Genomic DNA, 57671 nt, shown 5'->3' with positions numbered 1-57671 from the left:
CAGAACGCGATCGACGCTGCCGTCGCCCCTTGTTCGAAGCCGGTCCGGGTCAACACGCCGATCGTACCGTTAAGGCCTGCCGCCGCAAGCGCGAAGACTTCCGGCCCGCATGGACTTTTACGGGGCGCCTGACGGTCCGCCCGAACGGCCCCGAACTCTGACGACATGCTCACTTTCTCTTTGCGACGCAAACGAAGCCACACCGCTTCGCCTAAGCGTGCACTGCAATTGCCCGACGAAAACCGGGAATGAGGCCCACCCCTCACTCCCGACCCGCATGGGTTTCGATGGATCAAAAAGTGAGTCGGAATTGTGCCACCACAAACACGTATCGCGACCGAGGCCTTGGGCAAACAAGGCGCATTTCGGAATTTACGGAAAGCCTCATCCTGCAAGGTCATCCGCCTGACGCAGCGACGTCGAATCGCTGTCGCCTCGCGTCCTTCATGGCGACGCTTCAGATCGACGCCAACGCAAACGTACTCCCTGTCGGAATCTTGTCGACAACGCCGCCTTGCCTGAAATGCAAGGCATCGAATTCGCCGAGCACCGTCGCGTGTTCGCCGTGCACGTGCAGCGCCACGCCTTCCGGAATCGCCACGACGCGCTCATCCGGGTTGATGGCGAGATACTCCGCCAGCCGCTCCTCACGCGACTCGCCGTTGTGGCCCGCCGGCTTGCCGCTGATGAAGTGCGGATTCACCTGAAACGGCACAAGGTTCAGTGACTTGAGCGTAGGCGGCTCGACGATCGGCATGTCGTTGGTCGTGCGAATGGTCGGACACACGACGTTCGCGCCCGCACTCCACCCGACGTAAGGCATGCCCGCATTCACGCGCTCGCGCAACAACCCGACGATGCCCGCGTTGTACATGCGGTCGAGCAACACAAACGTGTTCCCGCCGCCAACGACCACGGCTTCGGCCTGCTCGACGGCCGCGCGCGCATCCTTGTGATGATGAATCGACTCCAGCGCGTAACCGAAACGCTCGAACGACGGCTTCACGCGCGTTTCGTACTCATCGAAGCTGAACGTGATGCCCCCGGCATATGGCACGAACAGCACGCGTTTTGCGCGCCCCTTGAGCACCGCATGCACCTGATCTTCGGCATGTTCCAGATACGCCGAAGTGCCGTTGCGGGAGCTGCTCATCATCAAAATCTGTTTCACGACTCATGCCTCCTGGGCAGCAGGTCTTTGGGGGAATTTCGCAACAATGCGATCAGCGCCTGGCGATGCGCGAAAACGTCGAGTGTACCCGCCGTCCCGACGATCGCCATCGCCCGATCAAATTGTCTGCGCACGCGCGTCTCACCCCATCCTCACCCATGACGCGGCGTTTCTCATAAAGTGAAACGCCATACCGAATGCTGCAACTGCACACGAAAAATCACGCATCGGACGCAAAGCCTTATGGCGCCGATGTCATACGCAAACCCTTATCCCACCTATAAGCTGCGCGGGTGCCGGGACTGGAAATACCGGGTTTCCGAGCGACCGGAGAAGGATTACACTCAGACTCTTATATAAGACTGCCCGACTGCCCCTTAACGTCCGTTCTCCTGACGAAGTGCCCGTCGCAAAATGCGTCGGCATCGCGCCAAGAGCTGGACGGCGTCGCGTCAACCAGGTTTTCAAACTCGAGTACAGCATCATGACTTCCACTTCCAAGCGTGGCGGCCTGACGGTCGCAGACAATCTGATCGCGTTCATCGAAAAGGAAGCCCTCCCGGGCACCGGTGTCGATGTCGACGCGTTCTGGAAAGGCTTCGACGCCATCGTTCACGACCTCGCCCCGAAGAACCGCGCACTGCTCGCCGAGCGTGATCGTCTGCAAGGCGAGCTCGACAACTGGCACCGCGCCAACCCGGGTCCGATCGCCGACCCGGCCGCTTACCGCGCCTTCCTCGAAAAAATTGGCTACCTGCTGCCCGCCCCGGCAAGCGTCAAGGCCACCACGGCGGACGTCGATTACGAGATCGCCGAACAGGCAGGCCCGCAGCTCGTGGTGCCGCTGTCGAACGCCCGCTACGCCCTGAACGCCGCGAATGCGCGCTGGGGCAGCCTGTACGACGCCCTGTACGGCACCGACGCCATCCCCGAGACCGGCGGTGCGGAGAAAGGCACCGGCTACAACCCGAAGCGCGGCGAACTCGTGATCGCCTTCGCGCGCGGCTTCCTCGATCAGGCCGCGCCGCTGGCCGAAGGCTCGCACAAGGACGCCACCGGCTACGCCGTCGAGAACGGCCAGTTGGTCGTAACGACCACGAACGGCAAGACCTCGCTGGCCACGCCGTCGCTGTTCGTCGGCTTCCAGGGCGACGCCGCAGCCCCGACGGCCGTGCTGCTCAAGCACAACGGTCTGCATTTCGAAATTCAGTTCGATGCGAATCACCCGATCGGCAAGACAGATGCCGCCCATATCAAGGACGTGCTCGTCGAAGCCGCCGTGACGACCATCATCGACTGTGAAGACTCGGTCGCCGCCGTGGACGCCGACGACAAGGTCGATCTCTATCGCAACTGGCTGGGCCTGATGCAGGGCACGCTCACCGAAGAAGTCTCGAAGGGCGGCAAGACGTTCACGCGCCGTCTGAACGCCGATCGCGAGTACACCGGCGCCGACGGCAAGCCCGTCAAGCTGCACGGCCGCTCGCTGCTGTTCATCCGCAACGTCGGCCATCTGATGACGAACCCGGCGATCACCGACCGCGACGGCCGCGAAATTCCGGAAGGCATTCTCGACGGCGTGGTCACCGTGCTCGCGTCGCTGCACGATCGCAAGCACCGCCTGAATTCGCGCACCGGTTCGATCTACATCGTCAAGCCAAAGATGCACGGCCCTGCCGAAGTGGCGTTCGCCGACGAGCTGTTCGGTCGCATCGAAGCGCTGTACGACCTGCCGGCCAACACGCTGAAGATGGGCATCATGGACGAAGAGCGCCGCACCAGCGTCAACCTGTCCGCCTGTATCGCCGCCGCCGCGGCACGCGTCGCCTTCATCAACACGGGCTTCCTCGATCGCACGGGCGACGAAATGCACACCGCGATGGAAGCCGGTCCGATGATGCGCAAGGGCGACATGAAGTCGTCTGCCTGGATCACGGCGTACGAGAAGAGCAACGTGCTCGTGGGTCTGGCGGCGGGCCTGCGCGGCCGCGCACAGATCGGCAAAGGCATGTGGGCCATGCCGGATCTGATGCACGCCATGCTCGAGCAGAAGATCGCGCATCCGAAGGCCGGCGCGAACACCGCCTGGGTGCCGTCGCCCACCGCCGCCACGCTGCACGCCCTGCACTATCACATGGTCGACGTGCAGGCCGTTCAGCAGGAACTCGAGAAGATCGATTACGCGAAGGAGCGCGACGCCCTGCTCGCCGGTCTGCTGACAGTGCCGGTCGTGGCCAAGGCCGAGTGGAGCGCCGAAGAGATCCGCAAGGAGATCGAGAACAACGCGCAGGGCATTCTGGGCTACGTCGTTCGCTGGATCGATCAGGGCGTGGGCTGCTCGAAGGTGCCCGACATCAACGACATCGGCCTGATGGAAGACCGTGCCACGTTGCGTATTTCGAGCCAGCATCTGGCCAACTGGCTGCGTCATGGCGTCATCACGCGCGAGCAGGTCGAAGAGACGATGAAGCGCATGGCCGCCGTGGTCGACAAGCAGAACGCCGGCGACAAGCATTACGTGCCGATGGCCCCGAACTTCGAGAACTCGCTCGCCTTCAAGGCGGCGAGCGCACTGGTGTTCGAAGGGCTCACGCAACCGAACGGTTACACCGAGCCGCTGCTGCACAAGTACCGTCTGGAACTCAAGGCGAAGCAACGCGGCTGATCGTTTTCCGTAATCGCAGCCGATAAGTCGCGGAACACCAGACTTATCACGAGACGCCTGACGGGGTAACCTGTCAGGCGTCTTCGTATTTTCAGGAGCCGGTTCGCGCATGGATGTCATCGATCCCGCCATCGCCCTGCAACGCGCCGAACGGCGCGCACTGTCGTTTCTGCTCGTCGCGCTGGCGATCTTCATCGCCACGCTCTTCATGCCCGTGCATTTCCTCACCGGGTGGGTGCGGGCCGCCGCCGAAGCAGCGATGGTCGGCGGTCTGGCCGACTGGTTCGCCGTCGAAGCGCTGTTCCGCCGCATTCCGATCCCCGGGCTCGCACGCCACACGAACATCCTCATCCGCAAGAAGGACGCGCTGGGCGACGGTCTCGCACGCTTCGTGCGAGAGAAGTTTCTCGATACGCCATCGGTCGTGCGGCTTATCGAGCAGCAGAATCCCGCCGATGCGCTCACTCGCTGGCTCGGCTCCTACGACAACACGCGTCAGTTGAGCACGGTGCTCGTGAAGGTCGCCGGCGGCGTACTCGACGTGATGGACGAGCGCAACGTACAGGCGTTCATTCGCCGCGCGCTCGATACGATGATCGACCGGCTCGACCTGTCGCAATCGGCCGCGGCGATCCTCGATACGCTGACCCGGGACGGACGTCATCAGGCATTGCTCGACGAAACGCTCGACTATCTCGTGGCATTGCTCAACGAGCCGCAGACGCGCGAGTTCATCTCCGCGCGCATCGTCGAGTGGCTGAAAACCGACCATCCGAAAAAGGAAAAGGTGCTGCCCTCGGAATGGATCGGCAACAAGGGCTCCGACATGATTTCGGCGGCGGTGACACGCATGCTCGCGCAGATGGAGGCCGACGAGTCGCATCAGCTGCGTCAGGCCTTCGATCGCGCGGTGGCCGGCTTCATTGCGCGGCTCAAACACGACCACGACCTGCAGGCGAAGCTCGATGACTTCAAGGCGCAGTTGAAGGGCGACACCGCGCTGAACGCTTATGTGGGCGGGCTGTGGAACGAGTGGCGCAGCTGGGTGAAGCAGGATCTCGCACGTGAGGATTCGGTGATTGGCGCGAAGATCACCGGCGCGGCGGCGTGGATCGGTCAGGAGCTCGCGCGCAGCGAGTCGCTGCGCAAGGCGCTCGATGCGCAACTCAGAGATGCGGCCGAGCGCATGGCCCCGGGCTTCGCCGATTTCGTCACGGAACACATCCGTGCGACGGTGCACGGCTGGAACGCCGAGCATCTGTCACGCCAGATCCGTCTTAGCGTTGGACAGGATCTCCAGTACATCCGCATCAACGGTACGCTCGTGGGCGGCCTGATCGGCGCCGCACTCTACCTGATTGCGCAGGCGCCGACACTGTTCGCGCGGGGGTAGCGAACATTGCAGCGCCGGCGGCGGCCGGCGCGTCGCCCCCCACTGTCTGTCCCACGCAACGTCCATCGGACCGCCCCGGTTTGGGGCAACCGCCCGCCACGCAAGCCCCCGCGCGGCGTTTCGCGGCAACGCCGTGCTTATATCGATTCGATTTATTGATATATAAATAATCAAAATTATATTTATACAACCCCCTTCCCTATAGTTCGGTCCGAACCGCGCCCACTCTCGCAAGCGCACGGACACCGACCTTAGAGAAAGCCACACCTCATGAAGACCACGATTCTGGCCCGCCTGGGCCTTGCCGGCTTCGCCGCAGCCATGGGCCTCGGCGCGAGCGCCGCACACGCACAAAGCAACGTCACTATCTACGGCCTGATCTCGGGCGGTGTGGGTTACGTGAGCAATCAGGGTGGCAGCAAGAATTGGCAGGCGCTCTCGGGCACCAACCAGAATCCGCGCTGGGGTTTCCGGGGCTCGGAAGATCTCGGCAACGGCACCAAGGCCATCTTCACGCTCGAAGCCGGCTTCAGCATCGTGAACGGCACCGGCGCACAAAATGGTCGCGCCTTCGGTCGCCAGTCGTTCGTCGGCCTGTCCGACAAGCAGTGGGGCACCCTCACGCTCGGTCGTCAGTACGACACCATTCACGACTACGTCGGCCCGATCATCATTTCGAGCAACGGCGTGAACATTGGTGACAACGACAACGGATACAACGATATCCGCATGCAGAACTCGGTGAAGTGGGTCAGCCCGACCGTAGGCGGCTTTCACGGCACGGCACAATACGGCTTCTCGAATTCGGCCACGGGTTTTCGCAACAACAACGCCTACAGCTTCGGCCTCGGGTACAAGTACGGCGACTTCGACTGGAATGCCGCCTACGCGCAGTACAACAATCCGTTCAGCGGCACGAACAACGACGGCGCCATCGCCAACGATTACGCCAGCCCGCTGCTGATCTTCTCGAAGAGCGCCACGCGCGCCAACGTCTATGCCCGCGAGCAGCGCATCTTCGCCACGGGCGGCTTCTATCGCTGGGGCCCGGCCCTCATCGGCGCAATGTTCTCGGACGTGAACTACACGTACCTCGACAACTCGCACCTGCATCTGCAGAACTACAACCTGACGCTGAACTACAACGTCACGCCCGCGCTTGTGCTGGGTGCAGCGTACGGCTTCACCGCAGGCAAGTACGATGTGATCAATACGCGTCCGCAATGGCACCAGGTCAACCTGCAAGCCGACTACTGGCTGTCCAAGCGCACGGACGTTGCGCTCACGCTCAACGCGCAGCAAGCCGCCGGCGACGCGCAGGTCGCGCAGCTCTTCGGCTACGCGGCGTCGAGCACCAAGCGACAGATGGCCGTGACGCTCGGCATGCGCCACACGTTCTGATAGACGCATACGCACCGCGTCTCCTATTGCTGTCTGCTATTGCTGTCTCTTCCCGCTGTCTCTGATTGATTAGCAAGTTCGACCCCACGACGACATGAACGAACGGACTCCACCGCACGACATGGCTAGCAAGCCACGCAGCCGCCGCAGCTTCCTGCGCACCTCGCTTGCCGCCTCCCTGGTCACGCTCGGCAGCACCGGCGCCGGCAGCGCCTTCGCCAAAATGACGACAACGGAAGGCGCCTCGCCGCTCACGGCAGACGGCACGCCGCGCCGCACGGTCATCATCGACTGCGACCCGGGGCAGGACGATGCCATCGCCATCCTGTTCGCCCTGGGCTCGCGCGAGCAGATCGACCTCAAGGCGCTCACCGTCGTGGGCGGCAACGTGCCGCTGAACCTGACCGAGCGCAACGCCCGCATTGTGCGCGACTGGGCCGGCAAGACCCGGTCGCTGCCGGTCTACGCCGGTTGCCCCAAGCCGCTCATGCGCGATCTGGTAACTGCGGCGAACGTCATGGGACGCTCGGGCCTGGACGGTGTCGAGCTGCACGAGCCGCGCGGCCCGCTGGAGAAGCCGCATGCCGTGACCTACCTCATCGACACGTTGCGCGCGGCGGCCCCCGAAAGCGTGACGCTCGTCGGCATCGGGCCGCTCACCAACATCGCGACCGCATTGACGGCCGCCCCGGAAGGCGCAAAAGCGATTCGTGAAATCGTGCTGATGGGCGGCGCATGGTTCGAGCGCGGCAACTACACGCCAGCGGCCGAATTCAACATCTTCGTCGACCCGGAAGCGGCGAGCATCGTGCTGGGCGCCGGTGTGCCCGTGACCGTGGTGCCGCGCGATGTCAGCCTGAAAGCGTTGATCACGCCGGCGCGTATCGCGCCGTTTCGCGCGCTCAAGAACCGCTGCGGCCCGATCGTCGCCGACATTCTCGCCGCAGGCGTCGCGTATCAGAAGCGCCGTCGCGGTGTGGAAGAAGCGCCGATGTACGACCCGTGCACCATCGCCTATCTGCTCGACCCGACAATGTTTGGCGGTCGGCGCGTCAATGTGGCCGTGGAGACGACCGGACAGCTCACGCTCGGTGAAACGGTCGTGGACTGGAATGGCCGCACGAAGCGTCCGGCCAACGCGATGTGGCTCACCGACATCGACGCCGAGCGCTTCTACGACTTGCTGCTCGAACGTATCGCGCGTTTGCCGTAGGCGGTTCCCCCGGTCGTGACTCGTCAGCGGTGACGCACCGGTAGCCGCGCGGTGGCCGTCTTTCGACTGGCCGCCGCGTGGTTGCATGGCGCCCCATGACAGCCCGGCGCCGCGCTTCAGCGCTCAGGTCGCGAGATGTTCGGCGATCCAGTCGCGGCATGCGCTCACTTGCGGGCCGCGCTCCTTGCCCACGAGCGACATCAGCGCCACCGTGCGCGTCACGCGCGGGGCGACGACATCGAGTGCGACCAGCGCCGGATCGTGCAGATGCAGCGTGTAGAGCCGGGGCAGGATGGCCAGTGCGAGACCGCTTCGCACCAGTGCATAAAGCGGCTCGGTGTACTCCATGCGGTACTTCGGCTCAAGCCGCAGGTTTTGCGAGCCGCCCGTGCGTTGCAGCGAGTCGCTGACGTTGCCGCGCACGAACACGGCGAGGTCGCGTTCGGTGAGCTGAGACCAGGTGACGGACCCGCCCGAGGCGAGCGGATCGTCGTGACGTGCAACGAGCACGATCTCGTCGTCGAACAAATCGTCGCAGCGAAAGCCCTCGGCGCTGGCGGCGTGACCGGCCTCATCGGCCTGATCGCGAATGCCGACGCCCAGATCGATTTCGCCGCGGGCCAGGGCTGCGACCAGTTCGCTGTTGGGCAGGTCCGAGAGTGCGAATCGCACGTTCGGATGCGCGTCGCGCAGACTGCCGAGTACAGGGAGCAGGCGCGCCGCGACCGACGGTATGAAACCGATGCGTACCGTCTGCGCCTGCAATGTGAAGGTGCTCGTCATATCGTCGAACGTGCCGCGCGCCGCGTTGAGCAGGCGCTCCGCCAGCGGGAGGATCGTCGCCCCCGCCTCGGTCAGCGTCAGACGATGGGCGGAACGCTCGAACAGCCGGCCGCCGAGCAGGAACTCGATCTGACGAATGGCGGCGGTCAGCGCCGGTTGCGTGACCGACAGCGCGTGCGCCGCCTGCGTGAAGCTGCGCGAGTGCGCAAGGGCCACGAAGTACTGCACCTGACGCAGTGTCAGCGCGGGTAGCGGCGGCACACCGGCCGACGTCAGGGCCGAAGCCGCGCCGGGGACCGTGGCCCCTGCGGGGATAGCCCTGGCGGAGGACAGAGCATCGGCCTTGACGATGGTGTGGGGGGTGTGCTCGGGACGGCGGGACGAAGTCGCCATGACGCGCTCCTGAAGGTTCGTCAATCGTGACGGCAAGACAACGGTGTCGCGACGCCGCCGGAGACCGGATCTCCCCGGAAATCCAGAGGCGCCGCACAGAATAGATTCGAATTATCGAATCATAAGTAATTTCATTTTTTATTTATAGTCGCACCCACGTAAAGTGCCTGGCACGGTGCCCCCATGAAGCGGCATTCAGAGACCTTCTATTCTTGGCTTATGCAGACCTCTTCTTCTGAGCGAAATACGGTGCCGCCGACATCCCGGGCGCAGCCTGCTCCGGTCCCCGGCGGCTGGCTGGAACGCCGCTTCGCCATCGGCGCGCGCGGCTCGAGCGTGCGCACCGAAGTGCTCGCCGGTATCACCACGTTCCTCGCGGCGGCATACCTGCTGGTCGTGATTCCCTCGCTGCTTGCCACGGGCGGCATGGATCGCGGCGCGGCCACCACGGCAGTCATGCTCGTGTTCGTGCTGTTCTCGGTATTGATGGGGTGCTACGCGAACCTGCCGTTCGTGGTCGGCCCCGGTATCGGCGGGTCGGTCATCGTCGGCGTGACGCTCGCCGCCACCGAACACGTCGCCTGGCAGACCGGCATCGCCATCGCGTTCCTCTCGGGTCTGCTGTTCCTGCTGCTGACGCTTGTTGGCGCACGCAGTGTCGTGGCACGTCTGATTCCGACGGCCATCAAGCTCGGCCTCGGCGCGTCCATCGGCTTGTTCATCGCCGTGCTCGGGGTGCGCAACGCCGGCATGGTCGTCGCCAACGTCAAGACGAACGCCTTCGCGCTGGGAGACTTCAGCAAGCCGGGCACCCTCGTCGCGCTCATCGGTCTGGGCGTGGCCGTGCTGTTGCAGGGGCGCAAAGTGCCCGGCGCCATCCTCTGGTCGATCCTCGTCGCCGCGATCGTCGGTGTGCCGCTGGGCGTGACGAAAGTGCCGGAGTCGTTCATCTCGCTGCCGCACAGCCTCGCGCCGGTCGCCTTCCAGCTCGATCTGAAAAGCGCGCTGACGATCTCCGCGCTGCCTTACCTCTTCGCATTCTTCGCGGCGGAATTCTTCTCCACGCTGGGCACCACGCTCGCCGTGGGCGGCAAAGCCGGTTTGCTCGATGAGCACGGCAACATGGAGAACATCAACCGTCCATTCCTCGTCGACTCGATCGCGGCCACGGGCGGCGCACTGCTGGGCATTCCCGCGCTCACCGCGCTGGTCGAATCGGCCGCAGGCGTGGAGGCGGGCGGGCGCACCGGACTCACGTCCATTGCCGCCGCCGTGATGTTCGCACTGGTGTGCTTCTTCGTGCCGGTCGCGCTGGCGATTCCGAAGGAGGCTACCGCGCCCGCGCTCATTCTCATCGGCCTGTCGATGTTCAGCACCATCCGACATGTGCCGTTCGACGACTTCAGCGACGCCTTCCCCGTATTGGCGATGGTGTTGCTCACGCTGCTCTCGAACAGCTTCGGCACCGGTATCGCCGGGGGCTTGTTGTGCTATGTGCTGGTCAAGGCGCTGATGGGCCGCTTCAAGGAACTGCCGTGGGGCCTGTACGTGCTGGCCTTGCCGCTGGCGTATTACTTCTGGACGGTCGTGGGACGTCATTGAACGACTCACGCGCCTGCATTGCCCCGAAATTATCAAGATTGGACGTTATGACAGAGACACCGGGCCACGTGCCCGCCGCACGCACCGGCGTGCAGATACAGGAGGCGCATCGCACGTTCTTCCGTACGATGCCGAAGGTCGAACTCCACTGCCATTTGCTCGGCGCGGTGCGTCACGACACGTTCGTTGCGCTCGCCGAGAAGTCGAATGCGCCGCTCGCGCGCACCGAGATCGACGCGTTCTACACACGTGGCGAGAAGCCCGTGGGGGTGCTGCGCGTGCTGCGCGCGCTCGATCAATATCTGCTCACGTGCCCGGACGACCTGCATCGCGTCGCGTACGAATATCTGGCCGACGCCGCCGAGTACAACGTGCGGTACAGCGAGTTCTTCTGGAACCCCACCGGCACCGTGCGCACGTCCGGCATTCCGTATGCCGCCGCACAGGACGCCATCGTCGCCGCCATTCGCGACGCCGAGCGCGATCACGGTATCGTCGGCCGTCTGATTCCAAGCATCGACCGCGAAGCCGACGCGGCCGAAGCCGTCGAGATGGTCGATTGGATGCGCGCCCATCGGGCCGACGAAGTGATCGGCATCGGTATCGACTATCGCGAAAACGACCGTCCGCCCGAACTGTTCTGGAAAGCCTATCGCAACGCACGCCTTGCGGGCTTCAGGACGACGGCGCACGCGGGCGAATTCGGCATGCCCTGGACGAACGTCGAGACCGCCGTCGAGCTGTTGAAATGCGATCGCATCGATCATGGCTATACCATCGTCGACGCCCCGCATTTCGCACGCGAATGTGCCGAGCGCGGCATCGTCTTCACGGTCGTGCCGACGAATTCCTATTACCTGCGTACGCTCGCCCCCGAGCGCTGGGCAGAAGATCACCCCATGCGCCGCATGCCGGGCCTCGGCCTGAAGATTCACCCGAACACCGACGATCCCACGCTTCACAAAGTCAATCCGGCGCAGGCATGGGAGCTGATGTTCAGCCACTTCGGCTTCTCGCTCGATGAGTTGCGCACCTTCATGCACAACGGCCTTGACGGCGCATGGATCGACGACAGCACGCGACACGACTGGCGCCGCCGTTTCAACGAGGCATTCGACAACGCGCGCGACGTGCTCACCCAGTCGCTGGCCACCTGAGCGCGCCAGCGCAACGCTTTCCTTGGTCTCACCCGACCTTCAGCCGCCTCCGGGCGGCTTTTTTTCGTTCCCAGGCTCGTCCCTTTGCTCGTCCCTTGACTCTTTCCTTTACTCGTCCTTGAGCGCTTCGGCGCTCGCCGCTTTCGGTCACAGTGCCCGTCGCGCGCTCACTTAAGATCGTAACGAACGGAAAGACCCGACATGAATGACGCGAATGCCATAGCCGGGAAAATGCGGCATCAATCTCCATGATTCACCCCAAAAGCGGCGTGCTGTCTATTCGCAGTGACGACGAGCCGCTACCATGCGCCGCTCTTTTCACCATGACTCGGCAAGCGCAGCATGCAACCCAATTTCCGTCGGTCGACACCTGAGCCAGCACACGTCGACCGGATCGACCCGCCTTCACGCGCGTCGCTCGTGCCCTTCGATATGCCGCAGCGCCGGCTGAACGATTTCCTGGACGCGATAGCTCGCCGCTTTCAACTGGACGGCCTTCAGGCCCGCGAAACGCCCGGAGCGGGCGTAACACTGGAAAACGGCGACGCCGTCTATTTCCGCGCCAACGGCACGCTCGACACGTTCGATCTCTACTTCCGCATCGCTTTGCCGCCCGCGGCGCGGCATCACGCCGACCTGGTTGCCGTGATAACGGCAAATTGCTTTTCGGCAGACACGTCCGCGCGCACGCTTTTCATGCCGGCCGCGCAGGACTGCGTGTTGTTCGGCGTAACGGACATCGGTTACGACGACACTGCCGAGCATGCGGCGCGTCGACTCGACGGGTGTTTCTCCGAATATCAAACATTGATCGCGTTTTTAAGAAGTGAGGTTCATTAAGTCATGATGTTGAGCGTGCAGTCAGACATTTCGCGCGTCGGTTCCAGCGACAATCTTCTGAACATCGTGCGAAGCGTCCAGTTTTTGAACCGGGCGCGCGTGGCCAGCGAATTCGATAATCGGGCGCTGGAGCGCCAAGTGCAAATGGCGCCGGAGCAACCGATGCCTGCGCTGGAGATCGGCAGGCGACTCAGCACCCGCTCCGATTCGCTTGATTCGCTCGATTCGCTGAAGTCGTTGCCCGACTGTCAGACCTTTGAGACTTTGCGCAACGTCGACGTCGGGCGAAATCTGTTCGATTGCGCGCCGTACTATCCGAAAGCCGCCGCCCGCGTGGAATTTGAACGCAAGCTTGGACAGGCGTTGTGCGACGAGCCGACGATTCGCGATATCGCACGTCGCATTCGCGAGTTGACCGGCACGCCGATGCACTTCGGAGGGTTCGAGGTGAGCGCGCAGGCGAAGATTTTTGCGGAACGCGTGGGCATCGGCGGCGCGGACGAGTGCCTGAATTCGCGCGACACGCTCGACGCCCACGTGCTCGCGACGCTGGTCAAGGCCGAAGCGCCGGAGTACGACGATCCCGGCGCGCCCGACCCCGGGCGGCGGCGCAACATGTTCAATGCGGCGCCGCACCCGGAGAATCCCATGCATCCGTGGAATCTGCGCGAGTTCGACGTGCCGATCGCCGAGATCACATCACCCAAGCAGTTGCCGGCGCGCATCCGTGCCGTCATGCAGGCGCGCTGGGACGCCTTGCGTCACGAGCCTGGCGACAAAGACCTCTTCGCGTCCGCGCTCACCCGCGCGGACGTCGCAAGGGTGTACGACGAAGAGGGATTTGCGGCGACGAACGATGTCGTCGAGTACATGTTCAAATGCGACGTCGAGGAGCGAAAACGGCTCCTTCACAATGCGCTCGACATCACATGGAGCACAGCCGAATACACCGGTGACGAGGCCAATGGCCGCGATCTGAACCCGGTCGGCCCGGATGTCCGTCAGCACCGCACAGGGGACCGCTCGAACATGGTGCGAACGTCCGACCGTAACGATCCGCAGATCGCCAGGTTCGCGCTGGGCGCCATCGTCCACGACAAGCCCGTCATCTCGGGGCCGAGCGGTCATACGCTGCGTTATCTGAATCACTACGCGCAGTGCAAGGAAATGGCGTCCTATTCGACCGACGTTTCCGACTGGCCGACGCTTGCCGAAGCCCGCATGGTAATGATGGCGAACCTCATGCCGCCGAAGAACCATCACTCGTATCACGAGATCATGTCCGCGTCGGTGGGCGTGACGGACGGCGACGAGATGCTCGATTACCGCGACCGCGCCGCCTATGCCGATCTGAACGATACGCCGCTGGGGGCCGCGATGCTCGCCCAGTTGAAGGAAGACGCGCTGCGCACGTCCCCTGACGCAGAGAACGTCGGCTAACCGGCCAATCGGGCGACGCTCACGACTCGTCGCCCGATGTCTCGCTTTCGGTGTCCAGCGAATAATCGAGCACGACCGGCGCCCCATACGCGCGCAGCGACTGCGGCGCGTGGCGGAACCGGTCCGCGATTGCCTGAGCGCGCTGTGCGGCGAGCGCCGGTGTCTTCGCAAGCGTTGCCTGTGCAATGTGCTGCACTTCGTCGGCGAATGCCTTGCCAATGCGTCGGCTGCTGCGATGGAGCACGAAGCGGCCGTTGGCCGGATCGAACAGACCGCCGTTGGTACGGCTCTCGCCTTCGACCTCGGCACATGCCGCGCAGGGCACGAACCGACCGGCCATCGGCACGACGATCAGTGCATCGGGGGGCAGGCGCAATCTGGCCACGGCGTCGTCATGCCATTCGTCCACATGTTGCGCGATTGCCGCCTCGATGCATTGCTCCGCATGCATCGTCTCCGTGCTGCCCGGTGGCAACGATACGAGCGCAGGCGTGTTCGCCATCGGCGTATGCACGACCAGATCGCGAAACGTCGGCCGGGGGCTGGCGGCGTCTCGCAACACGCGGCGCAGCGTGTCGAGCGCGTCGTCGAGTTGCCGCAGCGCGCTGGCGTTCGGCAGCGCCCCCGGCGCGGGCAACCCGAGGCCCGCCGTCATTTCGGCGCGCGCCGCCTCGCGCATTGTGGCAAGCCCGTGACCCTCGACGTAGTGACGCCTGAGCTTTTCGATGTCGCGCACGCGACGCGACATGACCATGGCGTCCCAATTGCGCGTGTCGGTGTGCGCGGGCCGTCGTGGCGCGCCCGACAGGAGAGCGTCGTCCGTCAATGCGAGATGGAGCGCCTCGCAAATGCGTTCTGCGTGGAAATTCGACGCGATGTGCATCCGTCCGCCGAAAACGCTCACCTGAACTTCCAAAGGGTCCAAGCGCAATTTCGCTCGCATCGTCATGTTGACCGCAATGGCGACATGCCGCAGCGACTGCGTAACGCGATCGAAACCGCGGTAGCGTTTGGGCGCGGGGGGAGCCATCGGTGTGCGCGCGATGCGCGAGACTTCGGCCGGGCGCAGGAAGTAGTGGGGCGTCTCATTCACGTCTTGCGACGTTGTCGTTGGCAGCTCGGGTTGACGTGTCGCTTCCCCTGCCCGGTGAGTCGAGATGACCGCCTCCAGCAGACGTTCATCACGTCGGGAAAGTCGGCGTGCGCGACGCAAAGCGAATGTGAAATGTGCGTCGTGGGCCAGCGACGGATGACGGGTGAATTGCGACGTCGCCGGCGTGTGAGTCGATCGATGAAGCGAGATGTGCACCATTCGGTAACGTAGGCAACAGAAAAGAAGGGCAGGGCAAGCGTCGGGAGACCGGCTGGGTCGCCCTCGCAGGGTGGGGCGCCGTGTCGTCCGGCGTCATGCTCGGGACGGCTGCGCGGATTCTACGGACGCTGCTCCGAAAGGCTTCTGTATTTGGCGCGACGATTGTTGCGCGGCGTCCGCAATCAACGGGCCTACGCCGTTATTTGACGTTCACCAGAAAAGAAAAGCCGCCGACCCATGCAGGCCGGCGGCTTCGCGCCGTCGGGGGACGACGCGTCGATGCTGCTGTCATCTACTGCTTAACCACGCGATCACTACACGATCACTGTGGCGATGCGATTACGAGCGGCATTACGAACGGCATTACGAACGGCTGTCTTGCGCAAACGCGTTACGGTCGTTCAGTTGAGCACGCACGTCGGCGCGCGTGAGCGGCGCGACGGCCGGCGCCGTTTCGACATGCGACGCCGTCACCACCGGCGCGCCGGTTTCGGTCTGGATCAGTTGACCGTTAGCGCCAGCCTGGGCCAGCTCGGCGCGCACGTCGGCGCGGCTCACCTGGCTCTGCGTCGCCACAGGCAGGTTCGAGGTGTTGTCGTCATAACGGGCGTCAGCGAAAGCGGAGGCCGAGACAAACGAGGCAGCGGCAACAACGGCGGCAAGGATACGGGTGTTCATGGTGAGACTCCTGTCAATTGGATTGAGTACTTCCGGTTCAGCTAGCGTTCGGGGCATCATCAGCGTCGAGGTCGGGGGGCGCTTCGTTTTGCTGCGTTGCGGTGTCCATCGCGTTGGCATGAGTGAATCTTAGGGAAAACCCGTGGTTTTTTCGCAACTGAACGTCTACGAAATGCAACCGATCGTCCGATTCGAAAAAACTATTGAAAATCAACGATTTGGTGCCGTTGAACCGTATATGCGTCGCGAATTCGTCACGCTTTTATCCGCTTTTCGGGACGAATCGGCGCCGTACGGCGCCGAATGAAATAGGGTGTTCGCTCAGATGGGCTTTATCGCCAAGTGCGTCGGCAGTAGAGTGACAACATGATGAAGTCAGCCGACATCGTGGCTCGCAGGGTGCGCCGCACCGCGAACGATGCCGGTCTACAGGAGCATTACCATGGCTGCCCTCGGTTCCTTCCTTTTATTGGCAAGCGCTTCGCTGCTCACCGCTTCGTATCTGCGCAGCCGAGTCGCACGCGCGCGTCGCCAGCAAGAAGCACGCGTTCGTGTGACGCCGTTGAAGCGTCGCTGATCGGCGGCTTTCCGAAGGATCGTCACGCACGGCATCGTCGGTCGTCCAGCACGACGAATCGATGGCGCTGACGTTCGATTATTTCATTTTCAGCAATGCGTCCTTACACGAGAACGCGTTTTTCTCCTCGCCTCGCGCGCGTAGATTGGCGGCAATGACGGCGCCCATGGTGGACGTCTCGCCAGACAGGAGAAATGAAAATGAAACAATTTCTGATCGCTTCGGCTTTCGCTGCCGCACTGCTGAGCGCGGGCGCCATGACGAGCGCAAACGCTGCCGAGAATACGCAATCCGCGTCGCAACCGTCCGCGCAACCGCAGCCAGTGCAGCAGCAAGCACAGGGCCAAACACAGGTTCAGGCACAGCCGGGCCCCGTGGCCGCACAGCCCGGCTCGGTCGTCTCGCCCGCTTATGAAGTGCCGGGCCGCGTGAATCGCGCCGGTTCGATCTACTTCGGCCAGTAAGCCCTCCCGCACGGCGGTATAGAAAGTCGAAAAAAAGCGGCAAGCCGGGGAGCCATCCGCCGGCCTGCCGCATTCCCGTAGACACGTTCGCTACGGGATCTCACACCGCCACATCAATAAGACCGCTTCAATACGTGCGCTTCATCGCTTTCGCACACGCGGCGGACAGGCACCCCACCACCAGCACATACACGGCGATCCACCACGGCTTGTGGCCGCCGTATTCGAGCAGCGTTGCCGCCACCAACGGCGTGATCGAACTGGAGACGATGCCCGAGACCTGGTAGACGACCGAGATGCCGGTGTAACGCACCCGCGTGTCAAACAACTCGCAGAACATCGACGCCTCCGGACCGTACACGAACGCATACACCACACCGAGCGGCACGATCACGGCGAGTGAGACCCACCACACGTTGCCCGAGTACTGCATCACCGCGAGCGCCGGAATCGACGAAAGCCCGCACGCCAGCGCCCCCGCCGCGAAGACGCGCCGGCGTCCGATGCGATCCGAGAGCTTCGATGCATAGGGAATCGTCGCGACCAGTACCAGTGCAGCGAGGGTGACGGCCAGCAAAATCGGCGTCTTCGGAAAGTGCAGCGTTCCCACGAGATACGAGATCGCAAACACGGCGTAGACGTTGAACACCACACCATCGATATAACGCGCGCCCCAGCCGAGCAACACATTGCGACGATAGTCGCGCACGATCTCCGAGAGCGGCACATGCGCTACGTGTTGACTGTCCTTGATCCTCGCGAACTCGGGGGTTTCCAGCACGCGCAACCGGATGAACATGCCGACCGCCACGAGCACCAGGCTCAGCATGAATGCGAGACGCCAGCCCCACGACATGAACTGCTCGTCGGTGAGCGTCGAGGACAACAGCGCCACCACGCCGGTCGACAGACACAGCCCCACCGCCAGCCCGATCTGCGGGTACGCGGCGAACTGCCCACGCTTGTCGCGCGGCGCGTATTCGAACGCCATGAGCACAGCGCCACCCCATTCGCCGCCCAGCCCGATGCCTTGCAGCAAACGCAGAAACAGCAGGATCAGCGGCGCGGCGATGCCGATACTGTCGTACGTCGGCACCAGCCCGATCAGGAATGTCGACACGCCCATGATGGTGAGTGTGACGATCAACAAGGGTTTGCGCCCCAGCCGATCGCCGAAGTGACCGAAGAGGATGCCGCCGAGCGGACGCGTGGCGAAACCCACGGCGTAGACGGTATAGGCGAGGGCGGTGGCAACGAATGCGTCGCCGCTGGGAAAGAAAAGTTTGTTGAAGACGAGCCCGGTGATGGTCCCGTACAGAAAGAAGTCGTACCACTCGACCGTCGTGCCGATCAGGCTGGCCATCGCGACCGTGCGCACCGCTTTTTCGGCGTTAACGGCGTCACGCGCGCCAACGCCGTTGAGAACCTGTTCCATTGCGCCTCCTGTTGATGCGCCGCGCCCCGGCGGCGCGCTGCGACGCACCGGTCTGCGCCGGGCGTCTGTCTCCTGGATGTCTCGGTGCCGCACATGCCGAAGACCGGTGTGTGGCTATCGTTTTGATAATGGGTGCTGCGGGAACTGCGGGTAAGACTCGAAAACACGCATGCAACGGCAACGACAGGACTACGAAAGCGTGGGCGGGCTCACCGCATCGATCAGGCGGCAGCGCCGATGAAATTGCGTCCGCGCGGGCCGTCGAGCGCAGCGGTGATCATCTGGGCCGACTCGGGCTCGCTCACCCCATAGGCGGAGAACTCGGTCGCCACGCCCAGACCGTTGAGGAAGGCGGTAAGCGCATCGGGGGCACCGTCGATGTCGCCGTCGAAAACCTGTGCGAGCACCGCGTCGCGATCCGCCCGTCTACCGATGGCCAGACGCATGACGGCCGGCAACGTGAACGAGCACGCAATGCCGTGCGGTAGTCCGTAGCGGATCGTCATGTCGTACGAAATCGAGTGGGCCAGTGCGGTCTTCGTGTTGGAGAAGGCCATACCCGCCTGAAGGGCGGCCAGCGCCGCCTGTTCGCGCAATGGCATGTCGTCGAGCGACGCCATGAGCTTTGGCAGCACGCGCATCATCTCGCGCGCCGCCGTGACCGCAAACGTGTCGGAAATGGGATTCGCGTTGACGTTCCAGATCGCTTCGAGCGCGTGCGAGAGCGCATCGAGACCGCTCTGCAACGTGACGGCGCGTGGTAGCGAACGGGTCAGGCACGGGTCGACGATGGCGGCTTCGGGCCATGTCTGCGGAAGATGCAGCGAGTATTTCTTGCGCTTCACGTGGCGATCCCACAGCGTGGCCCACGGCGTCACTTCGCTGCCGGTGCCCGCGGTCGTGGGCACCGTGATGAGCCGTTTCGTGCGCGTGGGCCGGAACGTGCCGCCGGCATCTAGCGCATCGATGAGCGTGGCGAATTTGTCGTCGTCGCCCGCCACCATCAACAGCTTCGCGGTATCGAGCGCACTGCCGCCGCCAAGCGCCACGATCACCTCGCACTGCGCGTAGCGACGCCAGAAGTCACCGTACATCGGGGCGAGTTCCCGCACATCCGGATTCGGGCTGACCTGATCGATCACGCCGGCAAGCCGCTGACCGAGCAGCGCTTCGATCTGCCCGGACATGCCGAGCGCGCGTGCCTCGGGCATGGTGACGAGCACCGCGCGGCGGCTGCCGACGAGTGCGGGCAAATTGGCGAGCGCTCCCGCACCGAAGTGAACGTCGACCGGGTTATGAAAACGTGAACGTGCAGTCATGGTGAGGATTCGCGCCGCCGCGCCCGAAGACGTTGCGATCATTTGACGAAGATTGAGCTGGATTATGGTGAGTGGCGTCCTATACTTCCAATTCACATTTTTTCGCCAATCTATTGGCAAAACCTATACCTCGTCACGGGAGCGTCACCGATGCGAATCACCCAGTTGCGCTCGTTTCATGCCGTTGCGCGTCACGGCAGCGTGACGCGCGCCGCGCAGGCGTTGCATGTAAGTCAGCCCACCATGACCACGCAGATCCGCGCGCTGGAAGAGACTTACGGCGTTGAGCTGTTCTATCGTCACGGTCGCGGCCTGACGCTCACCCCTACCGGCAAGGCACTTTATGCCGTCAGCCTGCGCATCTTCGCCGACGAGGCCGAAGCGCTCGGCTTGCTCAAGGAGCATGGGGGGCTGCGTACGGGGGAATTACGTCTTGGGGCGGTCGGGCCGCATCACGCGATGGAAATCGTCGCGGCGTTTCAGCCGCGTTATCCCGGCATCCGGATCTCGATGCGCCCGGGCAATTCGGAAGAGATGATCGAAGGGCTGTTGGCCTACCGCACCGACGTGGCGGTGCTGGCGCGATATCAAGACGACGTGCGTCTGCACGCAGTGCCGTATCGCACGCATCCGGTCGTATTGCTGGCGCCGCGCACGCATCGCTTTGCGCGACGCAAGGGCGTCAGGCTCGCCGACCTGGCCGACGAGCCGATGCTCATGCGCGAGCCGGGTTCGACGACGCGTCACGCGCTCGAAGCGGCCATGCAGGAGGCAGGCGTCGCGCCGAGGGTGGCGATGGAGATCGGCAGCCGTGAAGCGATTCGCGAAGCGGTGATTCTCGGCCTTGGCGTCGCAGCCGTATCTGCGCGCGAACACACCCCCGACGCGCGGTTGGCGACGGTGCCCATCAGCGATGCGAAGGTGGAGACGACGACCGTCGTGGTGTGTCTGGCCGAGCGTCGCGAATCGCGCGCCATCGCTGCGTTCATGGACGTCGTGGCGAAATTGGTATGAAGCAGAAATGAAGCGGATTGAAGCGATGCAGAGGTAATGCGCGCTAAGCGAGCCGCGCAATGCGGCAAAGCCGCGAGGGGAGCACGCCCCCCACGGACACCATCGCCGTCGAGTTCGACGTTGCCTTACAGGTACTGGCTGGCCGCGAGCACGACGGCCGACGCTACGAGGCAATAAATGCCGAACAGGTACCACCGCCCATGTTCGAGCCAGCGCGAGAGCCAGCGCAAGGCGACGAGACCGGCCAGAAAGCTGAACGCCATACCAACGAGGCTCGGTGTGAGCACCGACATGAAGTGGCCCGACAGCGTTTGTGCGCCCCCCGACTTGTACAGACGGTAAGCCTCCTTCACGATCACCGGCGGGGTGAGCACGACGGCCAGCGCGAAGCTGAATTCCTCGACACGCACCTTGTCGAGCCCGCGCAGCATGCCCGTCGAGATGGTCGATCCCGAACGCGAGAAACCACGGAAGGGCAGGCAAACGCCCTGCACCGCGCCGATCCACGCCGAGTCGGTCCCTCGCATCGGGCGATCGCCCATCGGGGGGCGTCGGGTGCCCGAAATCAGAATCAGAATTCCCGCCATCGCGAGGCCGGCCGAGATGATGTACAGATTGCCGAACAGATGCTCGATTTCCGCATGCGCCGAGCCGCGCATCAGCACTTTCTCGATGAAGAACATCAGCGCAAGACCGATCACGCCGGTGAAGGCGGTCGCGATGATCACCTGCTTGGCGTTGTGAACGAAGTCGTGCTTCGACGAGAAATAACGCTCGCGCCACGACTTCCAGAAATAAACGATGACGGCAAGCATCGTGCCGGTGTGCAGCATGACGAGCAACAGCGTCATGGCGGGTGTGGAAGGGTCGAGCCCCATCAGCTTCTCGGCCATGATGACGTGAGCCGAGCTCGACACCGGAAGCAGCTCTGCCACGCCTTGTACGATGGCGAGCACGAGCACTTGCAAATAGTCCATGCGCAATCCTTGAGAAATGGGCAAGGACAGTACGCCGTCATTGTGACCGTTTGGTGACGCTCACATGACGACGCCCCGGCTGCCTGCCCCCAACCGGTTGCCGCGCATGATACTCCGCCAGACTTGGCGGAAAATGAGGCCGCGCATGGACACGGCGGCGCGTGGCTCAACGCCGCTGTGTCACGCGCCGCCTTGCGTTACGCCAGTTGAAACGCTGCGTTGCGGATCGGTATGCGAGCAGGTTCAGGCCGTCTTGCGCAGCGCCTGATCGAGGTCCGCGAGCAGGTCGTCGATGTGCTCGATGCCGATGGACAGCCGGACCGTTTCCTCGCTCACGCCGGCCTTGCGCAATTCGTCCGGCGAGAGCTGGCGGTGCGTGGTCGATGCGGGATGCGTCGCAAGCGACTTGGCGTCGCCGATGTTGACCAGACGGGTGAAGAGTTGCAGCGCGTCCTGAAATGCAGCGCCCGCTGCGCGTCCGCCCTTCACGCCGAAGGTGAGAATGCCGGGACCGCGTCCCGAGAGATACTTGTCCACGAGCGCGTGATCGGGATGCTCCGGCAACCCGGCGTAGTTCACCCACTCGACCTTCGGATGCGTTTTCAGGAACTGCGCGACCTTCAGCGCATTTTCCGTGATGCGCTCAAGGCGCAGGGCGAGCGTCTCGATGCCCTGAAGAATCTGAAACGCGTTAAACGGCGAAATGGCCGCCCCAGTGTTGCGCAACGGCACGACCCGTGTGCGCCCGATGTATGCCGCCGGACCGAAAGCTTCCGTATAGACCACGCCGTGGTAGCTCACGTCCGGCTCGTTCAGTCGCTTGAAGCGTGCCTTGTGCTCGGCCCAGGGGAACTTGCCCGAGTCGACGATGGCGCCGCCGATGCTCGTGCCATGCCCGCCGAGATACTTGGTGAGCGAGTGCACCACGATGTCCGCACCGTGCTCGAACGGACGCAGCAAATACGGCGACGGCACGGTGTTGTCGATGATGAGCGGAATGCCATGTCGATGCGCAATCTTCGCGAGCTTCTCGATATCGGTGATATTGCCCAGCGGGTTGCCGACCGACTCGGCAAAGATGGCCTTGGTCTTGTCGTCGATCAGCGGCTCGAAGGACTCCGGCTCGCGGGGATCCGCAAAGCGTGTCGTGATGCCCGAGAGCGGCAGCGTGTGCGCCAGCAGGTTGTACGTGCCGCCGTAAAGCGTGCTGGCCGCCACGATGTTGTCGCCGGCCTCGGCGATCGTCTGGATGGCGTAAGTCACGGCCGCTTGCCCGGATGCGAGCGCGAGCGCCGCGACACCGCCTTCGAGCGCCGCAACGCGTTGCTCCAGCACGTCCTGCGTCGGATTCATGATGCGCGTGTAGATGTTGCCCGGCACCTTGAGGTCGAACAGATCCGCCCCGTGCTGTGTGTCGTCGAAGGCGTAAGCCACCGTCTGATAAATCGGAACGGCCACGGCGCGCGTGGTGGGATCGGGACGATAGCCGCCATGCACGGCGAGCGTCTCGAGGCGCCATTGCGACGTTTGCGGGGCTGCTGCCGTCGTCGGGTGGTTGTCTTCGTTTTCCTTGTTCGTGCCGCTCATATCGAATGTCTCCGGACAGGCGTTGCGTTCCGCTCTCGGAACGATCGGACGGATGGGTCAGGTATCCGAGTCCATTCTAAGGGGCGGTGTGGCCATGCCTTATCTTCGATTGGCAGATGCTTAGCAGAGGTTTCGCGACGACATGACGGATGGCCGAATGGCCGCATGGAGAGAAGGACGAGCGCGCGCCTGACCCGCAACCGTTCGTAATATGACGAAAGACACAGCGCACACACTGCGCGCTATCTTGCGGACATTGGCGACGAGACCCGGGCGGGTGGCCGCGCGCTTCGACAATTTTTGCAGGGGACATCCATGCCATTGCGCTTTGCTTCACGCACACATCGTTCACGCACGATGGCCGCGCTCACATGTTCCATCGTTCTGTCATTGGGCGCCATGACCGACACCGTTGCGCAAGAGAAGGTGCAGGTAGCGTCTCTGGATGCCGACAGTCATGGGGCGCCGGTGACGCTCGACGCTTACCTGTTTCGCGCGGTGAATGCGAACGGGCCGACGCCCGCCGTCGTCTTTCTGCATGGCTGCAACGGCATGTTTTCGCGCAAGGGCGCCATCGATGCGCGCGAACTCGACTGGGCGCGGCGCTTTAACGCGACGGGTTACACCGTGCTGATGGTCGACAGCTTCACCACACGCGGGCAGGCAAGCGAGTGCGCGAGGGGCGGACCGGTTCGTCCGTGGGTGGAGCGTGCGCGCGACGCCTACGGGGCATTGCGCTACCTGCAGTCGCTGCCGGGCATTCGGGGTGATCGCATTGCGCTGATGGGTTGGTCGCATGGCGGTGGCACCACGCTGTTCTCCATCGGGCCGAGGGGTCCGGGACATTTGCCAGGCATGCCGAACGCCACGAACGGTACGAGCACCACGAGCGCGCCGAGTACACCCAATGCACCGAATGCACCTGACTTCGCGGCAGCCGTCGCGTTCTATCCGGGCTGGTGCAACGCCAAGGCGCAGGGCGCGGACTGGTCGACGACGGTTCCGCTGCTACTTCTCACCGGCGCCGATGACGTCTGGAGCAAGGCCGCACCGTGCGAAGCCTTCGTGAACGATGTCGTCGCCAAGGGCGCGCCGATCACCTTCCACATTTATCCGGGGGCGTATCACGACTTCGATGCACCGAACATGCCCGTTCGCGCGCGTCCCGAATTCACCAATCCCAAGACCCATGTCGTGCCGATCACGGGCACCCAGCCCGAGGCGCGCGAGGACGCGATTGCACGCGTCACGGCGTTTTTGGCGAAGACGATCGGCGAGTGACTTTTTTGTTTGACCGCCGTCCGGTCGCCGGGAATATCGCCGCAAAACTCAGATGGGAAAAGGCTGTGCGGCTGACGCGGGAAAAACTGTTCACCGATCATCCACAGACTTACCCACAGAAAAGTCGGGGATCTCCACAGATAATCCACCGGTTTACCCCCAGCTTATAGCCGGGTTATGCAACGCCTATCCACCGCATACCCACAGGATATACACCGGTTATCCCCGCCTTTTCGGCCACTTTTCCCTTACCTTTCCACTGCTTATCCCGCGCTTATCCCGCACTTATCCCCCGCCAATCCACAGGCTTGCCCACAGAGGTCACGCGGCCTGTACACAGCGTTATCGACAGGGTTATCCACATACCGCGTTTTGACGGGCCGCGCGATCGAATGGATCGCCGACGCCCATCGGGCGCGCAAAACAAAATCGGCCGCTATCGAAGCGGCCGATCAAGTATCGGAGGCTGCTACCCCGGCGTTGCAGTGCGCTCTATTGGCGTAGGGTCACGGGGTTACGGCATGTCCGGCGATTCGTACGGGCTCAGTTACCGAACGGCTTACCGAGTTGGTCGCCGAGTTGGGTACCGAATTAGTTACCGAAATAAGTCGTACCGGCGCGTTGCAGACCACCGACCGAACCCATCGTGACCGGGGCGCTGGCCGTTGCCGGTAGTGCGCTCGGTGCTGCCTTCGGGTAGACGGCGTCGTGTTGGACCACAAGACCGGCTTGCTGCGCTTGCACCAGTTCTTCACGAACTTGCGCGCGGGTCAGCACGCTGGTTTGGGGCACCCACGAGAATTCCGAGGGACCGTCGAATGCGTCGCTGGCGAAAGCCGAACCGGCCGAAACAGCCAGCATTGCGGAAACCAGAGCCGAGGTGATAAGAGTGCGCTTCATGATGATGCTCCTGTCTGTTTGAAAGAGGCGATGTTCAATTCATCGTCGACAGTTGCAGTCTATTGCTCGCATCAATCGCAATAAAGTCGATAATTGTCTATTTCTAATTTCCGATTTAGAAATAATTGGAAATATTTCGGTAGACCGGCGAAAGACAAGGCATTAGCAAGAAGTGAGCACACACACTGATCAGAACGTCCGTAAACGCTAAAAATCGATCGTATATTTTCTATATATTTTTATTTCGGAGCCTTGTATCTTCGTCTTCGTGATGGTTAGCTACCGTCACATGAGGTGAAGTGAGCATGTTTGGAGCCTGAAGGCTTGGACCTTGCTGTGGAGATAATGCCCTTCGCCTCGCCCTCACCAGCACAGACACTGAACGGTAGCCAAGGGCGTGGACCCTGTATGTACAAGGCAAGTGGGTGAGTTGGTATTGATTCCTCGATTAAGGATCAAATTGATGTTCTACCTCGGTATTGATGTTGCCAAAGCCAAGCTGGATTGCTGCCTGCTGGACATGACAAACGGCAAGCGTAGTACGAAGGTTGTTGCCAATAGCCGCGCCGGCCTAACCGATCTGTTGGGCTGGTTGGGCAAGAGACACACCGAGCCGAGCCACGTACATGTCGCGCTCGAAGGTACCGGCGTCTATCACGAGATGGCCGCGTGTGGCCTGCACGATGCCGGGCTCTCCGTGTCTGTCGTTAATCCTGCGCAGGTGCGTGCTTTTGCGACCGGAATGGGCGTGCGCACGAAGAACGACATTGTAGACAGCCACGTGTTAGCGCGCTTTGCGATGCACGCACGGCCAATGCGCTGGAGTCCTCCAGCGCCCGAGGCTCGCATACTTCAAGCACTGATGGCGCGCCGTGAAGCGCTTGCACAAGATCTTCAGCGTGAGCGCAACCGGCATGAGAAAGCGGAAATCACGGCTCCAACGGCGCTAGTCCTGCATTCGATTCTCGAGACGATCGAGTTTTTGGAGCGCCATTTAGCCAGCCTGCAACGCGAGATCGATGATCACATTGCTGCCCATCCGGGCCTTAAAGCAAACTTGATGTTGCTGCAAAGTATCCCGGCAGTTGGCCCTCAGGTAGGCCGCACGCTGCTTGCCATCATGCACGCGCGCCACTTCGATTCTGCAGAACAACTTGCGGCGTATCTCGGCCTGGTGCCGGTGCAGAGGCAGTCGGGATCGTCGATCCAGGGCCCTTCACGTTTATCGAAGGCCGGGCCGCCCAAGGTACGGGCAACTCTCTACATGGCGGCCGTCGTCGCTAAACGCTATAACCCCCACATCAAGGCATTGTGTGAACGCTTGGCAGCGCGTGGCAAATCCACCATGTCTATACTCGGCGCTGCAATGCGTAAGCTTGTGCATCTGTGTTTCGGCGTTCTGAAGACACGACAGCCTTATCGGGCGAACTACGTCGCAATCGCTTGACGGGCAAGACGGTATCTCCCCAAGCGATGACGGGACGATGCGGGCTGAAACGTCTATGTGCAAAGACGTGGGCAAGTGTCACGACGCAGGGATTCACGCGCAGAAATGAACGCGGGACGCCGTCGTCGGGCGTCCCGAAGGGTGACCGGACATCCTCGGCCGGGCAGGTCGATGACGGCGCAGCTCGCGCATGCCGCGCCGGTGTCGCCGGTGTCGCCGGTGTCGCCGGTGTTGCCGGTGTTGCCGGTGTCGCCGGTGTTGCCGGTGTTGCCGGTGTTGCCGGTGTTGCCGGTGTTGCCGGTGTCGCCGTGTCGCCGGTGTTGCTGGTGGCGCCGATGGCGGACCGCCTTGCCGGGCCGTTGGCGACGCCCGGCGCAGGCGTGGATCGATTGGCGCCCTACTTGCTACTTCGCTGTGACGGCATCCTCCGGTGTCACCACCGTCGCGCCCGTGGCGGCCGTTTGCGCCAACACGGGTTTGAGTGCGATCCCGGTGTGGCTCGCCTTCACCGTTGCCAGCACATCGGGCGATGTCGCAGCGACAACGGTCCCACCGTCCTTGCCCCCTTCCGGTCCCATGTCGACGATCCAGTCGGCCTCGGCAATCACATCGAGGTTGTGCTCGATGACGACGACCGTATGTCCACCGTTCACCAACCGATGCAGCACGTTGATGAGACGCGCCACATCGGCCATGTGCAGACCGACGGTCGGCTCGTCGAGCACATATAGCGTGTGCGGCGACTTCTGGCCGCGACGCGTAATGTCGTCGCGCACCTTGGTCAACTCCGTCACCAGCTTGATACGCTGCGCTTCGCCGCCCGAGAGCGTCGGCGATGGCTGCCCCAACGTGAGATAGCCAAGTCCGACGTCCTTCATCAATTGCAGCGGATGCGCAATACTCGGCATCGATGCGAAGAACTCGACGGCTTCGTCCACTTCCATGGTCAGCACGTCGCCAATGCTCTTGCCGCGCCAGGTGACCGCCAGCGTCTCGGCATTGAAACGCTGTCCGTGGCAGACGTCGCACAATACCTTCACGTCCGCGAGGAAACTCATGCCGATGGTGCGCACCCCCTGTCCCTCGCACGCCGGGCAGCGGCCTTCCCCGGTATTGAAGGAGAAGCGCGACGCCGAATAACCACGAGCTCGCGCTTCGAGCGTATCGGCAAACAACCGGCGGATCGTATCCCAGAAGCCGATGTACGTTGCCGGGCATGAACGCGGCGTCTTGCCGATCGGCGTCTGATCGACTTCGAGGACACGATCGATCGTCTCCCAGCCGGTCACCGACTCGCAGCCATGCCAGGCATGCACCACCGCACGGCGCGGTTCTGCCGGGGCCTCCGACTTCGCGCGCGGCTTGCCATCGGCCTTGACCGCATGACGCACGGTGCCTTTGCGCGCCCGACGTTCGGCCGGCGAAGACAATACGGAACGGCCCACGGCATCGAGCAGGTTCGTCATCAGCACGTCGCGCGCAAGCGTCGACTTTCCCGACCCCGACACGCCGGTGATTGCCGTGAGGCGGGCGAGCGGCAACGACGCCGTCACGTTCTTCAGGTTGTGCAGCGTGGCGCCATGCACCGTCAGCCAATGCGGCGGCACCGCCTCGGCGCCCTTCGCCGGCGCCACGACTTCGCGGCGCGGTTGAATCGGGTGTTGCAACGGATGCGCGAGAAACTTGCCGGTGAGCGAGTCGGGATGGGACGCAAGGTCTGCCACGTTGCCCTGCGCGACGAGCGTGCCGCCGCGCTTGCCCGCGCCCGGTCCAATATCGATGATGTGATCGGCGCGGCGAATCGTGTCTTCGTCATGCTCGACGACGACCAGCGTGTTGCCCTGATCGCCGAGCTTGCGCAACGCGCCGAGCAGAATGCCGTTATCGCGCGGATGCAGACCGATGGTCGGCTCGTCCAGTACGTAGCAAACGCCCTGCAAATTGCTGCCGAGCTGTGCCGCGAGTCGAATGCGTTGCGACTCACCGCCCGAGAGCGTGGGTGCCGCGCGGTCGAGCGTGAGGTAGCCCAGACCCACTTCCTCCAGAAACTCGAGACGCCCCTGAATCTCGCTGATCAGATCGCGTGCAATGCTCGCCTCGCGCCCCGTCAGCTCGAGCCCCTGAATCCACTCACGCGTATCCGTCACGGTCCATTGGGCCACGTCGGAAATGGCGTGCTCGTCAAACGTCACCGCCCGCGCGACGTTATTCAGACGCGCACCATGACAGTCCGGACACGGCTGATCCCCCACGTCTTCCGGCTCCTGGTCCTGCGACGGCAAGGCATGTTCGCGCCCGCGATTGTCCTGATTGAGCACCGTATCGTCGAACGCTTCGCGCTGCTCGCGCGTAAGCGCCAGTCCGGTACCCACGCAAGTCGTACACCAGCCGTGTTTGCTATTGAACGAGAACATGCGCGGATCGAGGTCCGGGTAGCTCGTACCGCACACCGGACACGCGCGCTTGACCGAAAACACCTCGATCTCGCCCACGCCTTCGCCCGGCTGCTCGTCGCTCATGGTGTCGCCCAGGCCATCGAGCGGTGCGAGCAGATGCATCACCCCCTTGCCCAGTTCCAGCGCCGCCGCGAGCAGCGTGCGCAGCAACCCTTCGTTCTCGGGCGTGACCACCACGTCGCCGACCGGCAATTCGATGGTGTGTTCGCGAAAGCGATCGAGCTTCGGCCACGGATCGACGGGCAGGAACACGCCGTCCACCCGCAGGTGCGAATGCCCGCGCGCCTTGGCCCACTTCGCCAGATCGGTATAGATCCCCTTGCGTCCGACGACGAGTGGCGCGAGCAGCCCGACGTGCTGCCCCCGTCGGTCGCGCATCAACTGCGCGACGATCGAATCGGGACTCTGCGCGGTGACCGGCGCGCCGTCGTGGATGCAATGCTGAATGCCAAGCTTCACGTACAGCAGACGCAGGAAGTGCCAGACTTCCGTGGTCGTCGCGACCGTACTCTTGCGCCCGCCACGCGACAGACGCTGCTCGATGGCGACCGTCGGCGGAATGCCATAGACCGCGTCGACTTCCGGGCGTCCCGCCGGCTGCACGATGGAGCGCGCGTAGGCGTTGAGCGATTCGAGGTAACGGCGCTGACCTTCGTTGAACAGGATGTCGAACGCAAGCGTCGACTTGCCCGAGCCGGACACGCCGGTGATCACGCTGAACTTGCCGCGTGGAATGGACACATCGAGCGACTTGAGGTTGTGTTCGCGCGCATTGACGATCCGAATGTCGTTGCCGCCGGCGGGCATGCCGGGCATGCCGGGCATGCGTGCGGTACGCGCCGCACGCAAGGCGGTTTGCAGCGGCATGCCGGCGTCACCGCCAGCCATGCCCGACGCCACCGCCTGCGCAGGTCCCACCACCGTGCGTTCGTAATCGGCGAGCGCGCGCCCGGTGTGCGAGCCCTCGCACGCCACGACTTGCGCGAGCGTGCCGGCGCACAGCACTTCACCCCCGCCTTCGCCGCCTTCCGGCCCCAGATCGATGATCCAGTCTGCCGCGCGCACCACGTCCAGATTGTGTTCGATGACGAGCAGCGAGTTGCCGCCGTCGAGCAGCTTGCCGAACGCGCGCATCAGTTTGGCGATGTCGTCGAAGTGCAGACCAGTGGTCGGTTCGTCGAAGATGAACAGGCGTCCGCGATGGGCCACCTTCTGGCCGCTCGCGGTCTTCTTCTGCGCCGCTTCCGCGAGGAAGCCAGCGAGCTTCAGGCGCTGCGCTTCGCCGCCCGAAAGCGTTGGCACGGGCTGGCCCAGCTTCACGTACTCGAGACCGACATCGACGATGGGCTGCAACACGCGCAGCACGTCGCGATCCGACGAGAACAGCTTCACGGCTTCGTTGACGGTGAGCTCGAGGACATCCGATACGCTCAGTTCGCGCATCGCTTCGCCCGGCACCGCGCGTTGAATCTTCACGTCCAGCACTTCCGCGCGATAACGCTTGCCGTCGCAGTCCGGGCAACGCAGATACACGTCGCTCAGGAACTGCATTTCCACGTGCTCGAAGCCCGAGCCGCCGCAAGTCGGACAGCGGCCATTGCCGGAGTTGAAGCTGAACGTGCTGGCGTTGTAGCCACGTTGGAGCGCCACCGGTTCGGCCGCGAACAGTTTGCGAATCTCGTCGAACGCGCCGACATAACTCGCCGGGTTCGAGCGCGCCGTCTTGCCGATGGGCGACTGGTCGACGAACACGACGCCCGACAACTGCTCGGCGCCGATCAATTCGTCGTGCGCGCCCGGGGCTTCGGTCGGGTCCCCGAAGTGACGCGCCAGCGCAGGATTCAGAATGTCCTGCACCAACGTCGACTTGCCGGAACCGGACACACCTGTCACGCACACGAGGCGTCCCAGCGGAATGTCGACGTCGACGTGCTTGAGGTTGTGCTCGCGCGCGCCGGTCAGGGTGAGACGCGGTGTCGCGTCATCGACCGGACGCGCACGCCAGTTCGAGGCGTTGGCCACGTGCTTGCGTCCGCCGAGATAGCTGCCCGTGAGCGTGTCGGCCTGGCGCACTTCCTCCGGCGTGCCGTCGAACACGATCTGACCGCCGCGCTCGCCCGGGCCGGGCCCCATGTCGATCACACGGTCCGCCGCAAGCATCACCGCGGGGTCGTGCTCCACGACGACAAGCGTATTGCCGGCGTCACGCAGTCGATGCATGGCGGCCACGATACGGTCCATATCGCGAGGGTGCAGGCCGATGCTCGGCTCGTCGAGAACGAACAGCGTATTGACGAGCGACGTGCCAAGGGCCGTCGTCAGGTTGATACGCTGCACCTCGCCGCCTGAAAGCGTACGACTCTGGCGATCGAGCGTGAGGTAGCCGATGCCGACGTCGCAAAGGTACTTCAGGCGCGTGCCGACTTCCTCCTGCAACAGCTTGAGCGCATCGTCGAGCAGGCTGGAGGGCAGCGTGAGCGAATCGAAAAACTGGCGCACGCGCGTGATCGGCATGAGCATCAGATCGTGCATGGTCAGCCCGGGCAGCGCTTCGAGCTGTTCGCGCGACCACGACACGCCGCGCGGCATGAAGCGTTGAGCAGGCGGCAGCACAGCGTCGGCATTCTCCTTCGAGCCCAGACGCCACAGCAGCCCCTCCGTCTTCAGGCGCGCCCCGCCACAGGTCTCGCACGTGGTGTAGCTGCGGTACTTCGAGAGCAGCACGCGAATGTGCATCTTGTACGCCTTCGACTCGAGGTAGCCGAAGAAGCGACGAATGCCGTACCACTGCTTGTTCCACTCGCCCTTCCAGTCCGGGTCGCCTTCGATGACCCACTCGCGATGCTCGGGCGAGAGCTTCGACCAGGGGGTGTCGCGCGGAATCCCGGCCTTGCCGGCGTACTCGAGCAGGTCGTCCTGGATCTCTTTCCACGCGGGCGTCTGAATGGTCTTGACGGCACCGCCACGCAGCGTTTTGCGCTCATCGGGAATCACCAATCCCAGATCGACGCCGATCACCCGACCGAAACCGCGGCAGGCCTCGCAGGCGCCGTATGCGGAATTGAACGAGAAGAGCGCCGGTTGCGGGTCGGCGTAGTGCAGATCGCTGTCGGGGCAGTGCAGGTCCTGCGAATAGCGCCAGATGTCCGGCTCGCCCGTCTCGGCGAGCACATAGACGTTCATGCGCGCGCGGCCGCGTTTGAGCGACGACTCGATGGCTTCCATCGCGCGCGCCTTCTCCGTGTTCTGCAAACGGAACCGGTCGGCAACGACGTCGAGCACCTTGCGCGTGCCCTCGGCGGTCGTGACTTCGCGCTCGGCCTGCACGCGCGTGTAGCCGGACGCCGAGAGCCACTGTTCGACTTCGTCGGGCGTGACGGTCGCGGGCAGTTCGACCGGGAACGTGACGACCAGACGCGGGTCGTCCTTCGCGGTACGCGCCATGAGGTCGGCGTAGATCGTCTCGGGTGTGTCGTGACGCACCGGTTGCGCCGTCTCACGATCGAACAGCGCCGCCGCACGGGCAAAGAGCAGCTTGAGGTGGTCGTTGAGTTCGGTCATCGTGCCGACCGTCGAGCGCGAGCTGCGCACCGGATTGGTCTGGTCGATGGCGATGGCGGGCGGCACCCCTTCCACATGGTCGACCTGCGGGCGGTCCATGCGATCGAGGAACTGACGCGCATAAGCGCTGAACGTCTCGACGTAGCGACGCTGGCCTTCGGCAAACAGCGTGTCGAACACCAGGCTCGACTTGCCGGAACCGGATGGGCCGGTCACGACGGTCATCTCGCCGGTCTGAAGATCGACGTCGAGGTTCTTAAGGTTGTGCTGGCGAGCGCCACGGATACGAATGGCGTGGCTGGCCGACGGGTCGGGTTTGGAGGGCTTATCCACTTGGTCTCTGGGCAGACGAGAGAGCGCGTACGCGCCTTGGGGTAACTACTCTATCAGGCCGATACGACAGTCGCTGGCAGCATTCATGCGTCGCCCGGCACGCGATGATTGTACTGTATATTTGTACAGCATCCATCGATTCCCATGTTGAAGGTGGTTGTAATTCCAGGGGCCCTCGCCTCACTCCGACCAGGCCACCCCAGCCACTCCCAACGCAATGTACACACATATGTATTTACATTCATCCGGCCAACGCCTAGAGTATTCGCATGACGCTTTCCTGCTGGAGTCCCTCATGCACTTCACCCGCGCATTCCGCAACGGCAATTCGCAAGCCGTGCGCATTCCTGCCGAACTGGCTTATGCGAATACCGACCTGGAACTCGAGATCGAGCGCATAGGCGACGAAATTCGCATTCGACCGCGCCGCCGCCCGCTCGCCGGCGTGCTCGACAAGTTCGCCCGATTCGGCGACGACGTCATGGCCGAAGGTCGCGGCGATCAGGAACAGTCCGATCGCGAGGCGCTGTAATGGCGCGCTACATGCTGGACACCAACATCTGCATCTACCTGATGAAGCATCAGCCCGAGGCGGTCGCGAAACGATTTGCGCAGTGCCATGTAGGCGATGTCGTGATGTCGGCGATCACGTTTGCGGAGCTTTCGTTCGGCGTTTCCGTCTGTGCGAACCCCGCCCGGGAGCGTCACCATCTTGCGGCATTAGTTGAGGATATTCCGGTTTTGCCGTTCGACGCCGTCGCCGCCACGGCCTACGGTCCGGTGCGCGAGGCCACACGCGAGCGCCGCAAGGACCAGCTCGACAAATTGATCGCCTCACACGCCATCTCGCTCGGCGTCACGCTGGTCACGAACAACGAACGTGATTTCGCCGCCTATCCCGGCCTGCAAATGGAAAACTGGCTGAACGACGCCTGATCTCGACACGATCCGCGCTTTCCGGTGCGCCCTTCACTTCGGCCCCCCGATCGATTGTCCGATCGTCCGATTGCCCGATCCCCGCTGTTTTCGTCAGTCCCGTCTTCCATCCGTCACCGCGCGATAGGTCATGATATGATGCGAATGATTATCATTAACCTGAGCAGCGACTAGATCAGCGACGGTTGCGTGCCGATGCAGCCAAGCCAAGACCATGATGCGTGACGACAACGGGGGACGCCAAGACTACGCACGCGCCGACGCGTCCGGCGTGGCCGCGCTCTATCACGATCACCACGGCTGGCTGCGCAACTGGTTGCAACGCAAGCTCGGCAACCACGGCGACGCCGCCGACCTCGCACACGACACCTTCGTGCGCCTGCTCAGCAAGGACACCCCGGTGTGCCCGCGCGAACCGCGCGCCTTCCTCACCGTCGTCGCGCAAGGACTCGTTGCCAATCTGCATCGCCATCGCAAGATCGAAGCCGCGTATCTGGAAGTGCTTGCGGCACAACCCGAAGCCGTCGCGCCCGACCCGGAAACCCGCGCGATCCTGCTCCAGACACTCATCGACATCGACCGCCGCCTCGACGGCCTGCCGCCTGTGGTGCGTCGCGTCTTCCTCCTGTCGCAACTCGACGGTCTGGCCCAACGCGAGATCGCCGAGACTGTCGGCATCTCCATCGCCACCGTCCAGCGCCACATTGTCAGGGCGCTGCATGCCTGCTGCTTCGGAGGTCCCGCCGCATGAGCCGCACCGTGCCGTCCACGCCACTGCCCGAGGCGATCACGCTGGCCGCTACCGAATGGTTCGTCCGGCTGCAAGCCCTCGGCATCGATGTCAATGCGGAAAAAAGCACGGACAAAAGTGCGCACGTGGGCAAGGACAACGATGCGAACGCACGAGCCAATGCCGATGTCCGGGCTGGTTGGCAGCGCTGGCACGATGCCGACGCACGGCATGCGCTCGCGTGGCGGCGTCTCGTCGAGTTCGGCGCCCACCTGCGGACCATTCCGCCGCTCGTGGCGCATAACACGCTCGTGCGTGCCCGCGCCAACCAGGGCAGACGCCGAATGCTGGGCCTCATCGCCGTCGCGGGCGTGACCGGCGCCGTCTGGTCGGCCAGCGAGTCGAACAGCGTGCGCGCATGGCGGGCGGATCTGCGTACCGGTGTGGGTGAGCGACGCACCGTGCAACTCGCCGACGGCACCACCCTGGCGCTGAACACCGATTCCGCCGTGGACGTGCATTTCTCGCAGGACGAGCGCCGCTTGCGGCTCGTGCAGGGGGAAATCGCGATCACCACCGGGGCCGACGCCGACCATGGGCATCGCCCATACTTCGTCGATACCGCGCAGGGCAGCCTACAGGCGCTCGGTACACGCTTCGTCGTGCGTGAGCGCGGCGACAGTGCCGCCGTTGCCGTGCTCGAAGGCGCGGTGCGCGTGGCGCCGGCCAACCGCGCAGGCGCCGCCGTGGTGCTGAGCGCAGGGCAGGGCGCGAGCTTCGATCGTGCCGCGCTGCGGTATCGCTTCGACGATGCGAGCATCGCCAACGCCACCGCCGCATGGACACAGGGCATGCTCATCGTGCATGCCATGCCGCTCGGCGACTTCCTCAGCGAACTGGGCCGATATCGACGCGGTCATCTTGGATGCGCGCCGGAAGTCGCCGGGCTGCGCGTGTCGGGCATCTATCCGGTCGACGATACCGATCGCGTGCTCGACATGCTCTCGCGTGCGTTGCCGGTAGCGGTACAGCGCTACACCCGCTGGTTTGTCCGCCTGCAGCCCGTCACGCGCACCGGGACGTCGTTCAGCAGCGCACCTGATGGCGCACCGGATCAGGCACCCCATGTTGCGCCCACGTTGCGCGCCATTGGCGGCGACCGCACCCACACCTGAACCGCCCGGGACACCGTCACGCAAAAATATTTTGACGTCGGATGAGGGGTTTTCGAATCTCGCGGGGCATAGACAGGAATGCCCGTTTCGATGTTTCGATGCTCCAACGAAAGGAATCCGCCGTCATGCCTTCTCACGTCAGCCCCACGCCTGTGCGTGGTGAGACCGTCGCCGCCCACCGTGCCATGAGCGCCATGGCGCTTGCCGCAGGCACGTTGTTCACCGTGGCCGCCCTTACGGCAATCACGGCCTCGAACGCCCGCGCGCAATCGGCTGCGCCCACCGTGCCCGCCACGGCTGCCCGTGCCGCTCTGTCGCTACACATTCCCGCCGGTTCCCTGCAACAGGGGCTCGTCGCCTTCGCCCAGCAAACCGGCCTGATGATTTCCTACGACGCCGCCCACATCGCCGACAAACGCACGGCGGGCGTCTCGGGCAGCTACACGCCGTCGCTCGCGCTCGCGATTCTGATCGAGGGCACCGGTCTGCAAGCGACCGGCCAGCCCAACGGCGGTTATATCGTCGCGCCCGGTCCGAACGCTGCGACCGGCGCCGATGCGGGCCCCGCTGTCGCGCTGGCGCAGACGAACGTGACCGCACAGGCCGAGCGCGACGTCGCGCGTGGCCCGGTCGTCGGCTATGTGGCGACCCGCAGCGACACGGCGACGAAGTCGGACACGTCGATCATGCAGACGTCCCAATCGATCAGCGTGATTCCCCGCGATCAGATGAACGATCAGGCCGTGCAGACGGTGACCGACGCACTCAAGTACGCCGCCGGCGTGAACGCCGACCCCTACGGCAGCGATACCCGCGCCGACTGGTTCTACATTCGCGGCTTCAACGCCGACGTCTACTGGGACGGCCTGCGCGTGCCGCAGATCGCGAACCGCCCCGGCAGCTACGCCGCCGTTCGCGTGGATCCGTACACGCCCGAGCGCGTGGAAGTCCTGCGCGGTCCGAGCTCGATCCTTTACGGCGCGGGCAACCTCGGGGGCCTCGTCAATCTCGTGAGCAAAGCGCCCAGCGCGGAGGCCTATCGCGAGATCGGCATCGACTACGGCACGTTCGACCGGCGGCAGCTGCGCGTGGACATGACCGGCCCCGCCAACGAAGACGGCACGCTGCTCTACCGCATCACGGGCCTTGGCCGCATGTCGAACGCGCAGACCGACAACGTGAGCGACGACCGTCTCATGATCCAGCCGTCCATTACCTGGCGGCCGAACGCGCAAACGAGCTTCACGTGGTTCGTGAACTACATGCAGGACAACATGGGATCGTCGGTCAGCTATGGCCCAGCGCTCGGCATGGTCAATCCGTCGCGCTGGGGGCGCATCGACCGCGAGCTGCTCACGGGCGATCCGTCGTTCGACCGCTATCGCAAAACGCAGGTGGCGACCGGCTATCGCTTCGAGCATCGCGTGAACGACGCCGTGCAAATCCGCTCTACGGCGCGCTTCACGCACATGGATCTCGATTACAAGTCCATCTACGGCACCGCGTTGCTCGCCGATCAGCGCACGTACCAGCGCACCGCCTATCAGGCCGCGCCGATCCTCAATGGCTGGCAGCTCGACAATAACGTGCAGTACGACACGAAGACCGGCCCCGTCGCCCACAAAGTGGTCGGCGGCGTGGACTTTCAGACGCAGCGCTTCCTGAACCGCGTATGGACGGGCACGGCGCCGTCGCTCGACCTTTATGCGCCGGTCTATGGCGTGAAGGGCGTGCTGCCCGCCAATCCCACGACGAGCACCGACCAGACGCAAACGCAGCTCGGTCTGTACTTGCAGGATCAGATGCGTTGGGATCGCTGGTATCTCACGCTGGGTGGCCGCGAGGATTTCACGTGGTCCACGACCGACAACAACATCGCGAAAACGTCGGTGGAGCAAACGCCGAACAAGTTCACGTGGCGCGCCGGCTTGCTGTACGAATCGGCCATCGGCCTGTCGCCGTACTTCAGCTATTCGACGTCGTTCCTGCCCACGCTCTCGACCAACCTTGCGGGCGCCCCCTTGCAGCCGACAACCGGCGAGCAGTACGAGATCGGTCTGAAGTATCAACCGTTGAATACCAATGCGATCTTCACGGCGTCGCTGTTCAACCTGACGCAACAGAATGTCTCGACCGCCGATCCGGCCAACACGCGCAACACGATCCAGACGGGCGAAGTGCGTTCGCGCGGCGTGGAACTGGAAGCCCGCATGAGCCTGACGTCCAGACTCAACATGGTGGCGAGCTACACCTATCAGGACGTGGAAGTCACGCGCAGCAACAACACCGATCTGGGAAAACGCCCTTACGGCGTGCCGCGCAACATGGCCTCGCTTTGGGCCGATTACAACTTCGGCAGCGTGGGTGACGCCAAGCTCGGCGCCGGCGCCGGCATTCGCTACATCGGGCAGACGGCAGGCGACTCGGTGAACTCGTTTTCCGTGGCCAGCGTGACGCTCGTGGACGCTTCGCTGCACGCCGACATCGGCTGGCGCTGGCGCGTGCAGCTCAATGCGAGCAACCTGTTCGATCGAACCTATGTCGCCGGATGCAACACCACCGTGCAGTGCTATTACGGCACGGGCCGCACGGTGCTCGGTAGCGTCACGGCCCGCTGGTAAAGCGTTGGCGAGCGTCAGCACGGCGCTCGATCCTGCGCCCGTGTCGATGGAGTAGCATGGCGAAATCCGGGCTCTCCTTTGCACGACATGGGCGCAATTCTCGCGGCGCGCGGCATGATGCGGCGCGCCACCTCCGCCACCCTCGCCAGCAACGGCGTCTCCTTCCTGGCAAGGCACGACGACGAGACGGCCGACTTTCCGCCGCCGCCGGGCCATCGCGGCGGCACGGTCCCTCTCGCATGGCTTCTGTCACGCCTATCACTCCCGTTGATTCCGCTGCTCCCGTTGTTCCTGTTGCTCGGCGCGTGCGCCAGCGCGCCGGACCAACCTCCGGCCTCGCCATCCGCATCGGTCGCAGCGCCGGTCACGCGCTACAACGTGAGCCGCTTCCCCATCGAGCACTACGATCAGACGGTCGATCGCTGGATCCGACCCGATGCGCCCGACTACGATCTGCCGCTGCTCCCGGCACAGGAGCAGAGGAAGCGGTTCGAAGCGTTTCGCGCACGCTACTTCGGCGCCGGGCCACGCGACGCGTCGCCGTGGAACGAGACATGGCTCTCGACGTCGCTCCTGAACGCCGCGGGCGCCGCACAGATCGCAGACGCGCAGGCCCGTCGCGCCAGACGCTTCGACAACGGCCGTGCCGGCGTGCGCAAGACCTACGGTGAGAACTTTCAGCCGCATACCACCGCGTGGAACCGCGCCATCGAAACGAACATGGCGCTCGCGCAGCTCGACGCGGACCATGCCAGTTGGGCCTATGATCCGCGCCGTCGCGGCATTACCGTCGACAACGCGCTTGTCCGACTGCTGCCGACGAACGATCCGGCGTTCTACGATTTCCGTGAAGCGGGCGAGGGCTATCCGTTCGATGCCTTGCAAGACTCCGCGCTGCGCCCGGGCACCCCGGTCTACACGCTGGCGCGCAGCGGCGACGGCGCGTGGCTGCTCGTCTACTCGCCCGATCTGATCGGCTGGATCGACGCCCGCACGGTAGCGACGGTCGACGAGCGTTTCGTCGCCACCTGGCGCGCGGCGGCCGAGCGTGCCCTCGGCGCCATCGTGCGCGCAGACGTGCCATTGAGCGACGTGGCGCAAGGCACGTCGACACCGCTCTACCGAACGTTCGCCCCGATCGGCACGGTGTTGCCGATGACGCGCTCGCGCGAGGGTCGTCAGATGGCCATGTTCCCGGTGGCGGACGTGCAGCGTCAGGCGCAGATCCGGATGGCGGCACTCGACGCATCGAGTCTCGTGCCGATGCCGTGGGCCCTCACGCCGCGCCACGTGGCGCAGGTGTTGAAGCAGCAGATCGGGCGTCCGTACGGGTGGGGCAACACGCTGTTCTACAACGATTGCTCTGCCGAGACGCGCAGTCTTTTCGCGCCCTTCGGCGTGTGGCTGCCACGTCACTCGTCCGATCAGTTGCGCGCCGGAAAACGCATCGACCTGCGCAACGCCGACATCGACACGCGCCTGCGCACGCTCGCCGAGCGCGGCCGGCCCCTCATGACGCTCATTCACATCAACGGGCACATCATGCTGTATCTCGGCAACGCCGAGCATAAGGGGGCGAGTGTGCCGATGACGTATCAGAACCTCTGGGGGCTGTCGCCGGCCGACAATAGCCGTCGCAATGTGATCGGCGGGTCGGTCATCCTGCCGTTGCTCAAGACATTCCCGGAAGACCCCGAGGTCCGCTCACAGGCGAGCAAGCCGCTGTTCGAGCTCAGTGTGATCGGCGGCGAACTGAGCGATGCCGGTGACGCCGGCGATGCTGCACGTGCGCCAAGCGTCGACACCGAGGAGGAGATGCCGCAGTAGTTGTCGTCGTTGCCATCTTCGCTGTCCTTGTCGCTACGGTTGTCGCGCAAGACGCTTCGGCGAGCTGGCGCAGGCGTTCAGAAACGCTCGGCGCGAAACGGCGACGGATCGACGATCGGCGACTCGCCGGTCATCAACTCGGCAATGAGACGTCCCGTCACCGGACCGAGCGTCAGCCCGTGATGCGCATGACCGAACGCGAACCACAGATCGCGATGGCGCGGCGCTGGACCGATGATCGGCTTCATGTCGGGCGTGCACGGTCGGCGTCCAAGCCATGGCACCGGATCGACGCGCTCGCCCAGCGGAAACGTCTCGCGCGCCAGCGGTTCGACGGCGGCCAATTGCGTCGGTGTCGGCGGCGTGTCTCGCAATCCCAGTTCGACACCGGTCGTCAGACGGATGCCGCGCGTCATCGGCGTGATGAGGAACCCATGTTCCGCGTCGAGCACCGGCTGGTTGAGGTCCGCCCCCGGCTGCGCGCGGTAATGCATGTGATAGCCGCGTTTGACCGCCAACGGGAACCGGTATCCCAACGCGCGCGTCACCGTCTCTGCCCACGGGCCGAGCGCCACGACGGCGCGTCGGCCTTCGATACGGCCCGCTTCCGTCTGCACCGACCAGTGCGGCTGCAAGGTCGTGGCGTCCCCGGTGTACACCCGGCCGCCCAACGATTCGAAGTAGCGGGCGTACGCACCCACGAGGGCGCCGGGATCGCTGACGGAGTCCGACGCGGTGTATCGCAGCCCGCCCACCAGGGCGTGTGTGAGCGACGGCTCCTCGACACGCAGGCGTGGTGCGTCGAGCCGCTCGAACGGCACGCCGTATTCCGTGCGCCAGCGTTCGGCATCGCGCAGTGCGGCGTCCATGGCGGCCGTCGTGCGAAACACTTTGACCCAGCCGCCTTCACGCAACAGATCCTGCGCGCCCGACGCCGCGATCAACTCGCGATGCTCCGTCACGCAATGCGCGATCAGCGTGCTGTAGTCGCGCGCGATCGCCGCATGACGCGCCGGTGCCGAGTGATGCCAGTAGCGTGCAAGGAAAGGCGCGATCGTGCCCATGGCCAACGGGTGATAGCGAACATCGGTCGACCGGTTGCGTGCGAAGCGAAGGATCGTGGCGAGATCGCGCGGAAATGCGTAGGGATACACGCCTTCGCGCTGAATCAGCCCGGCGTTGCCGAACGAAGTTTCGTTGCCGGGCGATTTGCGGTCGATGAGGGCGACCGACATACCGCGTCGCTGCAAATGCACGGCGACGGAAACACCTACGATACCGGCACCTAGCACCAGGGCGTCAAACGTCATGTGCGTGCGCCTGACGGGTCGTCAGACGATCCGAAGGAAAGAGGTGGAAGAAGAGGCAGGGGCAGGGGGCAGGGCCCACGCGCGCCGGGTCGCGCAGCAGTGAGCCCATGGCGCACACAACCGGCGGCGAAATTACGCCAGTGCGGTCACGGCGATTTCGACATCGAGACCGGCGCGCATGAGCGGCGACTGCACGCAGGCGCGCGTCGGCGCGTGGCCTTCGGGCACCCAGGCGTCCCACACGGCGTTGAATTCGGCGAAGTGCTTGGCATCCGAGAGCCAGATGTTGGCGGTGAGCAGACGCAACTTGCTCACGCCCGCTTCAGCGAGCAGCGAATCGATGCGCTGGAGAATATTGGTGGTCTGCTCGGTCACCGACACGTTGGCCGTCTCCGGGACCTGACCGGCCAGATAGACCACGCCGTTGGCGATCACGATCTGGCTCATGCGGGCGTTGGTGTGCAGACGTTTGATTTCGTTCGACATAGGGGGGCACCGTAGGAAAGGTAGACGGGCCGGGAGTCGGCCCGGGTGCCGCTATCTTATACGACGCTTGCGGACGTCCTCAGTCCAGGCCCCCGCACGGCATCACTGCCGGATCAGCGCCATCGCACAGTCGAGCACCGTGCGCTTGAGATCGGCCATGCCTTCGGGAGGCAGGAACGGCCCCATCATGTGTCGGTACGACACCGTCTTGCTGATGGCCGACGTGAGCATGAAGAACATGACGTCCGCATCCGACACGGGGCGCTGCTGCGCCGCCAGCCAGTCGGCCACGAGCGGCACCATGGCATCGCGATACGGGCGCACGAGCCGTTGCGTGATGATGTCGAGTCGCTCACCTTCCTCGGTCGCGGCAGTCGAGAAGAACATGCCGACGTCGGGATGCTCGAACACGGCTTCAACGAACACGCGCACCGCCTGTTCGATACGCTCGAAAGGTTCGAGCGGGGCGTCGTGCAGCGCGTGCGTCTGCTCGACCATCGAGCGCGTCAATCCCGCAATCTGATCCACGACCGCGACCCACAGCGCCTCTTTCGATCCGAAATGGTGCGAAATCAACGCGGCGTCCACCCCGGAGGCTTCCGCGATCTGCCTCACGCTGCTCGCATAGAACCCTCGCTGCGCGAAGATGCGGCGGGCGTTGAGCAGCAACGCGTCGGCACCATGCGTGCAGTCGCACGTCGGTCGCCCGCGCGCACGTTTGCGGGGCGGTTCGGGTTGCGAGATGGCTTTTGTCGGAGTCATTGAGTGATGGGTTAGTCGAATTTGCGAGAGTTTGCCGCATGAAGACAGGGCAATGCGCCAAGTCTACCCGACCCGGGCGCCCCTGCCTGCCCAGACACGTCCTATTTGACATGCCGGGTATACGCTCGCTATTATGCGCTTATTCATCACTTGTTGAATTTGACATTTCCCCCCGAATGTCTCGCGCAAACCGAATCGTGATTGTCGGTGGCGGTATCGCCGGCCTGATGCTGGCCACTCGTCTGGGCAGAACGCTCGGTCGTGCTGGCGCTGCACGCGTGACGCTCGTCGACTGTCATCCCACCCATCTCTGGAAGCCGATGCTGCATACCGTGGCGGCGGGCACGCGCGACGTGGCGCACACCCAGATCGCGTATCTCGCGCATGCGTGCAGCCATGGCTTCACGTATCAGGCGGGGCGCATGAGCGGGCTGGACCGTGCGCGTCGGGAGATCGTGCTGGAGGAAATGGAAGGCCATGACGGCAAGCGTCTGCTGGGCGAGCGCCGCGTGCCTTACGATGCGCTGGTCCTCGCCCTCGGCTCGCAGGCCGACGACGCGTGTGTGCCTGGCGTTCGTGACGTCTGTCATTTCATCGATAGTCAGCCGCAGGCGCAGGCGTTCAACACGGCGTTGCAATGCGAATCGCTCCGCAGCGCCGTCAACGACGACGCCCTGCGTATCGTGATCGCCGGTGGCGGCACGACGGGTGTGGCGCTTGCCGCCGAGCTGAGCCGCACGTTCGCGCTGGCGGCCGGTTATGGGGATCCGCAGATTTGCGAGCGGTTGAAGCTCACGCTCGTGGAGCGCGGACCGCGATTGCTGGGCGCATTTGCGCCGGATGTTTCCGCGTCGACGCAGGACCAGCTCGAACAGTTGGGCTTTCGCGTACTGACGGACACGCGCGTGGTGTGTGCGGATCGCGACGGTTTTTACCGTGACGACGGTCAGCTCATACCGGGCGACCTGCTCGTGTGGGCGGCGGGCGTGAAGGCGCCGGACTGTCTGCGCGGCATTGGCGGGCTGACGACGAACGACGCCAATCAGCTTGTCGTGCGCGCCACGTTGCAGACGGCGCAGGACGAACGCATCTTCGCGCTTGGCGATTGTGCGTCGCTCACGCCGGGGCAAGGTCGAGGGGCGCTGCCGCCGACGGCTCAAGTGGCAACACAGCAGGCGGCGCATCTGGGCCGTCATCTCGGCGCGTGGCTTGAGGGCCGCGCAATTCCGCCGTTCGCCTATCGCGATCCCGGCGCGTCGTTGTCGCTATCTGACTACAACGCGTTCGGTGCGCTCGGGCGATTCGGTTTTTTCAAAGGTGGCATCGTGCGCGGACGCTTTGCGCAGTGGAGCCACGCCATGTTGTACCGACGTCATCAGCATGCGCTGCACGGGTACGCTCGTGCAACGGTGTTGTTGGGCGCGGAAAAACTCGGCGGCCTTCGCGGGCCGCGCATCCGGCTGGCCTGATCATGCGAAGCGACCGAACCAATTGCCCGAACCGAAGCGGCAGCAGCCGCACCTCTGGAGCCGCCTCGTCCGCGACTTCCCCGACGTCCACCACCTCCCGCGCGTCGCGCTCGTCGCGCGCGGCACGCGATCAGGGCGTGTGGCAGCACACCGTCGCCATGCTCGACGCCGAGCCGGTGGTATGCCACCCGGTGATTCCGTACACGCGCCGCGCGCCGATCGTGCGTGTGCTGGAGATTTCCAGCGAACTGACGATCACGGTATCGTGGAACGACCCCACCGGGGGCAACTACGGCGCGCAGATCTGGCGCATTCGAAAGGCGCATCACCCGGGCGTGTGCGCATTGACGAACGAGACGATCGACGTGGGCGACTTCGTCTACCGTCCGCTGTTCGGTGACGTCCCACCGCTCAATGCGGACGCGATGATCTCGGCGGAAGCCATTCGCGCAATGCGCGAGTCGGAAAACCGTGAGCTTGAACCGGCGTAGCAACGCACGACACGCCTCACCGTCCGAAACACCCACGCGCTGAAAAGTCGTCCCCCCTCCCCGTTACTATGTTCGCACCTCGATAATCGAGGTTTTGGCCAGCCAGGCCCGGCATGATTCCCGCCCCCAGTCGTAACCATGATCCGGGGGGTGTTGTCACCGGGTCTGGTGGGTGGCTGGTGATCGCTGATAGGGGTTTGGCACGGATATTCCGACGCCGTCCGTAACGTGGATGCCGAGACTTGCCACCAGGGTTCTTGCAGGCCAATTCACTTTTTGTGCCAACTGCAATGCATAACTTTCCACTTCATGACGCCGTCGATGTCTTCATCGGCGTCGACGTCGGCAAAGGCCACCACCATGCCGTCGCTCTCGATCGCAACGGCCGTCGCCTCTACAACAAGGCCCTGCCTAACGATGAGACCCAACTGCGCGCCCTCATCGATGAGTTGAAAGCCCACGGCCAGCTCCTGTTCGTCGTCGATCAGCCGGCTACCATCGGCGCACTGCCGCTGGCCGTAGCCCGCGACGCCGGTACGCTAGTCGCCTACTTGCCAGGTCTGGCTATGCGTCGCATCGCCGACCTGCACGCAGGCGAAGCCAAGACCGACGCGCGCGACGCCGCCGTCATCGCAGATGCCGCACGCACCATGCCGCATACGCTGCGCTCATTGCGTCTGGCCGATGAGCCGCTCGCCGAGCTCACTATGCTGTGTGGCTTCGACGACGACCTGGCCGCCCAAGCCAACCAAACCAGCAACCGCATTCGCGGCCTGCTCACGCAGATTCATCCCGCGCTTGAGCGCGTGCTCGGACCTCGCCTGGATCATCCCGCCGTGCTCGATCTGCTTGAGCGCTACCCCTCACCCGCAGCACTGGCGGCCGCGGGCCAAAAAACGCTGGCGAATCGCCTGATCAAGCTCGCACCACGCATTGGCAAGAGCTTGGCCGCCGACATCGCGCAGGCGCTTACCGAACAAACCGTAGTCGTGCCGGGTACTCATGCCGCCACGCTGGTGATGCCGCGTCTGGCCCAGCAACTGGCCGCCCTACGCAAGCAACGCGACGAGATCGCCGCCGAGGTCGAGCGCCTGGTGCAAAGCAACCCTCTTTGGCCGGTCCTGAGCAGCATGCCCGGAGTCGGGCTCAGGACCGCAGCGCGACTCCTGACCGAGGTGGCGCACAAGGCCTTTGCCTCGGCCGCCCACCTGGCGGCCTATGCTGGCCTAGCGCCGGTGACCCGGCGCTCTGGCGCCTCGATTCGCGGCGAACACCCCTCTCGACGTGGCAATAAGGTACTCAAACGCGCCCTGTTTCTCTCGGCCTTTGCGGCTTTGCGAGACCCGATCTCAAGGGCTTACTACAGTCGAAAAATCCAGCAGGGCAAGCGCCACAACCAGGCACTTATCGCGCTGGCTCGCCGGCGCTGCGACGTCCTTTTTGCCATGCTACGCGACGGCACTTTTTATCAACCCAAAACGGACCCCAGTGCTTGACGAACTACATAGGGGCACCCCCCCCCGTTTGTTTTCAGCGTGTTGCCGCCCTTTCAGGGCGGTTTTTTTATTGGTGCGTCTGTAGCCCGAAATATTGGGGTTTTAGCGCAAAGCATGCGTTCGCGTAGCGTTACGCAAGGAAATGTGGGCTTTGACCGTACGCCAGCGACGTGTTCAGACGGTTGTATGGCGAAGCCCAGACAAAAGCCTCCAAGTTGCATCGATTACACCAGTTACATCCGTTACGCCCCCCCGCTGCGCCTCCCATCAATTTTGGGTTTACGCTTCGTGCATCGCTCGCAAGGGTTCAGAATGAACGGCCCGATGCGCCTTCATACGGAGATGACCGTCGATGAACAAGCCCTACTTCACCTTCGTCGCTGCGCTCGCAGCCACTGCCGCGATTGGCTGGATGGCTATCAGCGCACGCAGTTATGCCGCCGAGGCAAACCCGCAGGATCAGACGAATCCTCGACAGGCCGAAATCAAATCGCTCGTCGACAAGACCATCGGCCCGCTCATGGCGCGTCAGGAGATCCCGGGCATGGCCGTCGGGATCGTCTTTGACGGACAGTCCTATCTCTTCGATTACGGCCTCGCCGATAAGGCTGCCAACAAGCCGGTGACGAACGACACGCTGTTCGAAATCGGTTCCGTCAGCAAGACGTTCACCGCCACGCTCACCGCCTACGCGCAAGCCGCCGGCGCCCTCGCTCTGACAGACAAGACAAGCCGTATCGCCCCCGAATTCGCAGGCACCCCGTTCGGTGATGTGAAACTGCTGAATCTCGCCACGCACACCACCGGCGGCATGCCGCTGCAGGTGCCGGACAACGTCGAAAACACCGACGAGATCACCCAATACCTCAAAGCGTGGAAACCGGCGAAACCCACCGGCACGGTGCGAACGTACTCCAACGTCAGCATCGGCGCACTCGGTTGGCTCACCGCGCGCGCCATGCACGGCGACTTCGCCACGCTCATGAGCGATCACGTCTTCAAGCCGCTCGACCTCACGCACACGTACCTGCGTGTGCCGGAGGATCAGCAGGCGAACTACGCATGGGGATATAAGGACGGGAAGCCGGTGCGTGTGAGCCCCGGCGTGTTCGAGCAGGAAGCCTACGGCGTGAAAACGACCGCAGGCGACCTGCTGCGCTTCGTGCGAGCAAACCTCGGTGAGACAGTGCACGACCGACGTCTGCGTCACGCGATCTACGCCACTCGCTCCAGCTACTTCTTCGACGCGCCGATGACGCAAGACCTTGTCTGGGAGCAATACCCATATCCGGTCGCCGTCGACACCCTGCTCGAAGGGAATTCGTCGCACATGGCTTACGAACCGACGCCCGCTCGCGAATTCGCCCCGCCGATGGCGCCGTCCCCCGTCTCGTGGGTCAACAAGACCGGCTCGACGAATGGCTTCGGCACCTACGTCGCCTTCGTACCGTCGAAGCAAATGGGCATCGTGCTGCTCGCGAACAAGAACTACGCGATGGACGAACGCATTCGCGCCGCGCATCTCATTCTGACCACGCTCGACGGCGCGCGCGCCACCCCGGCCCCGACGTCGACGCCCACGAAGTAGTCACCGGACAGCCGACGAAAACGGCATGCGGCCAGATTCGCATGCCGCCTTTTCTCGACGTGACCTTGACCTGACCTTGACCTGACCTCGCCCCGACTACGTCTCCGTCCCACGAACAGCCAGCGCATCGCGTCGACACGACAGCACCAGTACGGCGCCCCTCGGCCGTCGCGGACACGCCCACGACTCATGCCGAACGCCGGAACGCCGATCCCGCGCGAAATCTCAACCGCCGAACACCTTCCCGAACGCCGCCGCCAGATCGTCGATCAGGTCCTGTGGATCTTCCAGGCCGATATGCAGACGCACGATCGGCCCCGCATGCGACCAGTCCTCGCACGTGCGCGTGCCGACCACGTTCGACACCGTCGCCAGACTCTCGAACCCGCCCCACGATGCGCCAATGCCGAACAGCGTAAGCGAATCGACGAAATGATCGGCCTGCGCCGGCGTTGCGTTCGCAAACTCGAACGACACCAGACCGTTCGTGCCGAGACAGTCGCGTTGCCACAACGCATGTCCCGGATCCGTCGGCAACGCGAGACAGAACACGCGCGCCACATCCGGCAATCCGTCCAGCCAATGCGCCACTTCCAGTGCATGACGCTCATGCATCTGCAAACGGGCGGCCAGCGTACGTGTGCCGCGCAGCACGAGATAGGCGTCGTCCGGACTCACGGCGACCCCCTGTGCGTCGGCCATCGTCGAGAGCGTCTGCCAGACTTCCTGTGTGGTCGTGACGGCCCCCATCATGACGTCGGAGTGGCCACTCAGATACTTCGTCGCCGCCATCACGGAAATGTCCGCGCCCAACATCAGCGGGCGGCATTGCACGCCCGATCCCCACGTGTTGTCGGCCACCAGCAGCGCGCCGTGGCGATGGGCCAGATCGGCGAGCGCCGGGATGTCGCACATCTCGTAGACGAGTGAGCCGGGCGCTTCCACGTAGATCAGCTTGGTGCGCGCCGTCATGTGCTCGGCGGCGTCGCTGCCATCTGCGCGGAAGAACGTGACGTGCACGCCCCACGGCTTGAGAAACGTCTGCACGAAATGACGCAGCGGCTGATACACGCAGTCCGCAATCAACACGTGATCGCCCGGCCGCACGTACGCGAGAAACACCATGGAGATCGCCGCCAGCCCCGTCGGAAACAGGCGCGTGCGATATCCGCCCTCCAGCCCCGCCACGACATCTTCCAGCGCAAAGCCGGTCGGGTTACCTCGCGCGCCGTAAGTGAACATACGCTCGGTGCCACGACGGCGACGCGCGTCGTTCATCGCGTCCATGGAGTCGAACAGCACGGTGGAGGCGCGCACCACGGGCGGATTGACGGCATGACCGCCAACGACAGCGGTATCCATGCCGCCTTTGACGAGGCGTGTGGCGAGGCGGGAAGGGCGAGCAGGGGGGGCTTGTCGGGACATGGTCTGGCGTAGTGAAGGCGATTCGGACGATTCAGGTAATGCTTGCAGTTCGGACAATGGCGTCGTGCGCATTTCCGCGCGCACGACGCGCCGACTCCGGCACCTCGGATTTCGGATAAAGCACTAACGCCTGGATTGCCACAGCGGCATCAGGCGAGTCTCCACAGCTTACTTCGTGGCTGCGGCATCACCAATACGGAATGCGCCGCGCTCCTGCTCGTCGAGCTGCGCGAGCAAGCCGGTCTCCCATGCGAGATACTGACGCGCCGCGGCCTTGTTGCCATCGTGCCGGTCGTGCACGAAAAAGAGGTAGTCGATGCATTCGGCGTCCGGCGGAGACTCGGGCGACGCCTCGACCGGCAGCCCCGCCGCCGACCACGCGCCGAAACCACTGGCGAGCAGCGAGAACGTCCGTGAGTCCTGCGCATGCTCGCGTCGCCAGTCCGCGACGAACAACTCGGCCACGCCACGCTCGTCGGCGATCACCACAACATCGCGTCCGGCAGGCAAAGGGGTCGGACGCGGACGAATCGCCCATTGCGCGCCCGGCACATGGCCGCGCCGGAAACTCATGCTCGGTCGCAGGTCGATTACCGCCATGTCACCGTTTGCCAGCGCGGCTGCGACCGTTGCAACATCGACTTCGGGCAGCGTCGCGGCAACGCCCGGCACCGGCTCGACCAGCGACGCACCGCTCGCCAGTCCATCGTGCAACACGTAGGCATCGTGGCCGAGTTGACGCAGCCAGCTCGCCACGATCGGCGCACGCACGCCGTCGTTGTCGAACAGCACCACGCGCGCATGCCGTACCCCCACGTACTGATCCGTCGCCTGAATCAACTGACCGCCCGGCGTATGCTGCGCGCCCGGCAAGGTGCCCGCAGCGAATTCCTCCGGCGTGCGCACGTCGCACAGGAAAAGCGTTCGCGACGTATCCTTCGCCCATTGTGCGAACGTCGCGGCGTCCACCTCGGGAACGGCGAAACGCTCGGCAAGCGCGCTGCTCGCCTCGCGCATCGATGCAACGCTCGACGGCGTGACCGTGTCGGGATAGCGACGCGTGCTGCCATGCTCGAGCGGCAGGTCTTCCAGATACCAGCCCTGCGTACCGTTCTCCAACGCCATGACCGGATTGGGAATGCCGAGATTGATCAGCGTCTGTGCCCCGATGATGCTTCGGGTGCGGCCCGCACAATTGACCACGATGGGCGTAGTCGTATCGGGCACGAGGTCACGAATGCGGTAGCCGAGTTCCCCGTTCGGGCAACAGATGGACGACGGAATCGTCATCTTGAGGTATTCGCTCACCGGTCGGCCGTCGAGAATCACCACGTTGTCGCCGCGCTCGCGCATGGCCGCGAGCGCACGCGCCGTTACGCGCGGCGTGTGATACGCCATCTCCACGAGCTCACCGAACGTCTTCGACGGCACGTTCACGCCGGCGAACAATGTGAAGCCCGCCTGTCGCCACGCATCGGCGCCGCCCTCGAGCACATGGACGTCGGTATATCCAAGCGCCGCCAGACGTTGCGCCGCCAACACCGCCACGCTTTCGTCGGTGTCGTACACCACCACGCGTGCACTGGGACGCGGCGCGAGGCGCACGATATCGAGTTCGAGCCGACTGTATGGCAACGTCACGCCATAGAAGAGATGCGCCTCGCCGTACTGGCCGTGCTCGCGCACGTCGAACACGGCGATCTCGGCGCCGTCGTGCAGCCATTCCTTGAGTCTGGCAGGCGGCACAAAATGAGGAGTGAACGATGTCATAGCCGATGTCGTAACGTAATGTCGGTTGTCGATTCCGCCCGGCCGAAGCCAAAGCGTAGGGTTGAGTCAGTCCGCACCGCCTGTATTGGGCGGTGTGATGCGGTGGCGAAAATAGGTGGCGCTGGTGGCGCGACGGGTGCCGCGCCATCAGGAATATCGGGGATCGCGCTCGACCGACGGCGGAGTTCGCGTCGGTCGGTGCTGCATCAGTGGTGCATCAGCGGCGCGTCTTCACACCGATATCCATCACCTGATACGTGCCTTTGGCGAGATCGAAAGTGATGCGCTCGGTGAGCGTCTCCAGCGCGCGGCCATACATGTGCAGGTGACGAATCGGCGCTTCGCCCTGGATCTCGACCGCGTGAATGTCGTCCGACGCGAGCGCAATCCCGTGCCCCGGGTCGACCACGACCGTGTCGCTCACTTCGAGCGTGCCCACACCGGGCGTCTTGCCGTCGTCGGTGCGACGATAGACGTAGTTGTATTCGACCCCCTCGACCGCCGCGATACACGCCCACGTAGTGTGGTTGTGCGGCGTGATCTTCTTGCCGGGGCGCATGACGTTCAGATACAGCGCATACGTTTTGTCCGCGTCTTCGTGAATGAGATAGCGAGCCTGCAACTCGTCGTTCGACGGCGGCGGAAAGTCGGTCTCGCTCCACAGCGCGGTGCGCGCCGCGAGCGATTTCACCTGTTCGAGCACGGCGGCAAGCGCGGCGCGCGTTTCGCCTGCCGGCGCCAGTGCAGCTTTCATGGCGGCGATGGCGTCGCGCACGGCAACCTGGCGCTGTTCGGTCATGGGGGACGTGGACATGATGAGAGTCTTCTCCGTAGGACTTTGTTTTACGAGGGGCGCGGGGCAGGCGTTACCAACCGTTGCCAGACATTACGCGCGGTCGTTGGTTGATGGGTTCCGATTATCCGGTCCGTGGCGCGACGACGCGCTCGTCAGACCAGCACGGCGTCACGCGGCACGCTGATCGTGGGCGACGGTCGCAGCACATCCTGCAGGAAGCGCTGCGCACGGGCGTGTTTCGGCTGGCTGAAGAATGCCGAAGGCGGCGAGTCTTCCAGCAACTGCCCCTGATCCATGAACCAGACGCGGCTCGACACATCGCGTGCGAATCCCATCTCGTGCGTCACGATCATCATGGTCAGTCCGTCGTCGGCCAGGGAGCGCATGACTTGCAACACCTCCTGCACCATCTCCGGGTCAAGCGCGCTCGTCGGTTCGTCGAACAACATGAGCGGCGGCTTCATGGCAAGGGCGCGGGCAATGGCCACGCGCTGCTGCTGCCCGCCAGACAGGTTCGCGGGCATGGCGTCGATCTTGTGCGCGAGGCCCACTCTGGCGAGCAGCGACTCGGCCTGCGCCACGGCTTGGTCGCGCGACATGCCGAGCACCTTTATCGGGCCAAGTATCAGGTTCTGGCGCACGGACAGATTCTGAAAAAGGTTGAAGCTCTGGAAGACGAAACCAATGCGCGCGCGCAGCGCATTGAGCTTCACGTCGCGCGCATTGACATCCTTGCCTTCAAAGAGAATCCGTCCCCGCTGAATGGCTTCAAGCCGCGTGACGCTACGAATCAGCGTCGACTTGCCCGATCCCGACGGTCCGCACACGACGACGACCTCGCCACGCTCGATAGTGGCGTCAATGCCCTTGAGTACATGGTGTTCGCCGTAAAACTTGTCGACCTTCTCGAAGGCGAGCATGCTCATGATCGCGTTCTCCCTGTTGAACTCATGCCACCCCCGCGCGCTGGCGGGCGATGCGTCGCTCCAGCCAGCCGGCAAAGCGAGAGATGGCGAAACACAACACAAAATAGAATGCTGCGAGAACGAGGAACGTTTGCAGCGGCTTGGTCAGCGTGATCGTATTGACCTGCGCGGCCGAGTACGTCAGTTCCGGCACGCCGATCACGTAAGCGAGCGATGTCGCCTTGATGATCGACACGAACTGGTTGACGATGGACGGCAGCATGTTCGCGAGCGCCTGCGGCAACTGCACGTAGCGCATGCTTTGCAGCCACGACAACCCGTTCGAGCGCGCCGCTTCCATCTGGCCGCGCGGCAAGCCCTCGAGACCCGCACGCACGATCTGCGACAGGAAGGCGCTCTCGTAGACGATGATCGCGCACACCGCCGTCGCGAAGGCCGACACCTCGGCGCCGACCAGCAGCGGCACAGCGAAGTAGGCCCAGAAGATGATCATCAGCAGCGGAACGCCTCGCACGAGCCGTGTCCAGATACCAGCGACACGTCGCATCCAACGCCACGGCGAGACCTGCGCGAGCCCGATGAGCACCGAGATCGGAAACGAAATCACCAGACCGAGCGCCGACAGAATCAGCGTGATCGCGACCCCGCCGAGCGGTCCGTTGGGCCAACTGCCGACGAGAAACAACGCGAGATAGTCATGAAGAATCTCGTACATCGTCAGACTCCCGAGGGCGCCGTGCGGCGTCTGGCGAAGTGCTCCGAGAGCGCCATCAATGCGAGCGTGCCGATCAGGTAGAGCATCGTTGCCACGAGAAATACGTCGAACGTACGAAACGTCAGGTTATCGATCTGGCGCGTGCGATACAGCAGTTCGTGCACGCCGATCGCCATGGCCAGAGAACTGTTCTTGAAGAGCAGCAGCGCCTGGTTGAGCAAGGCGGGCAAGGCCACGCGAATGCCTTGGGGCAGGATGATGTAGCGAAACGATTGCAGGTAGGTCAGCCCAATGGACCATGCCGCTTCCTGCTGCGTGTGGGGAATGGCGCGCAGGCCCGAGCGCATGTCCTCCGAGATGAAGGCCCCCGCGTTGAGTGCGAGCGCCACCGTGGCGAAGAAGAACTCGCTGTTGCCCGCGTTGATCCAGTCACGCAAACCAGCCGGCAGCAGTTGCGGCACGCCGAAGTACCACACGAGGATCTGTACCAGCACCGGCACGTTGCGGTGATACTCCACCACCACGATCACGAAGGCCTTGAAAAGCTTCACCGGCAGGGCGCGCAGCGTGGTGAGGGCCACGCCCACCACGATCGCCAGCAGCCCGGAGACCACGAACAGGCGCAGCGTGGTGAGCACCCCGTCGCGAAACAGCTTCAGGTAACCGTCTTCGAGCAGAAACGAGAGATCGAACATTGCGCGACGTCTCGCTCACTGCACCTTGATCGGCTCGACCTTGTAGTCGCGCGTGAACTTGTAGACCGACTTGCTGCCGAGCCACTTGTCGAAACTGTCCTGCAGACCGTTCGTCCTGTCGTAATCGACGAGGATCTTGTTCACGGCCTCGCGCAATGCCGGCTCGCCCTTGTTCATCACCACGCCCCAGCGCTCTTCGAACACCGGTTTGGCGAGCAGACGGTACTGCTGACCGCCCTTGACGGCCGCTTCGTTGGCAAAACGCGCGAGGATCAGCTGACCTGCGACGAGACCTTCCACCTTGCCCTGTTGCAGAGCGAGGAACGCGGACGAGATGTCGTGGAAGGTGAGCAGGTTCGAGTCGGGCAGGCGAGTGACCGACACGGCCGCCGAGCTGGAGCCTTCCGATGCGGCGATCTTCTTGCCCGCGAGCTGGTCCAGCGTCTGTACCGGCGAATCGGCGCGCACCAGCACGCGGATCGGGGCGACGAAGTACTGATCGCTGAAGTCGACCTGTGCGGCACGTGCAGGCATCCAGGCGACGGCGGCGGCGAGCACATCCACGCGCCGTGTCTTGAGTTCCGGGATGCGGGCGTCGGTCGACAGCGCCCGGTGTTCGAGCTTCACCCCAAGACCTTTGGCGAGCGCATTGCAGACGTCAACGTCGAACCCGACGATCTTGCGCGTGGCGGCGTCGGGAAACGCGTAGGGCTCGCTGGCGTTTTGCGTTCCGCAAACGAGCGTGCCGCGCGCCTTGATGTCAGCCAACTGGTCGGCGTGCGCGAAGCCCGTCATGCCGAGGGTCGCGAACAGCGCGGCGGCGAGATGTCGTTGCCACATGATGCTGAGTCTCCTTGGGGGGTTGACCGAAGGGTGCGTCGAGTTACGCGAGCGCTAAATGACGCGAATCGATTAGCGCAGAAGCAGTCGATGCCGGATGCCACCCCTGGTCACATAAATATTGCTTGAGTGTCAGGCAGGTTATCCACCAAAATTCTCAAGAACAATTTAATTTTTATCCCGAAAACATTAGCGTTTCTGAAGTATCGACTTCCACGATCATGCGAAATCTCGATATCGACCTGTTGCGCACTTTCATGGCGATTGCTCAGCATGAGACCTTTGCGGCAGCTGCCGCGCGGGTGGGCCGCACGCAGTCCGCCATCACGCAGCAGATGCAGCGGCTTGAGCAGGAAATGGGGTGTGCGCTGTTCGAAAAGCAGGGGCGACAGAAGACGATGACGGCCGACGGCTTGCGTCTCGTGGCCTATGCGAACAAGATTCTCGCGCTCAACGATCAGGCGGTGCAGGTGATGCAAACGCGCGGGCCGGCGGAGAAGTTGCGCATCGGCTCGCCGCACGATGTGGCGGAGTCGATTCTGCCCAGCATGTTGCGACGGCTGTCGAAACTATCGGCGGAATTGCAATTGGAAATCATCGTCGGACGCAGTCCCCATTTGATGGACGCGCTGCGCGATAACGAACTCGATCTGGCGATCTCCACGCGCTACGACGAAGGCTTCCCCGGTATCAAGCTGCGCACCTCGCCCATGGTGTGGATCTGTGCGGACGACTTCATCTTCAACGCGGCGGCGCCCGTGCCGCTCGTGATGGCGGACGAACTCAGCCTGTTCCGGCGTCTGTCGATCGAGCGGCTCAACGCCGCCGGCATCGCGTGGCGCACGAGCTTCATCTCGCCGACGCTCACCGGCATCAAGGCGGCGATCAGCGCAGGCCTCGGGGTGACGGCCCGCACGACCGAACTGCTCGACGCGAACATGCGCGTGTTGTCCGAGGCGGACGGGCTGCCGCGTTTGCCCGACGTGGCCTTCTATCTCTACGTTCAACCCACCTGCACGAGTCAGGTGTTGCGCGAGTTGTTCGAATCGACCGAGCACATCGCCACGCGCTTCGGGCCGCCCTTCGTCATGGGCGATACGTGATGCGTCGGATGGTCGACCGACCGGCCCGACTGCCGATGTGTCATGCCTTCGGCGCCGTCCCGGGACGCAGGTATGCGACGGCGTGCGCCACGTACTCGGCCTTGCCCAGCTCGACGCCGTAGTGACGCAAAATGCTGTAAGCGGTGTTGGTGTGGAAGTAAAACTGCGCCAGGGCCCAGTCGCGTGCGTATTGCCCGCCGGTCATGTCGAAGACCACGCCATTGGGCATTTCCAGCGCGATGTCGATGTACTCGCCAGCGTCGAGCGCATTGCCGGGCAGCGTTTCGTGAAAGGCAATGGCATCGGCCAGGCACGCCTTCGCCTGGGCGAAGGTGCCGGGACGCTGTGCGCTGTTCCATCCTTCACGTTGAATCGCCTTTGCCGATTCCGGGATCGCTTCGCCTCGCAACCGATACACCGGCTCCATCGACAGATAGCTGGCAAAGCGCGCCTGCGCGGCGAGCGGGTACATGTCGGGTGCGAGTCGCAGCGTCATCAGGGTGTCGGCGTCCTTGCCCTGCGTCTTGGCGTACGCCGCGGCCTTGTCGAGCCACGCCGACTGGCCGCGTAGCATTTGCACGAACGTGGGAATGAGAAGTTCGGTCAGCGTCATACGGTCCCTCCAGTGGACTTTTATGGATATGCGCGGCGAACCGCACCGCCGGGGCAGCTTATCGCGATATCGCGCCATTCGCACAACAGGGTGAGTCAGCGATTATCAGGATGCACGACGCATATGACGACTCGCGCGCCACCGGCGGTGACCTCTTACGTCATGGCGACCAGCAATTCCTCGGCATTGGCGGGGGGACGCAGTCCATCGGACCGGTTCGCAAAATATTGCTGCGTCAACGTCGCTGCCGACACGTGCTGCACGTGCGCAAAGCCGTTCTCCCTGGCCAGATCCATCATCTCTTGCGGCGTGAAGAAGCTGATGAAGGGCGTGCCGCTCGCGCGAGCCCCTTTGGCCGCCATTTCCAATCCGGGACGCACGTCGGCATCCGCCATCTCCAGCGGCAGCAGGAACGTCATGGCGAACGTCGATCCCGGCGCGAACGACGCCACTTCACGCAGCGTCGCGGCATTCGCCTCGCGCGTGAGATACATGCTC

44 protein-coding genes and 1 pseudogene (1 of these 45 only partly in view) are annotated in these 57671 nt (G+C 63.8%); 23 read left to right on the top strand and 22 right to left on the bottom strand.

Annotated features, from left to right (window positions below; genetic code table 11):
• Nucleotides 1-457: 457 nt before the first annotated feature.
• Nucleotides 458-1171 carry a dipeptidase PepE gene (gene pepE / locus UC34_RS00485; protein ID WP_044453234.1) on the bottom strand — a complete coding sequence of 238 codons (714 nt, stop codon included), beginning with the start codon at nucleotides 1169-1171 and terminating at the stop codon, nucleotides 458-460.
• A gap of 484 nt (nucleotides 1172-1655) precedes the next feature.
• Between pepE and UC34_RS00480 the strand changes: the two genes are divergently transcribed.
• From UC34_RS00480 to UC34_RS00465, 4 genes are all read left to right on the top strand, one after another.
• Nucleotides 1656-3836 (top strand): malate synthase G, encoded by a 2181-nt coding sequence (locus tag UC34_RS00480; protein ID WP_044453233.1) that lies wholly within the window; start codon nucleotides 1656-1658, stop codon nucleotides 3834-3836.
• 109 nt (nucleotides 3837-3945) lie between these two features.
• Nucleotides 3946-5229 carry a DUF445 domain-containing protein gene (locus UC34_RS00475; RefSeq protein ID WP_044453232.1) on the top strand — a complete coding sequence of 428 codons (1284 nt, stop codon included), beginning with the start codon at nucleotides 3946-3948 and terminating at the stop codon, nucleotides 5227-5229.
• A 270-nt stretch (nucleotides 5230-5499) separates the two neighbouring features.
• Nucleotides 5500-6630 carry a porin gene (locus UC34_RS00470; RefSeq protein ID WP_044453231.1) on the top strand — a complete coding sequence of 377 codons (1131 nt, stop codon included), beginning with the start codon at nucleotides 5500-5502 and terminating at the stop codon, nucleotides 6628-6630.
• A 121-nt stretch (nucleotides 6631-6751) separates the two neighbouring features.
• Nucleotides 6752-7843, top strand: coding sequence for a nucleoside hydrolase (locus tag UC34_RS00465; RefSeq protein ID WP_044453230.1), 1092 nt, complete (start codon nucleotides 6752-6754; stop codon nucleotides 7841-7843).
• 123 nt (nucleotides 7844-7966) lie between these two features.
• On the opposite strand, the gene UC34_RS00460 is transcribed toward UC34_RS00465, so the two are convergent.
• Nucleotides 7967-9019, bottom strand: a complete 1053-nt coding sequence (locus tag UC34_RS00460) for a LysR family transcriptional regulator (RefSeq protein WP_084070264.1) — start codon at nucleotides 9017-9019, stop codon at nucleotides 7967-7969.
• Nucleotides 9020-9268: 249 nt separating this feature from the next.
• On the opposite strand from UC34_RS00460, the gene UC34_RS00455 reads away from it, so the two are divergent.
• The 4 genes from UC34_RS00455 (at nucleotide 9269) to UC34_RS00440 (ending at nucleotide 14058) form a co-directional block, all read left to right on the top strand.
• A complete protein-coding gene (locus UC34_RS00455) occupies nucleotides 9269-10621 on the top strand; it encodes an NCS2 family permease (protein ID WP_237165202.1) in 1353 nt (450 codons plus the stop codon).
• Nucleotides 10622-10668: 47 nt separating this feature from the next.
• A complete protein-coding gene (locus tag UC34_RS00450) occupies nucleotides 10669-11778 on the top strand; it encodes an adenosine deaminase family protein (protein WP_044453228.1) in 1110 nt (369 codons plus the stop codon).
• Nucleotides 11779-12198: 420 nt separating this feature from the next.
• Nucleotides 12199-12618 (top strand): hypothetical protein, encoded by a 420-nt coding sequence (locus UC34_RS00445; protein ID WP_157122946.1) that lies wholly within the window; start codon nucleotides 12199-12201, stop codon nucleotides 12616-12618.
• A gap of 15 nt (nucleotides 12619-12633) precedes the next feature.
• Nucleotides 12634-14058: a hypothetical protein gene (locus UC34_RS00440; RefSeq protein ID WP_157122944.1), complete on the top strand. Its 1425-nt coding sequence runs from the start codon at nucleotides 12634-12636 to the stop codon at nucleotides 14056-14058.
• 19 nt (nucleotides 14059-14077) lie between these two features.
• Here UC34_RS00440 and UC34_RS25090 read toward each other — a convergent pair whose 3' ends face one another.
• Complete coding sequence (locus UC34_RS25090; protein ID WP_157122943.1) at nucleotides 14078-15151, bottom strand: hypothetical protein; 1074 nt, start codon at nucleotides 15149-15151, stop codon at nucleotides 14078-14080.
• A gap of 582 nt (nucleotides 15152-15733) precedes the next feature.
• Complete coding sequence (locus UC34_RS00430; protein WP_044453226.1) at nucleotides 15734-16048, bottom strand: DUF4148 domain-containing protein; 315 nt, start codon at nucleotides 16046-16048, stop codon at nucleotides 15734-15736.
• Nucleotides 16049-16825: 777 nt separating this feature from the next.
• On the opposite strand from UC34_RS00430, the gene UC34_RS00425 reads away from it, so the two are divergent.
• Entirely contained in the window at nucleotides 16826-17089 is a 264-nt protein-coding gene (locus UC34_RS00425) for a hypothetical protein (protein WP_044453225.1), read from the top strand.
• A gap of 127 nt (nucleotides 17090-17216) precedes the next feature.
• On the opposite strand, the gene UC34_RS00420 is transcribed toward UC34_RS00425, so the two are convergent.
• Nucleotides 17217-18524, bottom strand: coding sequence for an MFS transporter (locus UC34_RS00420; RefSeq protein WP_044453224.1), 1308 nt, complete (start codon nucleotides 18522-18524; stop codon nucleotides 17217-17219).
• Nucleotides 18525-18745: 221 nt separating this feature from the next.
• Nucleotides 18746-19843, bottom strand: coding sequence for an iron-containing alcohol dehydrogenase PsrA (gene psrA / locus UC34_RS00415; protein ID WP_044457560.1), 1098 nt, complete (start codon nucleotides 19841-19843; stop codon nucleotides 18746-18748).
• Nucleotides 19844-19993: 150 nt separating this feature from the next.
• Here psrA and UC34_RS00410 point away from each other — a divergent pair, with 150 nt between their 5' ends.
• Nucleotides 19994-20857 (top strand): LysR substrate-binding domain-containing protein, encoded by an 864-nt coding sequence (locus UC34_RS00410; protein ID WP_044453223.1) that lies wholly within the window; start codon nucleotides 19994-19996, stop codon nucleotides 20855-20857.
• Between the two features lie 125 nt (nucleotides 20858-20982).
• Here UC34_RS00410 and UC34_RS00405 read toward each other — a convergent pair whose 3' ends face one another.
• Together UC34_RS00405 and UC34_RS00400 are read right to left on the bottom strand one after the other, a co-directional pair.
• A complete protein-coding gene (locus UC34_RS00405) occupies nucleotides 20983-21834 on the bottom strand; it encodes an undecaprenyl-diphosphate phosphatase (RefSeq protein WP_044453222.1) in 852 nt (283 codons plus the stop codon).
• 243 nt (nucleotides 21835-22077) lie between these two features.
• Nucleotides 22078-23421 (bottom strand): O-acetylhomoserine aminocarboxypropyltransferase/cysteine synthase family protein, encoded by a 1344-nt coding sequence (locus tag UC34_RS00400; RefSeq protein WP_044453221.1) that lies wholly within the window; start codon nucleotides 23419-23421, stop codon nucleotides 22078-22080.
• 315 nt (nucleotides 23422-23736) lie between these two features.
• Here UC34_RS00400 and UC34_RS00395 point away from each other — a divergent pair, with 315 nt between their 5' ends.
• Nucleotides 23737-24702, top strand: a complete 966-nt coding sequence (locus UC34_RS00395) for a dienelactone hydrolase family protein (RefSeq protein WP_084070261.1) — start codon at nucleotides 23737-23739, stop codon at nucleotides 24700-24702.
• A gap of 591 nt (nucleotides 24703-25293) precedes the next feature.
• On the opposite strand, the gene UC34_RS00390 is transcribed toward UC34_RS00395, so the two are convergent.
• Nucleotides 25294-25602 carry a DUF4148 domain-containing protein gene (locus UC34_RS00390; protein WP_072617421.1) on the bottom strand — a complete coding sequence of 103 codons (309 nt, stop codon included), beginning with the start codon at nucleotides 25600-25602 and terminating at the stop codon, nucleotides 25294-25296.
• Between the two features lie 463 nt (nucleotides 25603-26065).
• Between UC34_RS00390 and UC34_RS00385 the strand changes: the two genes are divergently transcribed.
• Entirely contained in the window at nucleotides 26066-27049 is a 984-nt protein-coding gene (locus tag UC34_RS00385) for an IS110 family transposase (protein WP_039396791.1), read from the top strand.
• A 404-nt stretch (nucleotides 27050-27453) separates the two neighbouring features.
• Here the strand turns inward: UC34_RS00385 and uvrA are convergent, their stop codons facing one another.
• Complete coding sequence (uvrA, locus tag UC34_RS00375) at nucleotides 27454-33399, bottom strand: excinuclease ABC subunit UvrA (RefSeq protein WP_044453219.1); 5946 nt, start codon at nucleotides 33397-33399, stop codon at nucleotides 27454-27456.
• Nucleotides 33400-33694: 295 nt separating this feature from the next.
• Between uvrA and vapB the strand changes: the two genes are divergently transcribed.
• From vapB to UC34_RS00345, 6 genes are all read left to right on the top strand, one after another.
• Nucleotides 33695-33931, top strand: a complete 237-nt coding sequence (gene vapB / locus UC34_RS00370; RefSeq protein WP_044453218.1) for a type II toxin-antitoxin system VapB family antitoxin — start codon at nucleotides 33695-33697, stop codon at nucleotides 33929-33931.
• Nucleotides 33931-34335 (top strand): type II toxin-antitoxin system VapC family toxin, encoded by a 405-nt coding sequence (locus UC34_RS00365; protein WP_044453217.1) that lies wholly within the window; start codon nucleotides 33931-33933, stop codon nucleotides 34333-34335. The genes vapB and UC34_RS00365 overlap by 1 nt, the downstream gene beginning before the upstream one ends.
• 214 nt (nucleotides 34336-34549) lie before the next feature.
• Nucleotides 34550-35086: a sigma-70 family RNA polymerase sigma factor gene (locus tag UC34_RS00360; protein WP_237165201.1), complete on the top strand. Its 537-nt coding sequence runs from the start codon at nucleotides 34550-34552 to the stop codon at nucleotides 35084-35086.
• A complete protein-coding gene (locus UC34_RS00355; RefSeq protein WP_052810841.1) occupies nucleotides 35083-36240 on the top strand; it encodes a FecR domain-containing protein in 1158 nt (385 codons plus the stop codon). The genes UC34_RS00360 and UC34_RS00355 overlap by 4 nt, the downstream gene beginning before the upstream one ends.
• A gap of 125 nt (nucleotides 36241-36365) precedes the next feature.
• Nucleotides 36366-38861: a TonB-dependent siderophore receptor gene (locus UC34_RS00350; RefSeq protein ID WP_044457555.1), complete on the top strand. Its 2496-nt coding sequence runs from the start codon at nucleotides 36366-36368 to the stop codon at nucleotides 38859-38861.
• Nucleotides 38862-38948: 87 nt separating this feature from the next.
• Nucleotides 38949-40688 (top strand): SH3 domain-containing C40 family peptidase, encoded by a 1740-nt coding sequence (locus UC34_RS00345; RefSeq protein ID WP_052810839.1) that lies wholly within the window; start codon nucleotides 38949-38951, stop codon nucleotides 40686-40688.
• Between the two features lie 77 nt (nucleotides 40689-40765).
• Here UC34_RS00345 and UC34_RS00340 read toward each other — a convergent pair whose 3' ends face one another.
• From UC34_RS00340 to UC34_RS00330, 3 genes are all read right to left on the bottom strand, one after another.
• Nucleotides 40766-41998 carry an NAD(P)/FAD-dependent oxidoreductase gene (locus tag UC34_RS00340; protein WP_044453216.1) on the bottom strand — a complete coding sequence of 411 codons (1233 nt, stop codon included), beginning with the start codon at nucleotides 41996-41998 and terminating at the stop codon, nucleotides 40766-40768.
• A gap of 132 nt (nucleotides 41999-42130) precedes the next feature.
• Complete coding sequence (locus UC34_RS00335) at nucleotides 42131-42484, bottom strand: RidA family protein (RefSeq protein ID WP_044453215.1); 354 nt, start codon at nucleotides 42482-42484, stop codon at nucleotides 42131-42133.
• A gap of 102 nt (nucleotides 42485-42586) precedes the next feature.
• The gene (locus tag UC34_RS00330) at nucleotides 42587-43246 is read right to left on the bottom strand and encodes a TetR/AcrR family transcriptional regulator (RefSeq protein WP_044453214.1); all 660 of its coding nucleotides are present in this window, start codon (nucleotides 43244-43246) and stop codon (nucleotides 42587-42589) included.
• A 176-nt stretch (nucleotides 43247-43422) separates the two neighbouring features.
• On the opposite strand from UC34_RS00330, the gene UC34_RS00325 reads away from it, so the two are divergent.
• The 4 genes and pseudogenes from UC34_RS00325 to blaPNC all read left to right on the top strand — a co-directional run bounded on the left by UC34_RS00325 (nucleotide 43423) and on the right by blaPNC (nucleotide 48290).
• Nucleotides 43423-44715 (top strand): NAD(P)/FAD-dependent oxidoreductase, encoded by a 1293-nt coding sequence (locus UC34_RS00325; RefSeq protein ID WP_044453213.1) that lies wholly within the window; start codon nucleotides 43423-43425, stop codon nucleotides 44713-44715.
• A 137-nt stretch (nucleotides 44716-44852) separates the two neighbouring features.
• Nucleotides 44853-45206, top strand: a complete 354-nt coding sequence (locus UC34_RS25080) for a DUF3331 domain-containing protein (protein ID WP_052810838.1) — start codon at nucleotides 44853-44855, stop codon at nucleotides 45204-45206.
• A 232-nt stretch (nucleotides 45207-45438) separates the two neighbouring features.
• Nucleotides 45439-46702: pseudogene (locus UC34_RS00315) on the top strand (IS110 family RNA-guided transposase).
• Nucleotides 46703-47054: 352 nt separating this feature from the next.
• The gene (gene blaPNC, locus UC34_RS00310; protein ID WP_052810837.1) at nucleotides 47055-48290 is read left to right on the top strand and encodes a PNC family class C beta-lactamase; all 1236 of its coding nucleotides are present in this window, start codon (nucleotides 47055-47057) and stop codon (nucleotides 48288-48290) included.
• Between the two features lie 225 nt (nucleotides 48291-48515).
• On the opposite strand, the gene metC is transcribed toward blaPNC, so the two are convergent.
• The 7 genes from metC to UC34_RS00275 form a co-directional block, all read right to left on the bottom strand.
• Nucleotides 48516-49715 carry a cystathionine beta-lyase gene (gene metC, locus UC34_RS00305; RefSeq protein WP_044453211.1) on the bottom strand — a complete coding sequence of 400 codons (1200 nt, stop codon included), beginning with the start codon at nucleotides 49713-49715 and terminating at the stop codon, nucleotides 48516-48518.
• A 168-nt stretch (nucleotides 49716-49883) separates the two neighbouring features.
• Nucleotides 49884-51485 carry a rhodanese-like domain-containing protein gene (locus UC34_RS00300; RefSeq protein WP_044453210.1) on the bottom strand — a complete coding sequence of 534 codons (1602 nt, stop codon included), beginning with the start codon at nucleotides 51483-51485 and terminating at the stop codon, nucleotides 49884-49886.
• A gap of 217 nt (nucleotides 51486-51702) precedes the next feature.
• On the bottom strand, nucleotides 51703-52299 hold the full coding sequence (locus tag UC34_RS00295) for a cysteine dioxygenase family protein (protein ID WP_044453209.1): 597 nt from the start codon (nucleotides 52297-52299) through the stop codon (nucleotides 51703-51705).
• A gap of 134 nt (nucleotides 52300-52433) precedes the next feature.
• The gene (locus UC34_RS00290; RefSeq protein WP_044457551.1) at nucleotides 52434-53201 is read right to left on the bottom strand and encodes an amino acid ABC transporter ATP-binding protein; all 768 of its coding nucleotides are present in this window, start codon (nucleotides 53199-53201) and stop codon (nucleotides 52434-52436) included.
• A gap of 28 nt (nucleotides 53202-53229) precedes the next feature.
• Complete coding sequence (locus tag UC34_RS00285) at nucleotides 53230-53922, bottom strand: amino acid ABC transporter permease (RefSeq protein ID WP_044453208.1); 693 nt, start codon at nucleotides 53920-53922, stop codon at nucleotides 53230-53232.
• Between the two features lie 2 nt (nucleotides 53923-53924).
• Nucleotides 53925-54617: an amino acid ABC transporter permease gene (locus tag UC34_RS00280; protein ID WP_044453207.1), complete on the bottom strand. Its 693-nt coding sequence runs from the start codon at nucleotides 54615-54617 to the stop codon at nucleotides 53925-53927.
• 15 nt (nucleotides 54618-54632) lie between these two features.
• Nucleotides 54633-55457, bottom strand: coding sequence for a transporter substrate-binding domain-containing protein (locus tag UC34_RS00275; RefSeq protein ID WP_044453206.1), 825 nt, complete (start codon nucleotides 55455-55457; stop codon nucleotides 54633-54635).
• Nucleotides 55458-55678: 221 nt separating this feature from the next.
• On the opposite strand from UC34_RS00275, the gene UC34_RS00270 reads away from it, so the two are divergent.
• Nucleotides 55679-56560: a LysR substrate-binding domain-containing protein gene (locus UC34_RS00270; protein ID WP_044453205.1), complete on the top strand. Its 882-nt coding sequence runs from the start codon at nucleotides 55679-55681 to the stop codon at nucleotides 56558-56560.
• Nucleotides 56561-56600: 40 nt separating this feature from the next.
• On the opposite strand, the gene UC34_RS00265 is transcribed toward UC34_RS00270, so the two are convergent.
• Both UC34_RS00265 and UC34_RS00260 read right to left on the bottom strand, forming a co-directional pair.
• Complete coding sequence (locus UC34_RS00265) at nucleotides 56601-57173, bottom strand: DUF1993 domain-containing protein (RefSeq protein ID WP_044453204.1); 573 nt, start codon at nucleotides 57171-57173, stop codon at nucleotides 56601-56603.
• Between the two features lie 155 nt (nucleotides 57174-57328).
• Nucleotides 57329-57671, bottom strand: the 3' end of a protein-coding gene (locus tag UC34_RS00260; RefSeq protein ID WP_044453203.1) for a class I SAM-dependent methyltransferase. Its footprint extends 518 nt past the window's final position; 343 of the gene's 861 nt are visible here — the last part of the coding sequence; its start codon lies off the right edge, out of view; it ends in the stop codon at nucleotides 57329-57331.

Origin of the sequence: Pandoraea vervacti, from assembly GCF_000934605.2 — a bacterium.
Lineage (GTDB): Bacteria > Pseudomonadota > Gammaproteobacteria > Burkholderiales > Burkholderiaceae > Pandoraea > Pandoraea vervacti.
The sequence above is the reverse complement of the archived record's forward strand: the minus strand, read 5'-3'. Positions and strand labels throughout refer to the sequence as shown.

Bases quoted from the DNA above. Each gene is read 5' to 3' on its own strand.
- UC34_RS00480 (WP_044453233.1), top strand. From the start codon at position 1,656: ATGACTTCCACTTCCAAGCGTGGCGGCCTGACGGTCGCAGACAATCTG.
- UC34_RS00475 (WP_044453232.1), top strand. From the start codon at position 3,946: ATGGATGTCATCGATCCCGCCATCGCCCTGCAACGCGCCGAACGGCGC.
- UC34_RS00470 (WP_044453231.1), top strand. From the start codon at position 5,500: ATGAAGACCACGATTCTGGCCCGCCTGGGCCTTGCCGGCTTCGCCGCA.
- UC34_RS00465 (WP_044453230.1), top strand. From the start codon at position 6,752: ATGGCTAGCAAGCCACGCAGCCGCCGCAGCTTCCTGCGCACCTCGCTT.
- UC34_RS00460 (WP_084070264.1), bottom strand. From the start codon at position 9,019: ATGGCGACTTCGTCCCGCCGTCCCGAGCACACCCCCCACACCATCGTC.
- UC34_RS00450 (WP_044453228.1), top strand. From the start codon at position 10,669: ATGACAGAGACACCGGGCCACGTGCCCGCCGCACGCACCGGCGTGCAG.
- UC34_RS00430 (WP_044453226.1), bottom strand. From the start codon at position 16,048: ATGAACACCCGTATCCTTGCCGCCGTTGTTGCCGCTGCCTCGTTTGTC.
- UC34_RS00425 (WP_044453225.1), top strand. From the start codon at position 16,826: ATGAAACAATTTCTGATCGCTTCGGCTTTCGCTGCCGCACTGCTGAGC.
- UC34_RS00420 (WP_044453224.1), bottom strand. From the start codon at position 18,524: ATGGAACAGGTTCTCAACGGCGTTGGCGCGCGTGACGCCGTTAACGCC.
- psrA (WP_044457560.1), bottom strand. From the start codon at position 19,843: ATGACTGCACGTTCACGTTTTCATAACCCGGTCGACGTTCACTTCGGT.
- UC34_RS00410 (WP_044453223.1), top strand. From the start codon at position 19,994: ATGCGAATCACCCAGTTGCGCTCGTTTCATGCCGTTGCGCGTCACGGC.
- UC34_RS00405 (WP_044453222.1), bottom strand. From the start codon at position 21,834: ATGGACTATTTGCAAGTGCTCGTGCTCGCCATCGTACAAGGCGTGGCA.
- UC34_RS00400 (WP_044453221.1), bottom strand. From the start codon at position 23,421: ATGAGCGGCACGAACAAGGAAAACGAAGACAACCACCCGACGACGGCA.
- UC34_RS00395 (WP_084070261.1), top strand. From the start codon at position 23,737: ATGCCATTGCGCTTTGCTTCACGCACACATCGTTCACGCACGATGGCC.
- UC34_RS00390 (WP_072617421.1), bottom strand. From the start codon at position 25,602: ATGAAGCGCACTCTTATCACCTCGGCTCTGGTTTCCGCAATGCTGGCT.
- UC34_RS00385 (WP_039396791.1), top strand. From the start codon at position 26,066: ATGTTCTACCTCGGTATTGATGTTGCCAAAGCCAAGCTGGATTGCTGC.
- vapB (WP_044453218.1), top strand. From the start codon at position 33,695: ATGCACTTCACCCGCGCATTCCGCAACGGCAATTCGCAAGCCGTGCGC.
- UC34_RS00365 (WP_044453217.1), top strand. From the start codon at position 33,931: ATGGCGCGCTACATGCTGGACACCAACATCTGCATCTACCTGATGAAG.
- UC34_RS00360 (WP_237165201.1), top strand. From the start codon at position 34,550: ATGATGCGTGACGACAACGGGGGACGCCAAGACTACGCACGCGCCGAC.
- UC34_RS00355 (WP_052810841.1), top strand. From the start codon at position 35,083: ATGAGCCGCACCGTGCCGTCCACGCCACTGCCCGAGGCGATCACGCTG.
- UC34_RS00350 (WP_044457555.1), top strand. From the start codon at position 36,366: ATGCCTTCTCACGTCAGCCCCACGCCTGTGCGTGGTGAGACCGTCGCC.
- UC34_RS00345 (WP_052810839.1), top strand. From the start codon at position 38,949: ATGGGCGCAATTCTCGCGGCGCGCGGCATGATGCGGCGCGCCACCTCC.
- UC34_RS00340 (WP_044453216.1), bottom strand. From the start codon at position 41,998: ATGACGTTTGACGCCCTGGTGCTAGGTGCCGGTATCGTAGGTGTTTCC.
- UC34_RS00335 (WP_044453215.1), bottom strand. From the start codon at position 42,484: ATGTCGAACGAAATCAAACGTCTGCACACCAACGCCCGCATGAGCCAG.
- UC34_RS00330 (WP_044453214.1), bottom strand. From the start codon at position 43,246: ATGACTCCGACAAAAGCCATCTCGCAACCCGAACCGCCCCGCAAACGT.
- UC34_RS00325 (WP_044453213.1), top strand. From the start codon at position 43,423: ATGTCTCGCGCAAACCGAATCGTGATTGTCGGTGGCGGTATCGCCGGC.
- blaPNC (WP_052810837.1), top strand. From the start codon at position 47,055: ATGAACAAGCCCTACTTCACCTTCGTCGCTGCGCTCGCAGCCACTGCC.
- metC (WP_044453211.1), bottom strand. From the start codon at position 49,715: ATGTCCCGACAAGCCCCCCCTGCTCGCCCTTCCCGCCTCGCCACACGC.
- UC34_RS00300 (WP_044453210.1), bottom strand. From the start codon at position 51,485: ATGACATCGTTCACTCCTCATTTTGTGCCGCCTGCCAGACTCAAGGAA.
- UC34_RS00295 (WP_044453209.1), bottom strand. From the start codon at position 52,299: ATGTCCACGTCCCCCATGACCGAACAGCGCCAGGTTGCCGTGCGCGAC.
- UC34_RS00290 (WP_044457551.1), bottom strand. From the start codon at position 53,201: ATGCTCGCCTTCGAGAAGGTCGACAAGTTTTACGGCGAACACCATGTA.
- UC34_RS00285 (WP_044453208.1), bottom strand. From the start codon at position 53,922: ATGTACGAGATTCTTCATGACTATCTCGCGTTGTTTCTCGTCGGCAGT.
- UC34_RS00280 (WP_044453207.1), bottom strand. From the start codon at position 54,617: ATGTTCGATCTCTCGTTTCTGCTCGAAGACGGTTACCTGAAGCTGTTT.
- UC34_RS00275 (WP_044453206.1), bottom strand. From the start codon at position 55,457: ATGTGGCAACGACATCTCGCCGCCGCGCTGTTCGCGACCCTCGGCATG.
- UC34_RS00270 (WP_044453205.1), top strand. From the start codon at position 55,679: ATGCGAAATCTCGATATCGACCTGTTGCGCACTTTCATGGCGATTGCT.
- UC34_RS00265 (WP_044453204.1), bottom strand. From the start codon at position 57,173: ATGACGCTGACCGAACTTCTCATTCCCACGTTCGTGCAAATGCTACGC.